A 56507-nucleotide genomic window follows, 5' to 3' on the forward strand; every position below is an offset into this window, starting at 1 on the left:
GTGGGTACGAATAATTTCATCCGGGTTCACGACATTCCCTTTTGATTTACTCATTTTTTCATTGTTTTCCCCGAGAATCATTCCCTGGTTGTACAGCCGCTGGAACGGCTCTTTTGTAGGTACTACTCCGATATCATATAAAAACTTGTGCCAAAACCGTGCGTACAGCAGATGAAGCACTGCGTGTTCCGCGCCGCCGATATATAAATCAACCGGCAGCCATTTCTCAAGCGCTTCTTTGGAAGCAAGCTCTTCATCGTTATCCGGATCAGCAAAACGCAGGAAGTACCAGCAGCTGCCGGCCCACTGCGGCATAGTGTTTGTTTCCCGGCGTCCCTTCATGCCTGTTTCCGGGTCAGTGACCTCCAGCCATTCCGTATTGGTGGCAAGCGGCGATTCGCCGGTGCCTGAAGGACGGAACTCATCCATTTCCGGAAGCTCGAGCGGCAGTTCTTCTTTCGGAAGCGTCGTCATCGAACCGTCCTCCCAGTGAATAACCGGAATCGGCTCTCCCCAGTACCGTTGGCGGCTGAAGAGCCAGTCACGCAGACGGTAGGTTGTTTTTTTCCGGCCAATATCTTTTTCTTCAAGCCATTCGAGCATTTTTCCAATAGCTTCGTCTTTATATAAACCGTTCAGAAACTCGGACCTTACGTGCGGTCCGTCCTCAGTATACGCTTCTTTGGATGTGTCTCCGCCTTCAACTACCTCCACAATCGGAAGATCAAATGTTTTCGCAAATTCGTAGTCCCGCTCATCATGCGCTGGCACAGCCATAATCGCTCCACTGCCGTATGTAGCGAGAACGTAATCAGCAATCCAGATCGGCATTTGTTCACCATTCACCGGGTTGATCGCGTAGGAGCCTGTAAATACGCCGGATTTTTCCTTTTGCAGCTCTGTGCGTTCAAGATCACTTTTCATAGCTGCCTCGTGCTGGTACTTCTCTACAGCTTCCTTCTGCTCCGGCGCAGTAATTTCCTCTACATACTCATGCTCCGGGGCAAACACACAGTAGGTCGCACCGAACAATGTATCCGGACGGGTCGTAAATACATCAAACGAAAGATCCTTCCCTTCAACGTGAAAGGTCAGCTCTGCTCCTTCCGAACGGCCGATCCAGTTGCGCTGCATTTCTTTAATGCTGTCCGGCCAGTCCAGGCCGTCCAGGTCTTCAAGCAGACGATCAGCATAGGCTGTAATCTTGAGCATCCACTGCTTCATCGGCCGGCGTTCCACTGGATGTCCGCCGCGCTCACTTTTCCCATCGATCACTTCTTCATTGGCGAGAACTGTTCCAAGCGCCGGGCACCAGTTGACTGGCACTTCGTCAATGTACGCGAGACCGTGTTCATAAAGCTTTGTAAAAATCCACTGAGTCCATTTGTAGTAATCGGGGTCTGTCGTGTTAATTTCTCTCGCCCAGTCATAGGAGAATCCCAGTTCCTTAATTTGGCGTTTGAAATTGGCAATGTTTGCCTGGGTGAATTCCCGCGGATTTTTCCCGGTATCGAGTGCAAATTGCTCCGCCGGAAGGCCAAAAGCGTCCCAGCCCATCGGATGCAGCACATCGTAGCCCTGCATGCGTTTCATTCTTGAGGTGATGTCTGTTGCTGTGTAGCCTTCGGGGTGGCCTACGTGCAGGCCGGCTCCGGAAGGATAAGGAAACATATCCAGTGCATAATATTTCGGGGCGCCGGTATCTGCGTTGGATACGGCAAAGATTTCATTTTCCTCCCAGTATGACTGCCATTTAGGTTCTATCTGTTGGTGGGGATATGCCATGATTGTCGTTCCTCCTTTAAATAGTTGGAGCATCTGTACTGATTTTATCTGTAAAAAAAGCCTCTCTCCCAGCTGGAAAGCAGGGACGAGAGGCTTAAATTCCACGAAACAAACGGCGGGACGCGCACACGCCACTCAAGTGCGTTTCCGACTCTGACGCTTCGCTCACCCGTTTTCGTCAAGCGTCTGCTGGGTGCATAACGATAAACAAAGTACGCCGATATTCAATACTTGATATTTTATGAATTTATCCCCCTGCTGTCAAGCCTTTCTACGTGGTTCTTTTCCTTTGCACTTTGGGAATACAGGCAAAACATGCTAAAATAAGAAAGAATATTTTATGCACGATGGAAGGAGAGGCTCTTCATGAGCTCGGAATTATCTAACGAACAGCCGCTTGTCTGGGGAGAGAAGCGGTATCATACATGGAATCATCATTTAAAGGAATCATTCGGCCATAAAATCTTTAAAGTACCGCTCGACGGTGGATTTGACTGCCCAAACCGTGACGGAAATGTCGCCCACGGCGGCTGCACGTTCTGTTCTGCGGCAGGATCCGGGGATTTTGCCGGCAACCGTGCCGACGATGTGGTGACCCAGTTTCATGAAATTAAAGACCGTATGCACAAGAAATGGAAAAACGGAAAATACATTGGTTATTTCCAGGCATTCAGCAATACTTACGCCCCTGTTGAAGAACTGCGGGAAATGTACGAAGCAGTACTCGCCCAGGATAACGTCGTTGGTCTTTCCATTGCGACGCGCCCGGACTGCCTCCCGGACGATGTAGTCGAATACTTGGCCGAGTTGAATGAACGCACCTACCTGTGGGTCGAGCTCGGGCTGCAGACAGTGCATGAAACGACTGCTGAAACAATCAACCGGGCTCACGACTTTGAGTGCTATAAAGAAGGCGTCGACAAGCTCCGCAAGCATAACATCCGCGTATGCTCCCATATTATTAACGGCCTTCCACAGGAGGACCATCAAATGATGATGGAAACGGCCCAGGCCGTGGCTGACCTGGACGTTCAGGGTATTAAAATTCATCTGCTCCACCTGCTGAAAAAGACACCGATGGTCAAGCAGTATGAAAAAGGAATGGTGGAGTTTCTCGGCCGGGATGAGTACGTCAGTCTTGTCGTGGATCAGCTCGAAATTCTGCCGCCTGATATGCTCATTCACCGCATCACCGGTGACGGGCCGACCGAGCTTCTTATCGGACCGATGTGGAGCGTGAACAAGTTTGAAGTACTAAATGAAATTCATAAAGAACAGGTTCGCAGACACAGCTGGCAGGGAAAATATTATCAGCCTGCCCCGGCAGCTTTATGACTCTGCCGAAAGCCGTGGCTTTCGCCCATTGGATGATTGCACAAAATATCCGTCCCGGGGACACTGTAATTGATGCCACTTGTGGAAATGGCGGGGATACCGCCTTTCTTGCAGACGCGGTGTCTCCTTCCGGACATGTGCATGCCTTTGACATTCAAAGCGAAGCCATCCAGGCTACATACGCACGATTACAAAAGAAAAGCCTGGAGCCATACGTCACGCTGCATCACTGCAGTCATGAATACGCAGCGTCTCTGCTCACTGATGAGGAAAAAACCAGCATCCGTGCAGCCGTTTTTAACCTCGGTTATCTGCCGGGGAGCGATAAACAGATTGTGACGTCTGCTTCTTCTACAACTGCAGCGGTTCTTTCTTATCTTCATACGTTCCCGTCAGGCGTTCCGGTTATCGTGGTCATTTACCACGGCCACCCGGGAGGAAATGCAGAACGTACAGCCGTTGAGAACCTTGCTGCTGAATTTTCGGAAGACGAAGTACGGGTGCTGCGGTACAGCCTGGAATTTCAGGAAAAGACGCCCCCCTATGTGTTAACCTTTGAAAAAACAGCAGAAGAAACTCCTTATTTATCCAAATTAGTTCAAGCTTATTCACATATATCTACGAAGGGATGATGAATCATGTCAGAAGTGGTGAAATCTATTTTAGAGCACAATCAGCAGTTTGTTCAAAACAAAGAATATGAAGCTTTTCAAACGGATAAATTCCCAAATAAGCGTATCGTCGTTTTAACGTGTATGGATACCCGGCTCATTGAACTGCTCCCTAAAGCTATGGGCATCCAGAATGGGGATGCAAAGCTGATCCGTAACGCCGGGGCAATGATTACGGATCCATATGATAGTATTACCCGCAGTATTCTGGTTGCCTTATACGAATTAAAAGCAGAAGAGGTTCTGATCGTCGGACATTACGGATGCGGCATGACTGGTCTTCAGGCCGGCCAGGTGCTTGAAAAAGCGTACGACCGCGGAGTTTCATCCGATGCAGAGGCAGTGATGCATGCTGAGGGAGTCTCCGTGCACGAATGGCTGCGCGGCTTTTCGGATGTGGAGGACAATGTGCATCAATCGGTCCAGGTTATGAGAAATCATCCGCTTCTCCCACCGGGAACCCCAGTGCACGGCCTTGTTATTTCCCCGGAGACCGGAGAACTGACGTCGCTTGATACGGCTGATATGTAAAGAAGAACCGCCTTTTCTTTTTCGGAAGAGGCGGTTCTTTGTTTATATTTTTTTCCGGTACATCCACGAGTTCCAATAGTAAATAAGCGAGGTGATGCCGCCAAAGCGGAGCAGGTGCTTTGCCTGCTGCTTCATTGTTTCATTTGCCTGTACTTTTTCGTCGGACAAATAAATGGAGAGAAGACCTTTGTTTAGTTGTTTATGAAACCCGGCCTCCGGCAGCTTGGCTACTTTTTTGTCGGCCTCGGACTTGAAAAATTCCAGTCGGGACATCATATGGCCGGCTGAGGCGTATTTTTCGGTGAAATTCAGAGAGCCCTGCTCCACGTCTTCCTCCTGATCAATAAAGTAATCAAGCAGAATGTGCATTCCCTGTACATAAGGAAAATGGGCTTCTTTAATCGATTTCGCCTGAAGCTCTGCAAGCGGCGAACGGGCAGCGTACCCGGCCAGTGCATAGATACCGAGCGTCGATCCGGACGCAGCGCAAAATTCATACCAGGCCATCGGCGGAATCCGGTCTTTAAAGTGCTCATAAAGCTCTATCAGCTTTGCTTCACGCTCATTGACATCAATATGCTTGTATATCTGCATCTCCCTGTAATACATGGACAGCTCCTCCATATACGGCTGAGCACCAGAAAGGCCCGGAAAGCTCTGCAGAGCAGACTGGCACGTTTCAACCAAGTCTTTTAAAAAGCCGCCGTCCCCGTCCCCTTTTTTCTTTTTAAGGTAATCCTGCTGACTGGCTCCGGGATCCAGGGCATGCTTCAAGGCTTCATGAATATCACGATAAAAGGTTACGCCCTCCTCCTGGCTCATATCACAGATACTATCCAAATAATCGCTGATATTTTGATAGGCTACAATAAAACGAAGTAACTCGCTCCGGATATGCTCCGGGGCAATCAATGCATAGAGCGATCCACCTTCGTAATGAAAGGTTTTTTCATCAATTGCTTCAAGCGCTGCCTGGCGGTATAAATTATCCGGGATCTGCTCTGCTTTCTGCTTCCATTCGCTTAAATACTGGCGGGCAGCCGGCAGGGTCTGCTTCACTCCGTAATACATAATAGTTGGTATAGACGTTGGTGCTGACATTTCAAAAGGCCTCCTTGATTGGCTGGTTCATATTAGGAATGCTGGTTCATAAAGTGAATGATATATCTTACTACTCGTTCCTGCTCCGGCTCATTTAATATTTCATGATAAAGATTATTCCATATTTTGATCGTCCGTTCAGATGTATGCAGCCGGTTGAACCAACGGACAGTCGCTTCTTTATCAACAATATAATCCTCTCCGGCCTGCATAACCAGAAGTGGAGTATCCGGAAAGCTTTCCGGCTGCGCCAGACTGATCCGCATTGACCGGATCATTTCCTGGTACCAGCGGACGGTGACCGTATCATTCACCAATTCATCCCTTTGGTATTCTGCTCTTGTTTCCGGATTTCTTGTTAGATACTCGGCCTGGATGCCGGTCCGGAGAGGTTTACCCGGCATAAGCCGGTGCGCCAGCCTCCCGGAGAGCTCCCGGATCCTGTTTGGATATTCGTATAATCCGAGTGCCGGAGAGGATAAAATAATTCCTTTCACTGGCATGTACCGCTCGGATACCGCCCGAATGACAATTAATCCTCCCATACTGTGCCCAAGCATAAAAATAGGCAGCTTAAAGGAAGCTGCTTCTCTGTACCATTCATATACTGTATCTGTGTATTCACGGAAGCTGTCTATATGTCCTCTTCGTCCTTCAGTTTCCCCATGTCCCGGCAGATCTCCGGTTATCACATGCAGATGCTGGCGCTTCAATACATGGATCAGCCATTCATACCGCCGGTAGTGTTCTCCTGATCCATGAACCAGCACAACAACTCCACGCGGGCGGTCCACTAATCTTTTTTCCACTATTATCGCCCCCTTTTTCCTCAATCCAGTACCCCGGGAAATATATCTTTCTTTATTTTACTATTATTTTTGCTACACTTGCATTAGAAATGCAGAATAAATTTCGGAAAGTGTGGGTTTTTTATGATTTATCCGTACAACAACCAGTACCCTTCCATTGCTCCCACTGTTTTTTTAGCAGATTTCACGGTCATCACTGGTGACGTTACCATCGGCGAAGAATCGAGCATTTGGTTTCACACCGTTATTCGCGGGGACGTAGCACCTACGCTGATTGGCAGCAGAGTCAATGTGCAGGATCAATGCCTGCTGCACCAAAGCCCGAAGCATCCTTTGATTATTGAAGACGACGTTACTGTCGGTCATCAGGTGATGCTTCATTCCGCCATTGTAAGAAAGAAGGCACTCATCGGCATGGGGTCTACAGTGCTTGACGGTGCAGAGATCGGTGAAGGAGCGTTCATCGGTGCCGGCAGCCTGGTCCCGCCCGGAAAAACGATTCCTGCCGGCGTACTTGCCTTTGGACGTCCGGCCAAAGTCGTTCGTGACCTCACTGAAGAGGACAAAGAAGACATGGAGCGTATCCGCCTCGAATATGTTGAGAAAGCCAAGCAGTATAAAGAAACAAGCCGCAGGCATCAATGATGTCCGCGGCTTGTTTTTAATATTGATGTGGGATGTCTCTCGTTATAATTTCACCTGCCACCGGCGCTGTCTGCTGAACCGGTGCAGCTGTTGCCATCATTATTACAATGAACGCAGCATACCATAAACCTGCCTTTTTCATTTCTTCACCTCTTTATTATATGTTCGTTTTAGTATATTCGAACTATAAAAAGAGTGTTTTCCGCTTCTGACTCCAAAATCGATCAATTTCCTAAGACTTTCCTCTTTTTTCTACAGATTTCTTCCCGTAAAATAATTATAGGAATATTTGAGAGATAGGGAGAGAACTATATTGATGGATTTTTCACGGGTGGGAAATAAAATACAGGAACTGCGAAAATACCGGGGCTACACACAAAAGGAGCTTGCCAAAGATATTTGTACCCAGGCGCAGATCAGTAAAATTGAGAAGGGGACCATCGTTCCATATTCAAGCACCATGTTTTATATTGCTGAACGGCTCGGAGCCAGCATGTATTACTTTTTTGAAGAAGCGTTAACAGACCGCAGCGACTACGTCCGCTCTGTATTCAGTATGCTTGAAACGTGCCGGTTCGAGCATGATTACGTTTCGATGCGGGAGCTTCTTTCCAGGGAGGAAGACAACCCCATTTTTAAAATCGGCTATTATGAGCAGTACATGCTTTGGCATAAAGCTATTTGCGCCTACGAACTGGACAAAGATCCGGAGCGGGCTCTCGAACTGGCTTCTTCTGCCCTCGATGCGTACCACAAAGGAATTTATACGGAACGTAAGGGTGAAATCATAAACGCCATGGCGATTATTTACAACCTTGAACACGAATACAAAAAAGCTGCGGACGTATGCCGGAAAGCTCTGCAGGACCATCAGAGCCTGGTGCACCCGGAGAATAAATACATTGAATTAAAGCTGACATATACTTTAACTAAAGCGCTGACCTATCAGGGTGCTTACCAGCAATCCATCGACTGGTGTTCAAAGGGAATCAACCGCTGCATTGACCTTCAGAACAGCTACGTTTTAGGGGAACTGCTTTATCAGCGGGGACAAAACCTTCTGGTGCTGGGATTTGATGAATCCGCTCTTCAGGACTGGGATCAGGCGTGTTCCATCTTTGATACGATGAAGCAAATCGGCCTCGCAGACCACATCCGTCAGGAAATCGACGATTATACCAGAGACGGGACCATTCATCTGCATACACTGCAATAATATATAAAAGCCGGGGGAAACGTTCCTTACCCCGGCTTTTATAGTATTTACTTTTTCAAATGGTACATGAACGTTTCAAGCTGCCGGAGATCCGTAATATTTTCATTGCACCTGCGACTGTCCTGGCAGATATAGTTGCCCCGGCTCGTATATGTTTCTTTTCCGGCCTTCACTACTGCCATAAAAAGCCCTGTCTCCTCCTGTTTGCTGCAGATCGTACAGATCCCTTTTCCAGGAGTATTCCGAAATGTCCCAAACACGCCCGTCAATCTCCTCTGATCCGTAGTAATAATATATTTTCGTTCTGCGCGGATGTCATTCCAGCCCAGATAAGATATATTTTTCAGTTCCTCATCTTCCAATGATGGCATTGTCAGCTTTTTCGCCTTTGGAAACAGCTTTTTAATCCGTTCTACAGTTACAGCCGGGAATGGAACAACATACATTTTCAACTCACCGAGCATCTGCTCTGCCTGAGTGCTGTCCTCTACATAAAGAATCTTTTCTAACAGGCGTTCCTGCTCATCGTTCATCGAATGAAAGCTGTTAATAATTTGATCAAAGGCACTGTGCTTTAATGCACTGATTACATCAGCATCTTTTACTGTAGCGTGCGCATGGGCGAATTTCCATACATGCTCTTTAATAAAATTAAACTGATCATTGCGCAAAAATGGTTCAATTTGAATCATTTACCCATTCCTCATTTCAGTATAGTAAGCTTCCGTTTTTATGTTGAACAGAATGCTTTATACAGCGGTGAATATAAAGCCATCATCAGTAATTCCCCTAAGATTGCGGTATTAGTATACAACAAATTAGTTTTTGTAGAAAACTATAAAAAAGAAGACAACGGACGTCAGTAATTCTCTGTCAGGCATCGGATCATAAACTGAATATTTTTTGTCCGCTCTGTTCTTTTTGGAAGTACATAGGAAAAAAACCTTTTTGCATCGATGCCTTCAATGGATAAAAGCTCCAGCGAGTTGTGTTTTTGTTCTTCTTCAATCGCTGCTTCTGATAACAAAGATAAGCCAAGACCGCTTTTAACAGCTTCTTTAACCCCCTGCGTGCTGCTGATCATCAGAAGTGAACGTATACGTATCCCGTTTGCATTCATCACATAATCAAACGATTCCCTGGTCCCGGATCCCTTTTCGCGCACCACCCATTTCTGGTCCTGCAGCTCCTTCCGGGTTCGAGGCGAAAAGGAATTGGATGTACTCTTAACCACCGCCAGGCGGTCCGTCTGAAACGGTGTCAGCGTAATATCGGCAGCCCTGCTGTGCCCTTCCACCAGGCCGATATCGACTTTCAGCGTCCGGACCAGCTGAATGATTTCCTCTGTATTAGCAATAGTCACTTCAAACTGAATCCCTTCATACTCACCCTGCATTCTGGCCATTACTTTTGGGAGCACGTATTCCCCAATCGTAAAGCTGGCCCCGATATGAATGGTTCCGCTCACTTCCTCGTGCATCGTATATATAGCTTCCTTCATATGGACGTAGGTGCCCATCAACTGACGGGCATGATCCAAAAACACCTCCCCCTCCCTTGTGAGCATCAATGACTTTGTTGTCCGCTGAAAAAGCGGAGCAAGAAATTCCTTTTCAAGATTTTTTATATGCACGCTTACAGTCGGCTGGGAGAGGGAGAGCACCTCCGAGGCTTTTGTGAAATTTTTTTCCTCCACCACGGTCAAAAAAGTTTTTAATTCGTCAATATGCATAGGCCCTCCCATTTATTAATAATATTAATTAATTTTATTATATATATTTGTTTTTATAATAAAAAGAGCAGGAGTACAATAGCGTTAATGATTAGGAGTTGAAGACTAATGAAACGATTTGTTTCTTCCATTCCCACGCTAACGTCCGGACTTATCTTTACGTTTATTGCTGCTGTGCTCAGCAGCGCACTAGCAGAGTCCGCTCCATTCTCAGCGATGGGCGCGCTTGTTACTGCAATACTTTTAGGCGTATGCTGGCGCTTCACCGCAGGAGTGCCCGATCGTGCGCTCCCCGGAATCACTTTTTCAAGCAGGCACTTGCTTAGGATCGGCATTATTTTCCTCGGGGCCCGCCTGCATTTAGGAGATATTTACGAATCCGGATTTAACGCCTTTTTTATCGCTGCTTCCGGGTTACTAATTGCGCTTTTTGTCATTTACTTTGCTGCCAGAGCTTTAAAGATAGATAAAACGCTCAGTCTGTTAACAGCCTGCGGTACAGCTATCTGCGGAGCTTCAGCTATCGCAGCCATTGCCCCGATTGTAAAAGCAGAACATAAAACTACTACTGCGAGCATCGCGATTATCGCAGTGGTTGGTACTCTTTTTTCCGTTTCCTATGCTTTTCTGTTTCCGTTTTTGGGGATGAATGCATATGAATATGGCGTTTTATCCGGAGGAACTCTCCATGAAGTGGCTCACGCTGTAGCGGCATCTGAAGCCGGCGGTACAGTTTCGGAAGACCACGCCCTGATCATTAAATTAACGAGAGTTGCACTTCTCATCCCGGTAGCACTTGTAGTTGCCATGCTTCAAAGCCGTAAAGAAAAGCGGGCCTCCCATACAATTCCGGTTCCATGGTTTATTTTCGGATTTTTAGCAGTGAGTCTGGCCAATACCTTTAATCTGCTCAGCGATTCGGCAGCTGCTTTTATGGTCTCAGCTTCATATATTTTTCTTGGCATGGCTATGGCTGGCTTTGGAATGCAGATGCCTGCTGCCTCTTTTAAAACCATTAGTTCAAAGATGTTTATCGTGGCAGTTTGCGGATCGCTTTTATTATCCTTTTTCGGCTACGTTCTTATTGAAGTTATGCTTTAAACTGACCGTTGATGCAAAATCTGTTTGAAGCAGCTTCTTTAAGGGTAAACAATTATATTCACACTACCGCGGAGGCTGACCATGAAATTTTCAGGCACGATTTTAGTCGTAATGGCTGCGGTACTATGGGGTATTTCAGGTGGATTGGCAGATATACTATTACATAAGGGCTGGGACCCGTTAGTTATTTCATTTTACCGAGGGGCTGTAGGTTTTGTCTGTATTTTTATATGGTTCCTTCTACGGCTTCGGCAGACCGGGTCACCCTCCGCCCGCTTATTTATATGGGCCGCTCTTGCCGGGGCAGGCGTCGCCGGCAATTTCACCTTTTACTTTCTTAGTATCGAGGCCTCGAGCGTAGCAATTGCTGCTACGCTAATGTATACCGCACCTATATTTGTATTTTTGATTTCTTTTTTTCTAAAGCAGGAGCCCTCTACTTTTTTCAAATGGGGATGTATTGCAGTAGTGCTTGTAGGAATTTTTCTCCTGACAGGTGCTTATGACACAAGCGGTTCTTCGGTTACACTTGCAGGCGCTGCTGCCGGCCTCAGTGCCGGCCTTTCGTACGCGTTGTTTATTTTTGGATTTAAATACGCCTCTGCAGTCGGCAGACCCGAAACCTCTTTAACGATCGCTTTTTTTGTTTTTTGTGTAATTCTTCTGATGGTTGTCGACCAACAGGAAGCAGTATCCGTTTTAACATCCAGTGATATTGGATGGTTTCTACTGCTCGGGCTCGTTGGTGCAGGCATTTCCTTTGTACTGTACGTTATCGGTATCAAGCTGACTACTCCGGTTACTGCTTCAATGGTTGCCATGGCAGAGCCGGTCACCGCTTCTTTGTTTGGCGTGGTTCTGCTTGGAGATAGTCTGACAATCATTCAGGCCCTGGGTATCGTTATCATCCTTGTTTCTATTACTGCATTTAGCGTGCGCCAGTCAGCCTAAAAAAGCAGCTCCCAAAAGGGGGCTGCTTTTCGTTTGAGTAAGAGGCTTTATACTATATGCTCTGATGCAGGCCCGGAACTACCTGTTTTTTCCGTGATACCACTCCTGGAAGCTCCACCACCCCGTTCTGCAGCTTTTTCCCGAATGCCTCTCCGGCTTTATCTTTCATTGTACCGGCCGCAAGAAGGGTGGAGCCCGCCTGCAGTACATCAGTGATCATTAATATATAAAGGTTCAATGCTTCTGCCTGCACAGCCTGCTCCATTTTTGCAAGCAGCCCTTCACTCCGATTTAATATTGCTGCAGCGCCTACTGTATTCACTTGAGCAATACGTACCTTCAAGCCGTTCATATCAAAATCTTTCATGTCGGTCTGTATTAAATCAGTATCATTCGTCGTACTCCAGTCTGTACCTGCCTTTAAAAGGCTGAGTCCATATGTTTTTATCTCTACCCCGGCAGCTGCTGCCAGTTCTTTCGCAGCCTGCCTGTCTTTTAAAGAAGTAGTTGGGGATTGAAATAACAGGGTATCGGAAATAATAGCTGAAAGCATCAATCCCGCTTCTTTTTCCGGTATCTCAACTCTGTTTTCCCTGTACAACTGGTATACGATTGTCGCTGTACATCCTACCGGCTCCGTCCGAAAGTATATCGGTTCTTTCGTTTCGATATTCGCAATTTTATGATGGTCAATTATCTCTTTAATACGAAAGCTTTCCAGGTCATTAATGCTTTGCTGTCGTTCGTTGTGATCCATTAGTATTACCGGGGTGTCTTCTTTAAGCCCGCGAATTAATTGCGGTTTTTTCTGTTTAAAGTATTTGAGTGCATAAGTGGTTTCGTTATTTATTTCTCCCAGTCTTCCCGCCTGCACCTCTTCGCCCAGCCTCTTTTTTAAATACGCGTAGGCGATAGGTGAAGCAATTGCATCGGTATCTGGACTTTTATGACCAAAAATAAATGTTGGCACAGACCTTACTCCTTGTGTTTTTTGACATTTTATTTAAATGAGTGCTTCTTTCTTTTTAAAATGATAAAAAGCCTCCTGCAGATAAGCAGAGAGGCCTGTATGGCACGTATATTATAAAAAACTGATGGAGGTAATGGATTTCATAATCTGCTGCACACCTGTCAGCATGGTCGGCATTTGCTCAATACTCATAAACGGCACAACAACGTAAAACATAGAAAGACCCATTACCATCATTAATACAATTGGGTTTCGCAAACTGCAGACCTCTTTTCTCCGAAATAATTAATTAAACACTATCATATCAACCCAAATATGATTTTTGTGTTTTATTATTCACTTGTAACGTAAACGTAATTTCTTTAATCTTTTATTCATCAAATGGTTATTTTTGTTACTTATTTTACCCGGAATTCATTCTTTGCTGGCTCCATGGAATTTTAAAACCTACAAGTTCAATCTGCAGTTGATCGATACGCTTTGTCTGACCTTCTACATATCCGTGATCATGAAGAACATTAATAATTTCCTGTATTTCGTCCCACTGCTCATTGCTTGCTGTATAAGGCACTTCCAGAATAACAATGTCATCATGCTCTTCAACTGTAGAACAAAACTGATGGTTTTTAACCCAGTTTATACCTTTCCCCATAGTTCTCCCCTCCAAGTGATATTGGACCTATGAATATATACCCTTTCACCTATGATATACACTTGAAATTATTAAAAAATCGATTTTTTCTTTGTCTTTTTCCCAGCATTTCCGCGTATCCGTTTACATTTTTTTATTTGTCTTAATGCACGCTGACGGTTTACTTTCAGTCAGATCCGCGTTACATTATAGAATGATTATTAACCTTACATAATGCTTTTCATTATATAGTCATTTTCTCACAAGATGATCCAGTACAGCATGGTATTTTAAGGACTCTCTTAAGAATTTGACTCGTTTCCTTTCTGGGAACGGGTTTTTTGCGTTGTGTGGCGATATTACTTACGTTCAGGAGGTGCAGGATGAAAAAGTCGCGTGTTCTTTTTATTGGCTTTATGCTTTTCTCGTTATTTTTCGGAGCTGGAAATTTAATTTTTCCGCCATTTCTCGGCTATTCTGCAGGAGACAATTTCACACCTGCAATCCTTGGATTCCTCTTTACGGGAGTGCTTCTTCCCATCCTTGCCATTATGGCTGTTGTGCAGGCACGATACGGACTTATCAGCATGGGCAGCAGAGTTCACCCCATGTTTGGCCTGATGTTTGCCGCCCTGATTTATCTATCCATCGGAGCATTATACGGTATCCCAAGAGCTGCTAACGTAGCCTATGAGATCGGCTTCGTTCCGGCTGCAGGTATCGGAACCTGGTGGACACTTTTACTTTTTTCCTTACTTTTTTTCGCGGTTACCCTTTGGCTGAGCTTAAACCCCGAAAAGATAGTCGATCGCCTGGGCCAGTGGCTGACACCTATTCTATTCGTTACTTTAGCTGTTTTATTTGTACGGGCATTTTTTATTTTCGATACGAATCCTTCTTCAGCCGAGGCCCCTTATAATAGTTCTCCTTTTATTGGAGGATTTCTTGAAGGATACCTGACGATGGATGCTCTCGGCGCTCTTGCCTTCGGAATGGTTATTGTTAACAGCTTGCGTACGCACGGAGCATCCTCTAAGCGTGAACTGATGTCAGGCGCCGCAATAGCTACTATAGTAGCTGGAATTGGTCTTTCTATAGTCTATGTTTCGCTCGGGTGGATTGGCGCCCGGATGTCACAGCAGGAGGGAATTACGGACGGGGCCGGTATTCTTGAACCAGCCGCAGCCATGCTTTTTGGCCCATCCGGCAGCTTCTTTTTTGGACTGATCGTTCTGCTTGCCTGCCTGACCACCAGCGTCGGCCTGATAACGGCCTGCTCTGAATTTTTTCACAGCGTCATGCCTCGTGTCGCCTATAAATCGTTTGTCGTCTTTTTTACAGTCATCGGGATGCTGGTCACTAATTTAGGCTTGTCTTTAATTTTAAGTATCGCAGTGCCTTTACTTGTATTTATTTACCCGCTCGCTATTGTGCTCATTGTACTTTCGCTTCTCAGACCTATTATTGGTGAAGGCTCCCTAATGTATCAGCTCTCGATTACCTTTACAGGAATCTTCGCGCTTTACGAAGGGCTTTCAAGTGTAGGGGTCTCCGCCCCTGCTGTCACAAGCATTCTTCAGACCTCGCCATTTTTTGAGCAGGGGCTTGGCTGGGTGATGCCTGCGATTATCGGTGCAGCCGCCGGATACCTTCTCGACAGACTGATGCCTTCACATTCCCCGCAAAAGACTTCCTTTAACGAAAAGTAATATTCCATAAAAAAACTGCCCCTTTTCAGGAGCAGTTTTTTTCTATTCAATGCCGTCACCATCGCGAAGCTCTTCCCGGTAGGCAAATAAGAACAGCAGAGAAACCAGGAGTGCACCGCCGATTAGGTTACCAATACTTGCAGGAATTAAGTTAAAAAGCAGGTATTCGTACCAGGCATGCTCAGTATCTGAAAATACGCCCATACTGAAGTAGCCCATGTTCGCGGCGCTGTGCTGAAAATTACCGGCCACAAATAAAATGACTGGAAGCGCAGTTGCCACTACTTTTCCTGTAACGTCTCTCGCGGCTGTAGTAAGAAACGATGCCATGCCGATTAGCCAGTTGGCCAGAATACCGGATAAAACAACCTGGAACCAGCCGATGCCGCCGGACTCTTTGAATTTCATTTTGTCCGATAAATATACTTCTAGCTCTCCGTAAAATTCCGGCGTCAAGGATCCGGAAAGCTGAATAACTGCGGCAACGAATAGCGCCCCGACCATGTTTCCGATGTATGTCGCGAACCAGAACCTTGCAATCGGCATAAAATAGACGCTGGGCTTTCGAAATAAGTAACTCGGGAGCAGAATATTGATTTCTGTAAATAATACAGCACCGGATAAAAACACCATAACATAAGCCGCTGTAAAACCAAGCCCCGAAAGCAGATAGTACAGCCCCTTCGCTTCTACACCTGTTGCAAGGAGAATCGAAAAAACCGCCCCGAAGGTCATAAATGACCCTGCCAGAATTGCCAGCAGAAACTGTGCCTTGAATTCCTTGCTTAAGTGGTTACGTCCATTTTCACCAAACGCCTGCACCACCTCGGGCGGTTCTTTATACTGCCGGTCGGCTGCCCCGAGCTTTTGTTCTTTCGGCATAATACATCTCTCCTTCTCCTGATCTCTGCTACAGGAGCAGTACAAAGGAAAAACCCCGAAGCAATCGGGGTTTCCGGTTTATCTTTTTCCTTTTATACTCAGCCTTTTACCAGAGCTTCTTTTCCGTAATATGAAGCCTTGAACAAGTCCTTCATCTGCTCGAAGGATGTTTCCCTCGGATTGGTGCTGGTACATGGATCGCTTAGTGCATTTTGAGCCATTGTATCCAGGTGCTCCTCGAAATCCTTTTCAGGGACACCGAATTCTTCAAGCGTAACAGCCAATCCTAAATCTTTATTGAGTTCAAAAATATACTCTATAAGCGAATCTGTCAATTCTTTATCTGTCTGTCCTTCTAGGTGCAGACGGCGTGCAATTTCTGCATAGCGGTCTTCTACCACTGCACGGTTGAACTCAATGACATACGGGAGATAAATCGCGTTGGCATAACCGTGCGGAATATCGAATGTAGGCCCGCTTTTATGAGCAAGGCTGTGCACATTGCCAAGCACCGCGTTCGCAAACGCCATCCCGGCCATCGCCTGGATGCTGTGCATCTGTTTTCCGGCTTCGTGGTCGCCATTATACGATGCTTTCAAATTATCTTTAATCACTTCAGCACCGCCGAGAGCAAGAATGTTAGTATATAAAGTCCGCGGCTTGGCTACGTAGGATTCGATCGTATGGGTAAAAGCATCCATACCCGTGTAAGCAGTAATATGCTTCGGCAGATCTTCCACCATAACTGGATCAATAATAGCTATATCCGGCGTCAGACCAAAGTCTGCAAATGGATACTTAACGTTTGTTTTTTCATCTGCCACTACTGAAAGATTGGAAACTTCAGAACCGCTGCCGCTTGTCGTAGGAATACCGGCAAGTTTCGCCTTTTGGCGGAGACGCGGCAATTCAAAAGGTTTTGTTGCATCTTCAAAGGAAAGCTCAGGGTGTTCATAAAACAGCCACATCGCTTTAGCAGCGTCCATCGCGGAACCGCCGCCGATGCCTATAATCCAGTCAGGTGCAAAGGAGCGCATTTCTTCTGCTCCTTCTTTGACCATTTTTGCGGTTGGCTCCGTATTATATCCTTCAAGAACTTCAGTTTCAATATCTGCTGCAGCAAGGTGCTCCTGAATGCGGTCTAAATTGCCGTTTTTTTTCACAGAGCCGCCGCCAATAACGAGCGTAGCTTTTTTTCCTTCAAATGTGCGCAGTACTTCAAGCGCGTTATCTTCAAAATAGATGTCTCTTGGAATCGTAAATCTGCTCATTAGTGAAGCCTCCTTGGTATTTTAAGCTAAACGAAGATGTCTGGTATGATTGATGAACATCTATTTTAACCACAGATTAGGTATTTCCTTTTAGTCCGGAAGATTAAACATGGCAGCCTTCTCTTCCATGTTTATAAGCGTAAAAAAAGCCCGGAGACGGGCCTTTTTTATGCGGATTCATCTTTTGCGAGTGCACTGTTCAAGTCTTTTTTGACACTTTCCATGACCTCAGACTTAATTTCATCCAACAGGTCACTTTTTGAATCACCGATCAATTCATCATGCAGCTGCTGCACTAATTCCTGCTTTACATCTTCATATAAATCATCTTTTAATTCGTCAATCAGCGAATGCTTTACATCTTCGACAAGCTGGCTGGTTGCTTCTTCGGAAATGAACGACGAACCTTCTTCTGCGTTGTCTTCTTCGGCTGCCGGTTCTTCCTGTTCCACTTCACCGTTGTTTTCTTCTGCTTTTTCTTCGTTTTCTTCTGATGAATTCTCCTGCTCCTGCGAAGAGTCTGCTTCTTCGTTTTCTTCCGCATCGTCGTCTTCTGCAGCCGGCTCTTCCTGTTCTTCTTCACCTGACGCTTCTTCTTCACTGCTTCCCGCTTCTGAAGAATCTTCATCCGCATCTTCCTCACTGTCCGCTGGTTCCTGCTCTTGTTCCCCAGAAGCCCCGTCTGTATTTTCTTCGGGCTGGTCCTCGCTTTCACCGCTGTTAACCTCGGCCATGATTTCATCAATCATTCCTTTTTTATCTGTAGAGGAGAGCTCAAGGCCGCTCTCTTCTGCAAGAGCCTGAATGTCTTCTATACTCTGCATATATAAATCAATTTCCTCATCTTCACCATCTTCATTCGTAATAACGACGTTTGCCTGGTCCTGATCCTTTTCTTCAGATGAGGAATTCTCCTCCTCATTTTCGCTGCTCGGCTCTTCCTGTTCTTCTTCCTCAGGAAGCTCTTCGTCGCTTTCTTCTTCCTGGTCCTGATTTTCTTCGTTTTCTTCGTCCTCCGACCCCTGGTCTCCCTCGCTGTCTCCACTTTCTACTTCTTCCATGATTTCGTTAATCATATCCTCTTTTTTGGTGGAAGATAATTCGAGGCCGCTTTCTTCAGCAAGAGCCCTGATATCTTTTACACTCATCATGTAAAGATCTACTTCTTCATCTTCACCATTTTCGTTCGTAATAACAACATTTGCCTGTTCTTCTGATGATTGGTCTTTTTTAGCCAATGCAATCCCTCTTTTCATTTCTCTCGTCCGAGAATATATTATTGGATTTTGTTCATACAAAATGGATGATAATCTGCCGGATTTCTTTTTGAAATTCTTCAGGAATGCGTTTTTCGTATCTTGTCGAAATTACGCAGTGATCCTCCCGCTGAATTTCTGTAATCGGATATTGAAATATCAGTTGGTCATCTTCATCTTTCACATAGAAAATCATGCGTGCCCGTTTTTTTACGCCGTTAGCATACCGTCCTTTACCCTGCCATTGTGGAAATCGAAACCCAAAGGTGTATTTGCCGTCTTTCTTCTCCCCCGAAGCCTGTTTATCCAATGGAATGCGGATATTTACTATTCGCCCAGGAAGAACTAACACGAGTAACATCTCCTTATTGAAGAGTGTTTTTCACCGTGACGGATTTTCCCTTTTAATTTTTGGCCTTGTTAATATCATTACCTTTCCTGAAGGCTTTTAATCTTCTACTAAGGAACTAATTTTACGCTTCAGCATGTCACAGGCACCCATCTGGTGCTGTTTATAAAATAAAGCCCCCTGCAGATGTCAGGAGGCTTCGGGCTGTCAGACAGTATATTTATTATCTTCGATCATCTTCTGAATTCTGCGGGCATACTGTCTCTCATTATAAGTGAACAGCACATAATTTTTTCCTGTCGTTTCAATAAAAAGCTGACGCATAGTACCTCCCGGGACACCAATTCTTACAGCATCAGCTTCTGTCCCACTGTACGTGTTGTCAAAATAGAGGTTTGTAATAGTATTTTTGGGTATTTTTATTTTAGAAAACATCCACTTGGTTACAATATTTTCTTTATCTTCTTTAATTTTAATTCCCAACATTACATTGCCTCCTTTTACAAAACTTTATCATTAACAATATTAGAAATAAATGTATTTAATAATCGGACTCATTAATAAAAACGCTCCGGTTTCTTTATTTCAAAGAAACCGGAGCGTTAATAAAAATTTCTGCCGTCTATTACTTCATTACTGCTTTATAAATTTCTTTTTAAAGCATCTACATACCCTTTTACGGCCCGCTGGCTGACTTCTGCCTGCGGCGCAATGCCTTCAAAGCCGTGAAAGCACCCTGGATACAGGTGAAATTCTGCCTTTACGCCGGACTGGCTTAACCGCGAGATATATTCTATCGTTTCATCCCGAAACGGATCCGCACTCCCCACCATAGTATAGGTAGGTGGAAGGCCGGAAAAATCCTCTGCCTGGGCTGGAGAAGCATATGCAGGCACGTCCTCAGTAAGATCGCCGAGATAGGCTTGCCATGCCGCCTGGTTTGAATAATAATTCCATACCCTAGTATCCGTAATTTCCTGGCTGGAAACAGTAATATTTCTATAATCAAGCATCGGGCAAAGCGGCATCTGGAAAGCTACTTCCGGGCCGCCCCTGTCTCTTGCCATCAAGGATACAGCTGCTGTCAGTCCCCCGCCGGCACTGTGCCCTGCTACTCCAATGCGCTCTGCGTCTATACCGAGCTCACCAGCGTGCTCTGCCACCCACTTAAGCCCTGTATAGCAGTCCTCCACTCCGGCGGGATAAGGATGCTCCGGGGCAAGCCGGTACGCCACAGAGATAACTACACATCCTGCTTCGAGCACAAACCTTTCGCACAACTCATCATTCATCTCCGGGGTACCGCTCAAATATCCCCCTCCATGAATCCAGTATAAGCCTGGAGAAATTGTTTTTACCGGCATGACCGGCTCATATATGCGAACCCGTATATTCTGCCCTTCCTCATGGCCGGGGATATGTTTGTCTGTGACTCTTACTTTACTCCGGCTGATGGGAGCTTCCCCTTCAAAGGCCTGTTTTGTCAATACACGGCTGTTTCTGATTTCTTCACGCGTTGAAAACTTCATTTCCGGCAGCCCATCCAGTACTGTTTGCAATTCATTCTGAATTTTTTCTTTCATTTCTGGCTCTCCTGCTTTCTGCTGGTGACATAAACTGTATTACAATAAACATTAATTGTATGCGCTTTCAAAAAATGCCAGAGGTACTGGCTATGCTGATATTTCAATTATAATGGCTGCTGTATTCATCTACAATCACTAAATGAAAAACAGAAAAAATATTTCAAAGCATAAATTTATTCAGACCTTTGTTAATCAGAAGGCAGGTTCAGCTGCCAGGAGACATTAAATTTATCCTGAATCCAGGCGAAGCGTTTACTGAACCCATAATCCTTTAAAGCCATCAGCTTTTTACCGCCCTCGGAAAGATGATTGTACAAGTACTCAATCTCCTGGTCGGATTCACAGTTAACAAAAAGCGAAAAGGAGGGTGTGAATGTAAAATCGTGCTTCACGTTACTGTCCATGCATATGAATTCCTGCCCCTGAAGAGAAAGTACGGCCTGCATAACATTTCCTTCTTCCCCGGATTCGTGCGGCCCATACCGGCTCAAGCTCACAATTTTTGCTTCATCAAGCAGGCTCGCATAATAATTAAGTGCTTCTTCTGCGTTCCCCTGAAACATAAGAAAAGGTTTTATTGCTGCCATCGGTACCCGCTCCTTTTATTTTAATTCTTTCTGTTTATGTTCCCTTGATGAGAATCTTTGAAGCAGGACTCCAGACTTAGTTTTTCTTTATTAACCAACAGGTATTGTTATCTTTGTAAAAAATTATATATATGGTCCTATCCTCCTTCAGTGCATGCTGCCTTACAATAAAAGAAAATTCAGTAGAATGGAGGGTGGCGGTGAATACGAAGATGACGATGCCATGGATCATAATGGCAGCAGCAGTGGAATTTCCAGTCCTTCTGCTGTCTGTCGGCTGCTTCTTTGCTCTTACGGGATTTCTGCATATCCCAGCCTACATCTCCCTGGTGAGTGTTTTTGTGATCCATTACTTTTACTATGAACAAATATTTCATAAAAAATGGCGGCAGGCCCTGTTCGTTGTCGTAAACACCTGCTGTATTACCGCTCTTCTCTTTTTTCTCGGATCGATTTAATAATAGTTTTTTCAAGCAGCGCTCGTCCCGCGCTGCTATTTTTTTTGACATTAAATGCGCAAATAATATTCATGTTTTAGTTTATTCGGCTGTTTTTTGAGGAAGGAGAGGATTATTGATATTTTTCATATGGATATATTGTGATTTATTGCTTGTAGTTTCCTGCGTTTCTTAATTTTCACAGCCATCATGAAAAGACAAAATAAAAAGGGGGATATCAATGAGTGAACAGAAGGACAATCAGCAGTCAAAATTAAAGCTGATTGATTACAGTATTTTTGTACCGGCTCTTTTAATCATTATTGCCATCTGTATACCGCTTGCGTTATACGAAACACGCAGCATGGAAATTTTAAATGGAATTTTTGATTCCATTGTAGAAGTATTTACTTGGGGGTATCTCTGGTACGGTATAATTCTTCTTGCTGCCGGACTTTATTTTTCTTTTTCCAAATATGGAAAAGTCGTGCTTGGAGATCCATTATCAAAACCTCGTTTTTCTCTATTTGAGTACGCCTCGATTCTCATTGCTATGGGGCTCGGCTCCACTATTATGCGTACCGGAATGGTGCAGTGGACCTCCGTAGCAAGCGACCCGCCAAACGGCGTGGAAGTTGGTTCCACCGAGGCGCTCATGTGGGGGAACTCCTACAGCATGTTCCTTTGGAGCTTTCAGACATTTGCTATTTTCGTTATGGCGGCGCCAGCAATGGCGTACATTCTTCATGTGCGCAAACGTCCGTTGATGCGAATTTCCGAAGCGTGCCGCGTACTTTTTGGTGATCGATTCACCGACGGCATTGGCGGTAAATTTTTGGATGTAATTTTCCTGATCAGTATTCTGGCAGGTGCTGCAGTAACGCTTGGACTCGGGTCTCCGATCATTACCAACAACCTCGCAGAGCTGCTTGGAATCGAAATAAGCTTTGGCCTTACGCTGATTGTGACACTCGTTTGGGTGTTCATGTTTTCTGTAAGCGCCTATCTCGGCATTGAAAAGGGGATCAAACGCCTGAGTACGTTTAATATGTACTTAGCGGGGATATTCGCTCTGTTTATTATGATAGCCGGACCGGGAATATTTATCTTAAATTATTTCACAGGCAGCCTCGGCTTTCTTATGACTAACTACATTAACATTTCCTTTTATACTGAAGCCCTTTCTTCCGGTGAGGCCAGTTATATAAAGGGTAACACTGTATTCTGGTTCGCCTATAATGCTACATGGGCTATGCTGCACAGCGTATTTGCCGCGAAAATTTCCCAGGGCCGTACGGTCAAAGAAATGATTTTGACGTATCTGGCGGCTCCAACGATTATCTCCTGGGCAGCTACGGGAGTTCTCGGCGGACTTGGTGTAGACAGATTTTTAAATGGAAACCTCGACGTGCTGAGTATTGTGGAGAATCAGGGCAATATGGCAGCTATTCCGCAAATTTTGACTACACTTCCACTCGCTGGATTTGCATTGGTCATCTTTATGGTTGTCGCATTGATCTTCTTAACAACGACACTTGACTCTACCACTTATACTATCTCAGCGTATGCAAGCACCGAAGATATGAGTAAAAATGAGCCTTCTAAATTTCTTCGTATTTTGGTCGCTGTCATCATCACTACGCTGGCCTTGATCTTAATGAGAATCGGAGGCCTTCCTCCGCTCGAAGTTCTTTCTGGCCTGATGGGGCTACCGATCATCGTCATCCAGTTTCTGACGATTGCAGCAGCGAAGAAAATGATGGATCAGGACAAAGCATGGATTCACAACGTAAGAGAATAAGAAAGCTTTTGCCGGGCCTCCTTATGGAGCCCGGTTTTTTATTAAGAAGAAGACCGTCAGCTGGGCTAATCCCCTCTTCCGTGTTAAAGTTAGAATATTCTAACATAGGGAGTGAATAGATATGGAGGCAAAGCAAACCGTATATGTTAATACCTTTACAGATGGCATGCTGGACCCGGCTCTTGAGATGGAATATAAGGTTAAGGATGGTGGCCGGATTGTAGCCAATACCACCCCCGGATGCTGGGGGCCGATGATCACCCCTGCCCTGCGCGGCGGACATGAAGTAACAAAGCCGGTGTATGTCGAGGGCGCAGAAGTCGGCGACGCTGTTGCTATCCGGATCAAATCTATTGAAATCACCTCTCAGGCTACAGCCTCCGGCAATGACAAAGCGGTAGACGGCCGGTTTGTCGGTGATCCATTCGTTGCTGTGCAGTGCCCGGGCTGCGGGCAAATGCACCCAAAAACAGTGATTAAGGGCATTGGCCAGGAGGCGGTCCGGTGCGCCAACTGTAACCAGGATATCACTCCGTTTGTATTTACAAACGCCTATACTATGGCTTTCAACGATAATAAGTCGATTGGGCTCACCCTTTCACAGGAAGCGGCTGAAAAAATTGCCGTAGACGGAAAGAATTACATGAACACTCCCGAAAATTCGATTCAAAACCCAGTAGTAACCTTTGCGCCTCATGACATTATTGGTGCAGCAGCCAGAACCAGACCTTTTTTAGGCCAGCTCGGCACTACTCCATCACGCGCTCTGCCTGATTCCCATAATGCTGGGGACTTCGGACAGGCATTGATCGATGCTCCCCATGAGTACGCTATTACTAAAGAACAACTGGAAGAACGAACAGACGGGCACCTTGATATCAGCCGTGTCCGGGCCGGAGCTGTATTAATCTGCCCGGTTAAAGTCCCTGGAGGCGGCATCTATCTTGGTGACATGCATGCCATGCAGGGAGATGGGGAAATTGCCGGCCACACTACTGATGTTTCCGGCATTGTACATCTTCAGGCCGATGTTTTAAAAGAAGTAAAATTAGACGGCCCGGTACTGCTCCCCCTGATTGAAGACCTTCCCTATACGGCCAAGCCTTTTAGCGGGCAGGAAAAGAAAGAAGCCCTCGAGCTTGCCCAGCAATGGGGGGTTACTGAACTCGAAGAGGCTCACCCAATATCTTTTATTGGCAGCGGAGCGAGCCTGAACGAAGCGACGGAAAACGGAATGGCCCGGGCAGCCAAAGCGCTGGGTGTCACCGTGCCTGAAATTATGAATAGAGCAACCATTACAGGCTCTATCGAGATTGGAAGACATCCCGGTGTAGTTACTGTTACTTTTTTAGCGCCGGAACCACTTCTTAAAACGGCCGGGCTTCTTCCTACGGTAAAACACACCTACGAGTAATGGCATACGTTTCTGCTTATTAGCAGCTTCCATTAAAAACCCCGGCTGGACGGCAGCCGGGCTTTCCTGTGTTATAAGCCAGCTTCACTGGCAAATTCAATTCGGGAAACATTTTAAATGTGTTCATTTCTGACAACGAGTACGTCGCACTCCGCTCTGCGGACAATGCTTTCCCCAACGCTTCCAAGCAGTAGACGCTCTGCACTGCTGACCCCGGAGGCGCCGGAGACGATTAAGTCTGCCTCGTATTTTTCTGCAGCATCCTTTGGAATCACCATTTTGGGTGAACCGTACTCCAAAGCAAATGAAACGTTGGGAACGTTGCTTTTTAACGCAAGCTCCCGGTATATCTCAAGCAGATTTCTGCCGTTTTTCTTAAATATTTCAATGACGTTGCTCCTGGACTGCTCTACTGACGATACGAGTGGTGTGTGAATAACGTGGGTAACCACAGCCTTTGCTTCTTCCTCCTCTGCCATCGCCAGACCGGCACGAAAGGCATTGGCTGACATTTCTGAGTCATCTACTGCGATCAGAATGCTATTATATTTTTCAATATCGCGTTTATTTCTAACTACCCAGGCGTCACATTCTGCATTCCGCACAATACCTGCGGAAACGCTTCCAACAATAAATCTTTCAAATGTTCCTATTCCTGAAGCCCCGCAGAGAATCAGATCCGCTTTAAATTTTTTCGCTATATCTTTTGGAATAGTAGTTTTAGGAGAGCCGTTTTCTAAAAATACGGTTATATCCGTCAGTCCTGCATTTTCGGCTTCTTCTCTGGAGGAAGCGATAATTTCTTCCCCTTTTTCCTTTGAGGCCTGTAATAAATCCGTAGTATGAAGCCGGGCCTGGCTGTAATGGTTATAGTCAATAATGTAGCAGATCCCCAACGAACAATCATAAGCTTTGGCGAGCGCAATACCTTTTTTTAATGCAAATTCAGCTTCCACGGAGCCATCTGTTGCCACTAAAATACGATTGTACCTTTTTTCCATTTTGCCTGCCCCCTATCCATCATCGTCAAAACCAGGTGCTTCCGGAAATAATTTTTGCTTCCGTAAGCCCACCTATCTTCGTTCTCTCTCCATTATAGCATTATCTTCAGTTTTTCTATTGTACTTTTTTTGCCAAATTATACAGTGGAGTTCTTCGCCTATATGTTTCATAATAGACATAGATAGAGAGATATTACGCTTTTGTTTTAGGTCATTTCGTGCTCGACAAATCTATTTCTGTAAAGAAAGCGGGGCGTTATCATGATCAAACATTACCAGAATATTCTCACAGCTGTAGACAGCTCGGATGAATCCATGCAGGCATTCCGCCGCAGTCTCTCACTCGCCAGGAAACATCAAAGCCGGCTGACGGTCGCCCATGTCGTGGAGTACAGAACCTTGAACCGCCTGATTCAATATATACCAACCATTATGGAAACTGCGGGAGAACAGGGAAAAGTACTTTTAGACTTGTACAAAGCAGAAGCTGAAGGGGCTGGCATTGATATTCAGACCATCATGGAGACCGGCGTACCAAAAACCATCATCACTAAAGATCTCGCCCCGGATTATGACACAGACTTGATCATTACCGGCGCCTCCGGGGCTGGAACAGTTGGACGATTCATTATGGGAAGTGTTTCTACAGGAATCGTGCGCAATGCTAAATGCGATGTGCTCGTCGTCCGGAAAAAGGATTCAGACAGTGACTACAAAAGGATTATCATTGCCATTGACGGCTCTAAAGAAGCAGAGCACGCCTTTAACAAAGGAATAGCCCTGGCAATTGAAGAAAATGCAGCCGTGCTGATCACACATGTAATTGATTCAGTTGTACTCACATCCATGGAGCAGCATGACACCGGGCTGTTTATCGAAATGGAAAGCTATTCGGAAAAAATGCTCGAAGAATACCGGGAAAAAGCGGTGAAGGCAGGGATCGAACATGTAGAAGCTGAGCTTCATCATGGCGCTCCCAAGGTCGTTATAGCGGAAGATTTGGCTAAAAAGTATAAAGCAGACCTTATCATCGTTGGCGCTTCCGGTTTAAATACTACAGAGCGATTTTTCCTTGGAAGCGTCTCGGAAGGAGTCGTGCACCGGGCCGATTGTGACGTTTTACTTGCCCGCCTCCCGGAAGAAGAACAATAAAATATAACCAGCAGGCCTTTCCCGGAAGAATCCCCGGAGAAGCGGCCTGCTGGTTATTTGTTCTTTATACTCTTCCCATGGGTACGCTGGCAGTTATGCCTGAGCCTGTTTGTTATTTTTCCGGATGAAAAACAACCTTTACATAATTTCCTTTTCCGTTGATTAAATCATCAAAGGTTCCCGGTCCATCCGACAGCCCTGGCGTATGTGAGATCATCGGCTTTACATTGATCTGGCCGGTATTCATATAATGAAGCGCGGAGGTCCATTCCTTTCCGGGAAACGGTGACGATATCGCGTTCCAGGAGCCGAGTATCCGCAATTCATTGCGCACAATACGCTCGAAATAAAAACGTTCAATCGTAATATCTGCGTACGGGATGCCCATAAATACGACCTCACCGCCCTTCTTTGGAAGAGCAAGCACCTGCGCAGACGTCGCAGGTGCTCCTGCAGATTCCACTGCAAGATCCACCCCGTATCCTCCTGTGTGCTCCTTCACCTGCTCATGAGCCGGGCGCTGACTCGAATTGATCAATACATCCGCGCCTACTTCCCCGGCAGTTTGCAGCTTTACGTCATCGATATCAATCGCATACACCTTTTTCGCCCCAAATATTTTCGCCCACTGAACTGCCAAAAGGCCAATGCTTCCGCATCCCATTACGGCTACTTCCGCTCCGGGCTGGATACTCGTACGGTAAAAGCCATGAGCCACTACAGCTGCCGGCTCCACGAGGGCAGCTGTATCATAATCCACCTGACTCGGCAGCGGCAGAACATTTTCGGCGGGAAGTTTGACGTATTCAGCATAGGAGCCCGGGTGACGAGCACCGATCACAGTCAGATTTTCACAGCGTGAAAGCTCTCCTTTCTGACAGCTCAGACACTTCCCGCACCGAAACGTTGGACATCCTGCCACGCGGTCCCCCTGCTGTATCCCTGATACACCGGGACCGGTCTCCACGACCTCTCCTGCGAACTCGTGGCCAAAGATCATTCCTTCTACGTAAGGGCCCAGCTTTTTGTAGCGGGAAATGTCGGAGCCGCAAAGACCTGCAGCTTTGACTTTAATAACAACGTCATCAGCGTTTTCAGCCGCCGGCTTTGACGCCTCTTCGAACCGAAGGTCCTGCTGCCCGTAAAGTTTTAGACTTTTCATGTTCTTCTCCCTTCGAAAGTAACGAGATTACGATTCTGAATTCGCTGGTTCATTTTTTGCTTTTTTCTTCCCAAACAGTATTTTAATTAGTGCCGCCCCGACAATAATGGGATTAAAAATCATTTGGTGATTAAAATAAAATTCACCGATCGCACGCATTGGTCCCAACATAAAATCAAGCATTAATTCTGTCATAGTTTTCCTCCCTGATGCTTTTTCGCTGAGTATATTTCGCCTTTGACGGCGGGCAGGGAGCTCTTCCTTTTCCAGGCTCCCTGCCTTTCCATACATTAGTACCTGCATATTCCCACCAGGTACTAATCCACAGGCGTAAGCAGTACTTTAATAGCTTCTCCGTCTTTAATTTTTTGGTAGGCCTGGTCCCATTGTGTGATGTCAAATTCATGAGTGACCATTGCCCGGGCATTCACAAGCCCACTGTTCATCAGTTCAAGGGAAGGCTCCCAGTCCGCGGGCTTCTGGCTTCGGCTGCCGACCACACGAATTTCCTTTTGAATTACTTTATCAAAATCAAATTGAATATCCGGTGTTGTGAAAATACCCACCTGAGCGTATTGACCTTTTTTCCGCAGCAGGCCAATCGCCTGCTTGGCCGCTGGAACAGCTCCTGAGCATTCGAAAACGATGTCTGCCCCGTAGCCATCAGTTACGCTGTTGACGAATTCATGAAGATCTTCTTCCTGCGAATTCACAACATAATCAATTCCAAGCTCTCTCGCTTTTTCCAGACGCACTTTATCATTGGTAAGCCCAGTAATAATAACTTTGGCTCCCCTGCTCTGCGCCACCTGGGCAGTAAACAGGCCAATCGGCCCCGGGCCGATAACGACCGCAATGTCTCCGTCCGAGATCTCTGTTTTAGCTACCGCATGGTGTGTGCAGGCTAGCGGTTCTGTCATCGACGCCGACTGATAATCGACGTTTTCAGGGAGGTGGTGGAGACTCGCTTTCCGGGCGATTAAATACTTGGCAAAGGCTCCGTCGTACTGATTGCCAAGCCCTTTGCGCCAGCTGCATAAGTTGTAGTCGCCAGCCCGGCAATACCGGCACTCGCCGCAGATATAAAATGTCGTTTCGGAGGTGACCCGGTCCCCGGGCTTAAAATCACTGACTCCTTCACCGACTTCTACGACTTCACCGGCAAATTCATGGCCAAGCGTGACCGGCGCATTAACTTTATAATGACCTTCATAGGCATGAATATCAGTGCCGCAGACCCCGGCATATTTTACTTCGATTTTCACCTGGTCCTTCCCAGGTGTCGGCTCCTGTTTATCCTGTACTTCGATACTTCCGTGCTCTAAATCGGTTTTCACCAATGCTTTCATATTCTTTGCCTCCCGATGTGTTAATTTTCATGCATGTTTTGCCTGAGAGGGGAATTAGTTAAACAGCTCGAAGAATCTCCAGATGAGCCAGTTGATCAGGTTTCCGCCCTGGTCAATACTTGAAATTCGTGCGGAATCCTCCGGCATGTCGAAATCAGCGTTTTGAGCCATTGTTGTAAATACGTTGGCGATATCTGTAGCCATGTATAGTGAAAGGGCGATCATCACGGTACCTACCAGCACAGAGTGTATAATGTTACCTCTCGCTGCTCCGACGATAAATGCAACAACAAATGGAATAGTTGCAAGGTCACCAAACGGAAGCAGAGCGTTGCCAGGCAGAAATACTGCCAGAACGACCGTAATCGGCACGAGAATCAATGCAGTAGCGATAACTGATGGATGTCCCAAAAGAACGGCCGCATCCAGACCGATGTAAATTTCTTTGTTGCTGAAGTGTTTGTTCAACCAGTTTCTGGCTGACTCTGATACAGGCATTAAGCCTTCCATCAAAATCTTAACCATCCGCGGCATCAGAACCATAACAGCGGCCATAGCCATACCGATTTCAATTACTTCGCCTACACTGTAGCCAGCCAGGGCCCCAATTGCAACACCGAGGAACAACCCGATAAAGATGGATTCACCGAACACACCGAATCTTCTCTGAATGCTGTCCGGGTCGGCGCTCAGCCGGTTGATGCCGGGGATCTTCTGCAGGCCTTTTACAAGAAAGATACCTGGTGCATATGAAACGGTACTTCCTGTAGCAATCGATACGCCGGGGAGTTCATAGAAATCACTCACCATTGGCGCAGTCCAGTCAGCAATTTTCAAGGTGACAATTTGAAAGATAACTGCAGCGATAAGTCCTTGAATGATACTGCCGGATACGGTGTATACTACAGCAGCCATAAATGTATAATGCCAAAAGTTCCAGATATCCACGTTCATTGTTTTCGTTGTCTTTGTCAGAAGCATAACAACGTTCACAAGCAAGCCTAACGGAATAATAAAGGCTGCTACTGCCGTAGAAGCCCAGGCAATAGATGATGTCGCCGGCCAGCCGACGTCAATTACGTCCAGGTTGACTCCTAATCGATCAACCATTCCCTGCGCTGCCGGGCCTAAGTTATTAACCAGCAGGTCAACTACAAGAAATATACCTACAAATGCTACCCCAATCGTTAAGCCGGACCGGAAGGCTTTTCCCGGCTTCTGCCCGAATAATAAACCGAGCAAAAAGATAACCACTGGTAAAATTACTGTTGCCCCGAGATCTAAAAATCCCTGCACAAGATCTACAAATCCTTGCATGCCACTTCCCCCTCATACCTGTAATAATGAGCCCGGCTTCCCTTTTAAAACAGGAAACCGGAGCACTGTTATTTTTTCAATTCATCCAGAATTTCCTGTTTCGTATCTTCCATACCGATACCTGTCAGGAAGGAACGTGCATTGATTACCGGAAACGGATATTCCTTTTTGATCGTAGCTGTCGTTACCAGTAAATCAGCAGTATCAACATAGCTTTCTACTTCAGCTATTTTAATTTGTTTAAGGTCCACGGATAGTTTGTGTTCTTTAGCCATATCTTCAATAGCGCCGTTAACAACTGTGGAAGTTGCCACGCCTGCTCCGCATGCTACTAGTACTTGTTTTTTTGCCATTATTTTTCACCTCCTTTAAGGGATAACGCATCCAATTTTTCTTCCATGATATGCTTGATCTGTTTTTCATCCGACGTGCTGACAAGCTCATTTAAAACACTCTGATCCTGGAATACCTGCATAAGCTGCTGCAGCAGCTTCAGCTGGGAATGAGCCTCATCCATGGCAAGCATAAATACAATCTTGACCGGAACCGTTTCCGTGTCGTCTCCCATGACGATAAAGTCCACAGGCTCCTTCAGTATTCCTACACTGATTGCTTTTTGCTGTACATGCTCTACATCTGTATGAGGAATGGCAACTGCAATGTCGCCTGTCGGCAGGCCGGTAGCATATTCATTCTCTCTCTGGATCACTGCTTCAACAAAGCTTTGTTTTACCAGTTTGTTGTTCACTAAATTTTGTGCCATTGTCCGCAATACTTCTTCTTTGGATCCCCCGTCCATATCTAAAAGAATCACAGGAGTATCAAAATACAAATCGCTCATCAGGCCCCTCCTTGGTGAATTTGAAATCTTACCTGGTTAGTCTTTGGAATACGACTGAATAATTTTATATATATCTTTGATGGAATCAGCGGCTGTTATTTGATCTCTTGCGGTTTGTGAGCCTGCAAGCTTCATTAACTGCATCAGTGCGTGAATATGCTTCTGCTTATCCACAGCAGCAATGACGATCACCAGATTAATTCGGTATTCTTCGGAAAAAAGAACCCCTTCCTTCAGTCTTAACAAACTCATTCCTACTTCATTCACCCCATCTTCCGGAGAAGCGTGGGGAATCGCAATATTCGGCCCTATGACAATATAGGGATCTTCCTCGGTATAGTGCAGCATACTGTTTACATAGTCGCCCGTGATACTTCCATTTTCAAGCAGCGGAGCGGCAGCCGTTTTGACGGCCTCTTCCCAATTCTCCACGTTGCTCTCCAGGGTAATGGAGGCTGGAGTGATTAATTCATCCAGATTGTATTCAGCCTTGCCCATGCTGTAATTCACTGAGTTTTCATTATCCTTATTAATATAATTCTGAATATCTTCTATAAGTGCACTTTCATTATGAATATGAGCATGGCGGCCAATAATCTGTATGATTTCATCGATATCCAGGTGGTTTGGCAGATAGCCGTAAAGCTCGAGCATTACCTGCTTACGGAGCCGCTGCCGTTCTTCCCTGCCTAAAAATGTTTTTACTACGAACAGCTTCTTGTTGGTTTCAAGAAATGTTGGCGCAAAGACGATGTCATACTCCAGATGGTAATGAAGAAATTCCCGTACCGATAAAGAGTCCAGAAAAACAAATTCCGGAAAAAGCTCACTCAGCTCATTAAGCATCAGTCTTGAAACGGACACCCCTTGAGGGCATACCACGATGGCTTTTACTTTCTTTTCAATACTCTCGCCCTGTCTTTTCATCCAGCCCCCGATCAGCATTGTAATAAAGCTGCTCTCACTGTCCGGGATTCGGCTGCCGATCAACTGTTCAAGCGGTGCCGTGGATTGCTTTACGAGATGGTGCAGCGCTTTGAATTCTTTACTCAGCGGCACCTGTGTGGATGATGTCTCCGACAGCTGGTATTTGATACGGTAATAAGCAGGCTTAATGTGCTGAAGCAGCTTATTAAGCAGCTGGTCGCGCTCGTGTAAATACACACAGGCGCTTTTCTCAAACTGGCGCAGCATATCATCTGTGGCGGCGCCTAAATTTGGAACCACATCGTCCTCCATCGGAAAAGAGATGCTGTAGACACTTGCTGTCAGCAGGTGCAGTGTGACAAACAACCGCTCTTCCATCGGAATGTGTTCATTTTTTTTAAATATCTCCTCTGTTGCCTGATACTCTTTCGTATCCGAAAGCTCTTCATACTGGATGGAAAATGTATTAACAGCAAAGCCTTTTTTAATTCTTTTTAAAATTAAAGCTAATATATAAGGCATTGTTTCCAGCTTTTCATCAGTAAACTTCAGGCTGAGCTTGTTTTCGACATTTTCGATCCGTTGGCGGTAATCGTCGAGCTCTTCCTCGTCAATTCCAGCTATCCTTTTGATCCTCGCCGAACCGTCCTGCATGAACAGCAGCTGGTACGTAACGTTCATCAACAGCTTCCGGATCTGAAATTCCTTTCCGTCAACCAGATAACCCTCTTTGCGGGAATACTTGATTAAAAGATGAAAGTCATCAAGATACTGCTGGGCTTCTTTCAGCTCATTCAAAACGGTATTTTTACTCAGCTGCAGCTCACTTGTGAAATGATTTAATGAAAGCGGCTCTTCGCTGCTGACAAGCATCATAATGAGATAATAAGTACGCTGCTTCCCAGTGAGTATTGGCTTTTCAGCTGCAATAATTTCTTCATCCATACCGAAGTTTGTGTAAACGGACTGGTCAATAATGAAATGCCCCTGGCGCGTTCTTTCAATAACCGGAAGGTCCTTGCTTAAAAGCCAGTCGTTTACTTTATTAATGCTGTATCCCAGCTGTCTTCTTGTCAGTTGATGCTTTTCTTCAAGCGCCATGCTAGTGACCGACGGATTTCGAATTAGTTCATTTAATATTTCATTATCCCGTTCACTTAGCGGCATTTCCTTCCCCCCTTTGGTTAATTTTTATTCTATCAGCCGTCGCAATCAAAATGTATACGTTTTCATCACAGTCTTTTGAACATTTGCTGTACAATATTGTGATTTACATTCCACAAACCAACTTCGTACATTGATACATTAGGCTTACTGGTATATGTATGTACTTGAATGGTTTAACAAATTCGGCGGCCTTCAATGTTTCTTTCAAGCAATAATTGTATATTTTTATCGACAAAAAGAACAGCCACCGGCGGCAGCTGTTCTTCCCACTACTATATTTATGCTTTTTCTTTAGAATCATCAGCTTCTTTTTTCTGCTTCTCCTGAGTGCTTTCATTTTTTTCCCTGTTAACTTTAGCCCGTTTTTTTATAAAATCCATTTCCACAGGAATATAGCCGCCTTCGTTCACCATGCGGTCTATTTCACGTTCATACTCTTCATCAATCAATCGGCGGTTCATTGGTACTCCCCCTTTTTACAGCTGAGTTTTATCACACGACTGAACCAGGGTTTTCTGCACCATTTACTTTATGATCTTCCATTCACAAAAGCGGCTATTCATCCGCATTCCCCCTCATGTCTTATATGTGGGTTTGAAGGCTATCATCTTTATACTTTTCTATTCCCGTTTTTCGGGATTTTGAACAAAAAAACTCCGCTGATAGGTTTTTTTCGGCGGAGAGAAGTCTGTGATTTTTCAATCGAGATGAAATACTTCTTCAAGCGGAGTGGTAATTGGGCTGTTATCTTCGTTTGTTTCCATTAACGGCGCCATTGCTTCCCACCACTTTTGATTGATGGAGGTCGATGCCATCTGCTGCCATCGTTCTTCACTCTCTATTTCAAGATAAGCAAACAGCCTGCTCGTTTCTTTTTCAAGGAAAATCGAATAGTTGGATGCCCCGTGCCCCTTTAACGCCTCTTTCATTTCCGGCCAGAGCTGATCGTGCTTTTTAATATATTCCTCTACTTTTTCCGGATACACGTACATAATGAACGCCAAACGCTTCATATTCATGGTCCTTTCTTCAGCCGTTTTATTTCGGGAGATTCCTGCCGCTAACAATAGAAGGAAGGAAAAAATAAATTCCCCTTCCTTCAGTAACACTTGCTTATTTAACCAGGTCTTCTTTTATTTCTGCTTCTTCGGTTGTCCCGTATCGTTCGAGCTGTATTTCCTCAAGCGATTTGTTGCGTGTTTCCGGTGCAAGGGTTAATCCCACCACCATGTGCACTACCAAAAATCCGATCATAATCGCCCCGGCTGTCTGAAAACCAAACACCGTAATCAACGTTGGGATCGCGAGCGAAATCAAACCGACAAATACCCGGGCAGTACAGAAGAGAAGTCCCTGGGCCGCTGCACGGTATTTTGTATGAAACAGCTCGGCTGACCACAGACCGTAAAATGCCTGTGCACCAAAGCCTGCTGCAAGTCCCCAGAGAATAACGAAAACGAGCAATTCTAAAGTACCCATGCCACCGAATGAAAGTACTGTCCAGGCTACAATACCCATCACGGCACTTACTCCAAAGATAAGCTTACGGTTTACTCTGTCGCCTAGTTTAATGAATACAAAATAGGTGGATAATACGGTCAGTCCCCAGAGAAAAGCCTGCAGGAGATTAGCCTGGGCTCCCGAAAGCCCTCCTACCGTTTCGTAAATATACGGCATAAAATAACCCATTACGCCGGCAACCATATTCCAAAATGTATACACACCGACAAGCAGCGTGATCGCATGCAGGTTGGCACGATTCGTAAACAGCTCTTTCATGTTTTCTTTGCTGAAGATCCCGCCTTTATTTTTTGCACGATCTTCTTTCTTTTGTTTTTCCCAAATCGCGGACTCTTCAATTTTCCGCTGAAAGAGCCAGGTGATAAAAGCGATTACAAAAAGCTGAAAGAAAATAATCCGGCTTCCAAGCAGTCCTAATGGGGCCAGGATTACGGACAATATAAAGACGACCGCAGGGCCCATTGACCAGGCAAACTGTCCCCAGCCGACACGTGCTGCCCGTTCTTTTTCCGGCGCTTCCTCAGCAATGTACGTCCAGGAAGGCGGAATTCCCGCACCAACGGAAATACCGGTAATCACGTAACCGATAAGAAGCATCGGAAAGGAAAAAGAGAAAACAATTAGTAGAATACCGAGCATGTAAACCAGCAGATTATACTTATAAATAAACTTTCTCCCATATCTATCGACTAAAAAGCCGCTGACAAGCGCCCCAAGCGCAGCACCGAACCCGTTGGCACTGAGCGCTCCGAGCAGTCCCACAGTGGCATCTGTAAGGCCCAGATACTGAACCCAGAGAGTGAGCCCGGCAGCCCCGGCTACAATTGATCCTGCTTCGAGGTAATTCGACATGGACACCGAAAGGGTAGCAGCCAGACTGCCTCTTTCCACTTTTTTCATTCCGTTTCCTCCTTAAAAATTACAGACTTTTCAGCTGACCTCCTTACAACAAACAAAAAATCATTCATTTAATCATCGCCTTTTTGTTTGTTTATGTTGTTTTTATTTGTATTTTTAATTGTAAAGGCTTACACAAATGAAAGTCAACATTTTTTTATTGTCCTTCTTCTATTCTTTTTTATTTTTATTAAAAGCAAAATTGAGCAGAAAATCTTTTTGCATATTTAAATCTTACCGGACGCTTTTATGTTATTTTTAATGTTGGATAGTTGTTTGAAACGTTTAATTTACTGCAGCCAGGAAATAAAATATGAAGAAGACGCCAGTGGAGGGTACTTATGATAGCGGTTATTATATTATTTTTATTCGTTTCCTTCTTTTTATCCGGAAGTGAAACAGCTTTAACAGCAGCAAACCGGGCGCGAATGCAGTCCCGCGCCGACGAAAACGATAAACGGGCGAAAAATTTATTAAGGCTGACGAGAAAACCGGATGAGTTAATCACAGCCATCCTGATCGGAAACAACATTTCCAATATTATGCTTCCTACCCTCGTTACCGTGCTTGCCCTGAATTACAATTTTTCTGTCGGTATCGCTACTGCTATTTTGACATTTGTGCTTATCATTTTCGCAGAAGTTCTGCCTAAATCTATTGCTGCTACCTTTGCCGATAAGGTGGCCTACATAGTAGCCCCGGTGATTGCGGTGCTCGTATTCATTTTTAAGCCGCTCACATTTTTACTGAATTCTTTCACACGCGGGGTAATCAAACTGATTACCCGGGGCGAAGGGCCTTCACAGACATATTCTCGTGAAGAGATCAAAACCATGGTCGACGTAGCCTCTTCGGAAGGGACATTTGAAAAGCAGGAACAGAACCGGATTAAGCGTGTAATTGATTTTTACCGTAAGGATATACGTGACGTATTGAAGGTTCCGCGTATGGAGATTACCGGCATCCCAATCGAAAGCGATTTTCAGGAAGTGCGGGACATTACCATCAATCACAATCACACTCGGTACCCGGTGTATAACGATAATATGGATCATATCGTCGGTGTTTTTCATGCTAAGCTGCTGCTTATCTGGGCCGAACAAAGCGACAAAACCCTTAATGATTTTATTGATAACAACCCTTTGTATGTAGTAGAGACCAATTCTGTCGACAACGTGTTCAAACGAATGCTGAATGAGCAGAAGCACCTTGCCGTCGTGCTCGATGAATACGGCGGTACGATGGGTATGGTCACCCAGGAGGATATTATCGAAGCGATGATCGGCCAGGAGATTGAAGACGAGCACGATACCCGCTCTGAGCAGCTTATTGAGGAGCTGACCGACGAGGTTATTATCTGTGATGGGAAGCTCGCCATCAGCCGCTTCAACGAAATTTTTAATACCAGAGTGGAAGAAGAAGAGGATATCATTGCCGGACTGCTTTACCGGGAATTTGATCATATTCCTGAAGAGGGAGAAACTCTCCAGTATGAAAATCTTCATTTTGAAGTGCTGACAATGGATAACAATCAGATCAAACGCGTACGCGTCGTAAAGGAAGAGGAAGAAGAGGAAGACTAATACACTTGAACCCGGAGAATTACTCTCCGGGTTTTTGTTTGTATAATACTGATGCATCAGTACTTTAAGCACGTAAACTTTTAGTAGCTTTTCCCAAAAAACGTGATAATCTGAAAGTAGCTGTAAAAATCGAAAACTTTTTCTGCAGGAACAGAAAAAGAAGCAAAGAAAGTGGAAGGTAAATCAGAATATGAGTATGTGGGAACTGTTTGTGGCGCTGCTGTTAGGTATCGTTGAAGGGCTTACCGAGTTTGCCCCTGTGTCTTCGACTGGTCATATGATCATTGTCGACGACATTTGGCTCCGGTCCCACGAGTTTTTAGGTACCGAGGTGGCCAATACCTTTAAAGTGGTTATCCAGCTGGGATCGATTCTGGCAGTTATCGTTGTGTTTCGCCAGCGTTTCCGGGACCTGCTTGGATTTTCCAAAAAAACAGAGGCCTCACACAGAAAACTTCGTTTAAGTCATATCATTGTCGGTCTGCTGCCTGCAGGCATTCTCGGTCTTTTGTTTGAAGACTTTATTGATGAGCACCTTTTTTCCGCGCGCACTGTTCTGATAGGTCTGGTAATCGGCGCCTTTCTCATGATTGCTGCTGATTTGTTCCAGCCAAAACAGGTTATTCAAAGCGTAGACCTTATTACATATAAAAAGGCCCTTCTGATCGGCTTCATTCAGTGTTTGTCGCTTTGGCCCGGCTTTTCCCGTTCGGGGTCTACGATTTCCGGCGGTGTTCTCCTCGGGCTAAGCCACCGGGCAGCAGCTGACTTTACATTTATTATGGCTGTGCCAATTATGCTCGGAGCAAGCGCCGTTTCTCTTGCGAGTAAATGGGAATATTTCACCGCCGGCATGATGCCATTTTTTGCTGTCGGCTTTGTCAGTGCCTTTTTATTCGCTTTGGTGTCGATCACATTTTTCCTGAAGCTTATCAACAGGATCCGCCTGATTCCATTTGCTTTGTACCGCATTATATTAGCTGCAGTCGTATATATCGTTTATTTTTAAACACAAAAAAAGAGTCTTTCCGCTTAAGGAAGAGACTCTTTTTAAAATGCATCCATAAACTGCAAAATAGCCGGACCGAGAAGCACGATAAATAACGTGGGAAATATAAACAGGACAAGAGGGAACATCATCTTGATCGGCGCCTTCATCGCTGCTTCCTCCGCGCGCTGACGCCGGCCTTCCCGCACATCCTCCGACTGAACCTTTAATACATTTACCATTCCAATACCAAGCTTTTCCGCCTGAATGATATTATATATAAAAGCGTTCAGTTCATCGACTGTGAGCCTTTCCTTCATACCGTTCAGCGCGTCTTTTCTCGTCCGGCCGAGCCGGAGCTCTTCCAGGCAGACTTTAAATTCATCAATCAGAACCCCGCTTTTCCTGGCGGTTACATTATTTAGGGCGGCGTCAAACCCGAGCCCTGATTCCAAACAAATGGTGAGGAGGTCCAGTACATCGGGGAGTTCTTTCAAAGCTTGTTTGTTTCGATTGGAGGCTTTCATTTTTAAATAATATCCCGGCACGAACCAGGCGAAGGCCAAAGCGAACACAGTCATAAGGACTGCTGGAAGCATTGGTGCCGCGGCCAGCCACAAAAAAACAGCGGCCGCGAGAGGCAGAGTAACCATCAGAATTCCACGGAAGATATTAAAATCTACAGGGTTCCATCCAAAGGGACGTCCTGCCTGCAGCAGCCGGTGTTCAAGCTCTGTGACTTTACCACGGTTCATCCTGCGCTGATAAAGCTTTTTTAACTTTTTCCACCCAGGCTGCACGACGCGCTCGTAAAACGTTGAATTTTCTTCTGGCTCTTCTTGCCGGTCAGGATAAAAGTACGTCTGAATCCGGCGCTCGATCACGTATGCTTTGTCAAAGCGGTAGCTGAGCAGGGTGTAGACAGAGAGAGTTACAAAGGAAAAAAAAGCAGCATATAGGATGACCATTTCTACACCTCAATCGTTGTAATTTTCCGGACCAGGATAAAGCCTATGACTCCGCCAACTGCAGCTATGCCAAGCATAATTCTGCCGATTGGTTCGATAAATAAAGTCATTATATACTCGGGATTTATCACATAAATGACGGCTCCAATCCCCACCGGCAGAAGGCTGATAATAATCCCGGAAAGCCGCCCCTGAGCCGTGAGCGTCTTTACCTGGTTGGCTATTTTTTCCCTTTCCCGCGTCGTCTCTACAATTTTATCCAGCAGGTAGGCAAGGTTGCCCCCCACCTGACGCTGGATCAGCAGCGCTTCGACAAGAAGCTCCAGATCCCCGCTCGGCATACGCTGTTTCCAGTTGTTCAACGCCTCTTCCATAGTGTTGCCGTATTGGATTTCCTTCAGAACTAAATGAACTTCTTCTTTAATCGGCGGGTCCGATTCCTCCGACACCATCTTGAGAGACTGCTGGAAGCTATGACCTGCACGAAGAGAGCCAATGATTGTCGTCAGCATGTCGGGAAGCATCTGATTAAATTTTTGCAGACGCTTCGATTGTTTTTTCTTCAGCCATACCGACGGAATAGCATAGCCGGTCACCCCTCCGATAGCCAAAGCCCCAATAAGATTTGTGAGCAGATAAAATATCCCTCCACTGATGACTACCGCAAACCAGCGAAACACCCGGAATTCTTCAGCTTTTACCGGGATCCCTCCCGCACTCAGCTGCTGCTCCAGAAGCTCTTTTTTTCTTGTCGGCTTTTTTTTACGGATCAAAAGCAGCTTGAGCTTTTCATTTGCTTCACGAAGGTAGCCCTTAAAAGATAGCGGCTTTTTCGGCACTGCGGCCTCTCCACCCACTTCTTCCGAAGTACTGGAAGTAACGGCAATACTTCCTGCAGCGACCAGAAGAAAGCAGGTGAGAAACATAAAAATGAATAAAAGGGGTAAAAGCACTTTAATCCACCACCCGTTCTGTAAAAAGCGAAGGCGGCAAATAAATACCGTCATGCTCCATTCGCTCGTAAAAATGCGGGCGGACGCCGGTCGGAACAAGTTTTCCGATGATTTTTCCGTTGTCATCAACGCTTTCCTGCTGAAACGTAAATATTTCCTGCAGGACGATAATATCACCTTCCATTGCCTGAACTTCTGTAATGCTGGTGATCCGGCGCGTGCCGTCCCGCAGACGGGACTGCTGAATGATAACATCAAGAGCCCCTGCGATCTGTTCACGTATCGCCCTTATCGGCAGATCCATTCCAGCCATCAGCACCATTGTTTCAAGCCGGGAAAGCATATCCCGCGGGCTGTTCGCGTGACCTGTGGCAAGAGAGCCGTCGTGCCCCGTATTCATCGCCTGAAGCATATCGAGCGCCTCCCCGCTCCGGACTTCCCCAATCACAATTCGGTCCGGACGCATCCTCAACGAATTTCTCACCAGGTCCCTGATGGATATGGCTCCTTTGCCTTCAATATTTGGCGGCCGCGTTTCCAGTGAAACGACGTGTTCCTGACCTAGCTGCAACTCAGCGGCATCCTCAATCGTTACAATGCGATCTTCATTGGAGATAAAGGAGGACAGCACGTTCAGCGTTGTTGTTTTCCCGGATCCTGTACCCCCACTGACAAATATATTCAGCTTGGCCTGCACACAGGCTTCAATAAAATCTGCCATTTCGCTGGTAAGCGTACCAAAGTTCACAAGGTCATGGATCGTAAAAGGGTCCTTGGAAAATTTTCTTATCGTTATAGTAGGCCCCCCAAGTGCAAGAGGGGGAATGATAGCATTCACCCGGGAGCCGTCCTGCAGGCGTGCATCCACCATCGGGCTGCTTTCATCCACCCGCCGTCCCAGAGGCGCCACAATCTTTTCAAGCACCTGCATCACATGTTCGTTGTCCCGAAATACAACATCTGTGAGCGTCAGCTTTCCGTTCCGTTCCACATATACTTTATCCGGGCCGTTCACCATAACCTCTGACACGTCTTCGTCCAACAGCAGCGGGTTAATCGGCCCGTAGCCTGTTAAATCATTTTTAATATCTTCGATCAGGGCTCCCCGTTCGCGGATTGGCGGAAGCTGTTCGTTTTCTTCAATCACTTCCGAAATAATGTCTTCAAGCTCCGGGACGATGTCTTCCACATCGTCATTTTTCCGTTCCTTTAAGATGTATTTAAACACCAGGCTTTTCACTTCTGCATGGCCCGGGGGGCTGACTGGTTTTGCCGGCTTTTTCTTAACCGTTTCTTTCTGCTCCGGTTTTTCCTGCGGCACTTCCGCAGAGGTTTTCCGCTTTTCTCCCTGGGGTGGCACGACCGTTGATTCGGGCTTATTTTTTGCTTCCAGGCGATTCATCAGCCCCATTATTGATCATCTCCCGGTGTCGATTTAGTTTTACGCAGCAGCCGATGGATGAGGCTGCTGGAAGAGGAAGCTTTTGCCTCTGGAACGGGCAGAAGCGTGTGCCCTATATGCTTTATCCTTTTCACAATTTCCGCTTTCGGATAGTCAATTACAAATGGCACCCCGGTGTCCATTGCTGTTACCACCCGGCTGCTGTCCTCCGGGAGATAAAAGATTTCCTTTACTGCAAAAAGACCTGAAAAGTCCTGCCCGGCCATTTTTCCTTTGACGGTGGCCCGGTTGACCACCACGCTGCATTTATCCTTCATTCCCAGAGCTTTAAGGGTTTCGATCATCAGGCTTGTATTTTTTAATGAAGCCATACCGTTGGTGGTGACGATGAAAATATCATCCGCCTGTTCAATAAAAGAAAGGCTGCGGTCATTCAGCCCGGCTGCCGCATCCACTATTACCAGATCATTGTCGTTTTTCAATGAAGCCCCTACTGCAGAAAGCTGCGCCTCGTCTATAAGATCGGCGTACTCCGGTCGGGCCGGCGCTGCCATTACGTGGAATCCTTTTTCATGCTTGATACAAAAATTCTGCAGACGGTCCTTTTGTACAGGCTTCGCTGCATCCAAAATGGTGGAATAAGGATCGATATCCAGTGCCAGCGCAAGATCCCCAAACTGCAGATCCCCGTCCACAGCCGTCACTTTCTGGTGCTGGGAAGCGAGATAAACAGCGAGGTTCGCCGTCAGCATAGTCCGTCCTGTGCCGCCGGAAGCACTGCATACAACAGCCATTCTCCCCTGCATTGGTCTGGTATCAGTTGTTTGTGCCACGCTCTACTCCCCGCTTTCCTCAAACTGGGTAATCCGGTTGCTGATCCACCCGGAGCCGTCTTCCCCGTATTCTACAAAAACCCACGTTCTGTTTTCCTCGTCCTGTTCAAACTGATTGGTGTATTCCAGACGGGTTCCGCTATCTACGATTTCCAGTACAGGAGCTTCGAGGCTAGGGAATTCCCGGATATTGGCGCGATACGTGTACGGTGAAAGTTCTATTGCCTGTTGAATATCTGCAGAAGAGTTGTTTTCTTCCGTTTCTGTCGGTGTTTCATCCTGTGGTATTGTTTCCCCGCCTGTTTCATTATTTTCTTCTCCGGAAGAACCGTCATCATTTTCTTCAGGTACCGGTGTTTCCCCGGCTTCCTGATTACTGTCAGTGGCGTCGTTTTCATCTGAATTTTCTACTGAAGGGGCGGTGACCTCCACGGCGTTATCAGCCGATTCTCCCGGTCCATCCCCCTCCGTAGCCTGACTGTATATAGATAGATGGAGATCCCCCTCATCCTGGTTGGCGTTGATGATTTGTGCTGAGCCCTCCTGCGTCAGCTCAAGCGTCACCGCCTGGTATTCTGTCGTTTCTTCTTCCGTTCCTTCTCCTTCTTCATCAGGCGCAGCGGTTGACGTTTCCTGGAAGCGCTCGCCTACTGCAAGAACCCGGACCCTTTCAACCAGCACCTCTGTCTGCATTTCTGCATCTTCATTCATTCTGGTGGAAAGAACATCGACATAGTCGTCCGGCTCCAGCAGATAAGACACGGATTCTTCATAATCCACGTTGACCGAGACTCCCCGTCTTCCCTCTTCCACCTGCTGGGCCAGCGGGGCATCACTGTCGTCAGCGCTCTGAAAATGGTTTTCGAGAATAACTTCCTCATCCGCAAGATCCGATTTCGCGTAGGTGCCGGTTACATCTCCGGGCTCACGGACTGCATTCGGATGCATCTGCTCTTCCGCTATTTCCACTGCTTCCACCATGTCCCCTGTTATTCTCGTTCCTTCGTCAATCGCTTCTGTGGCAGCTACTACTTCGACCATCTTTACGTCTGTTTCTTCTGCTTCTTCCGGTGCGTCTCTTGTAATAAATATGTAGAAAATCACCGTCGTTATCACGCCGGCTATTAAAGCGAAAAGCAGCAATCTTTTTGGCCTCATGTTATCCCGTCCCTACTGAGTCAGTCTGGTTGTATATGCCCCCCGGCTGGCACTACCTTCTACTATAGTACCCTTGCCCACCCGTTGAATAAATCTTCCCCGGACCGAATCGTCATTCTTACTCATTCGCTCCTCCAGGTAAAAATAGGCAAATCCTCGTATTTCCACTTCTCTGAAATTATCATCATTTCCAATCGGGGTATATACCGGGATAAGCATGACTCTGTCACAGTCACGGTCATAAATGTCGCCACTTGGGCAATTATCGATGCGGTGATTGACTCCACGCTCTGTAGGACCGGAAATATTTCCTGTCTGAGTGTTAACCACTTCTCCGACACGCAGAGGTTCATCATAGCCATTCTTTAATGTTTCCTCATACGTTTTAGCACCCGGACCTTCCAGCGCCAGAATTCCGAAATTCCCACCTGTGGAATCGCCGGAATCGACCTTTAGATCATACGTTTCATTAAAAACCAGTTCCGTTTCTTCGTTGATGCCAAATGGGGCAGCCCCTGCCGCCTCCCCAATCGCAGCTACCTCTACATTGGCCGTTGCGTTAATATCTACTGTTTCCACTCCAAATAAAGAAGAAAAAAACACCTCGGTCGGACGCTCCAGCTCAACCCGCACCGACTGTTCTTCCGTAATGTCTGTATTAAATAAGCTTTCCGACTCCCCGTGTGCTCCCAGCACATCATCCACTACATTGGACACTTCTTCTTCAGAATTCATCAGTTCCTGGGCACCGGACAAAGCGGCTGCGTTTACTGTTTTCTGCAGGCTGCTCTGCGTTTTGTATAAGTGTCCGCCATCAATGACTACCCCGCACATCGCTGTTGCTATACCGAGGCCAATCGCCATAAGAATTAACGCATTACCCTTTTCATTTTTTATCCATGTCTTCATAAAGGTCACTCCACCCTTATTGTTGAATTCGTTTCGATCGTATAGGGAATGGAATAATCACCGAGCAAATTAAAAATGGACGCCGGATACGCCGTCTCTACCGTCATATATTCCCCGGAGCTTCGATCTCCCGGCGTTACTGTAACGGTAAGATCTGCCGGATTTCCGCTGTCAAAATTCTCCGTTACATAACTGTTAATTGCTTCATCGCTTTCTCCGAAGCTGCCGATCCGCACTGCTTCCTGGGTAATGAGTTCGAGCTCCTGGTGCGTATAGAGCACCCGCCCGAAATCAATCATTCCAATAAGCAGCGCGATAATAAGCGGAAGAACGAGCGCAAATTCAACGAGCGACTGTCCGTCTTCCTGCCTCCACATTTAAAACAGCATCCCTTCTGTAAATAAATTCACAGCGGCTCCCAAAGCTATAGCTACCCCGTACGGATACGTTTTTGAAAGTGATTGTTTCGACAATCCGCCGCCCGGGATCTTCGTTCCGTTTTTTATATGAGCCAGCCTGTAAAAAAATGATTTCAAAATATTTTTGTGGCGAAGCAGGACGATTAGTCCCATCAAGGCCCCGAGAAGCGCAATAAATATAAAGGACTGCAGCACGAATGTGCCGCCCTTCAGTGCTCCCACTAGTGCCAGCAGCTTCACGTCACCCGCTCCCATGCCGCCCATGGCGTATGGAATAAACAAAAGGGCAAACCCAATCAAAAATCCAAGGAAGGAATGAAACAGCCCTTCCCATCCAGACACTGCGCCGTGGAAAACGAATGCGAGCAGCATGGATGGAAACAGCACTTTATTATAGATTTTTCGTTCCTTTATATCTGTAATCGCACATATAAGTAATACGGTAATCAAAATCCAATCGATAAGTCCCAAGCTTCATCCCTTCCTTTCAGTTTTGACTTAGTTAAGAAAAAGACCCTCTTTTAGAGGGCCTGATGTTATTCTCCTCCACCTGGAATCTTTTCTGTAAGATCCGTAAAGAACCCACCAATTTGTTCTCCTAAAGTAACCAATGCTGCAATAACACCTACAGCAATCAACCCGAGAATTAAACCGTACTCTGTCATGCCTTGTCCTTCTTCTTCCACTACTAAATTTCTAAAAATTTCGACCATTCTGAACACTCTCCTTTTATTGTAAGTAATTGCTTGTCTGGGAGGACCGAGTCAACTGATCTGCCGGCTGGAAGCTTCTTCAAGAGCAAGAACGTCGCCGGGTGCAAGATCTGCTGCCTGAATGCTTCCCGCAGGAAGCTCGATGACCGAGGCAGTACCTTTTACCTTTTTTCCGATTTTCCCTGGGCGCAGCTCTTCGTCCACCTCAAGCACTTCCATCTCCCGGCTGAGATAGAGCACATCTACAGGGAACTTCATCCAAAAGGTGTGAATCGATGGACAAGGAGAAATATGAAGGCCGGAACTAGCCGGGAAATGCTTTTTGAACATTAATCCCCTGAATCGCTGATAAAAATTGTATGCCCCTGTCACATTTTCCGCTATCACCTGTCTGGATTGAAGAACTACCAACTTCAAATGCCTGGCACCTCCTGTTAAACACGCTCACTTCTTTAGAATCAAGCCTTTTGGCTTATGAATTGATTATACCTCGTAAATTTATTGTAAAATATCCCCTTACGTTCCTGTTATAAGGTATATTTAATAGGTTATAACTCCTACTTATGCTCCTATTTTTACTCATTTTAAAATCCCTCGTACTTTACCTGATACGCTTTCGAAATAGCCCGGGCCCGGTCCGGCACGTCCAGCTTTTTGAAAATTTTCGTAACGTGATTTTTTACCGTGTGATCACTAATAAACAGCTTTTCAGCGATCTCACGGTTATTATCTCCTTTTATAATCAGCTCCAGCACTTCCTGCTCCCGGGAGGAGAGGGACGGTTTGTTTGGTACTGCCGGAATCGCCGGTTCTTCTTTCACCTCTGCCGAATTCTGAAAAAACAGCTCCTGGTCATTGATAAACGTTTGCTCCAAGAAATTCAGAAAGCTGTCCTTCCATTCTTCCGAGATGTTTGTCATTGCTTTTATTTCCCTTTGGTCCCCGCCTTCTGCATATACCATGGCCATGGCAAATACTTCAGCCTGTGCGCCTGTGCTTAAACGCGATCTGTTAACACCTTCCTTGAGAGTACGTCCTTCTTCCAACACTTCTCCGACCTGGCTGTCCGGCATTAATTCCTGGATGATCGCCGGGGAATAAGCAGCCAGCCTGCATGCCCCTGTGATGGACGATACAAAGGAAGCAGAAAAATTTCCATGAGCAGTATACTGCTCAGCAATTTCCGCTGCGCGGCTTGACAGTGCAAAGGCTTCCGGATCAAATTGTTTTACCGCCAGATGCATGGCATTGAGCTGCTTGTGCATGCTAAGGCCCGACTCCTCTCCGGCGAGCTTCATGGACACACCGCCGATTACAGAGAGAGCTTCCAGAAATTCCTCCACCTGCCGGGTTCTCACTTCCAATGTACCTACGCATAGTACTCCAAGTATTTCCCCCTGAAAAACTAAAGGGCATTCGAGTACCGGCTCCTTCCACGGCGTTTTTGCCTGCTTCACTTTTTCACGCTCTGTATCCAGTCCAGAAAAGTATTCTGCCGCTGTGCTTTCTGCATAAAGCTCCAGCTCCTGCCTTGAATATCCTCTTGAAATCATCCGGTATTTTCCGCGCTCTTTCTTTTTCAACAGCAGCATAGCGAAGGTTCCCTGACTCATGCTCAGGCTGGCATCTATAAGTATATAGCTGACTTTTTTTATATCCGGGCCGGCCGCCATCAGTCTGCCTATTTCGACCAGGGACCCCAGCTGTTGAATTTGACGATTATTTTCCTCTGCAAGCCAGTCTGTTTTCACTTTAGCTTCTATTACCGAAATCATGGTGAGCAAAAATTCTTTTCCCTTTCCGGATAAAAACCTGCGGGAAAAGCTCCCTCCAAAGATGACGGCGGAGGCTCCGTTAGTTTTCTGGATCGGCAGCGCAAAAAACAAGAGAGGCGAAAGTCCGTAGCGCTGCCAAAAATAACTTTGGGGGCGGTCTTTTAAATTTTCCAGAAACAAAGGCACCTCTGACAGCAGCACTTTGCCAAGCGGCCCTTCCCCGGGGTGGAATGAGAGACTCTCTAACGCCTCCCTATGCTTTCCCGTCACGCGCGTCGTTTCGTATACACCCTCCTCCCCCTCTTCAGCTATCCCCAGTACCTCTGCTTCTTCAAGACCATCGATGAGCAGTTCCAGTAATTCTTCCGTAGAATGCCGCTGAAGGGCCCGGTGCATTAACCGGGTATGATTTTCGGATGAAGACTGCCCGTCAAAGCAAAGCGCCAGAACATTTGCCGCCTTCTGGAAACGGTTAAGCCATTTTTCTCTTTCCTCGATATAAAAAGACGGTGTGTGCTTGATAATTTCTTTCCAGCCGCCTTTTTTTCCATACGCCGATTCAAGACTTGTTTCCACTGTTTTTTGTGCCCCTTCTTCAACCAGCAGTCCTGCCAGTAAAAAATGATTTGGACTTTCATTTTTTTGCAGCGGAACTACTGCTATATGAATCCCCGGAAAAAGATCGTAGAAAAAAGGCTCTCGTGCGTTTAACTTTCCTTTAAACATATGATTTATTTTATCTCTGAGCCCTGCCCCCGGGGCAGCATCGAGTGCTGCGAACAGTTCATTTTCCCCGTCGGTAAAAGCAGATTCGTTCCCCAGGCTGTCAACGACTAGCAATGTAACATTATATAAGGAAGTATACATCGCCTGTATTTCTTCCATTATCTCTGTACGCTGATCCCCCATAATACTGGCCCCCTATGCTTCGTTCTTGGCCCTGTGGCTGTCTATCAGCTGTGAAAAATAAGCTTTCAATAGGAACCAGGGACCTTTTGCCATGTACTGTAGTCCTAATTTCAATGTATACGAATTCTATACCTTTATCGGGGGGAATTAAAAGCTTTTTTCGGGATTCCCGGGCAATTCAAGAAGAATTTACCCTTCTCCGTGAATGCATATGCGACCAAACTCACTGGTCCTTTTACTTTGATTGCTCCTATGGATTTCGGTATGATGGATGCATTCATACCGTAGGAGGCAGGGCGATGCGCAAGACCATTTACATTCATGTAGGTTATCACAAAACAGCTACTACTTTTCTGCAGAAAAGCATTTATCCTAAATTGACGCACCAAATTACATATCTTTCCCGGGGGCATATACAGCCGGATTTGTACAAAATACGCCATAAAAAATTATCGGATAAAGCTACCAGTGATTTACGTAACGAATTTGAGTCAATGATGGAGACGGGAAAACCGCTCCTCATTTCGTACGAGGGTCTCTCCGGCAACCCATTGTCCACGAAAAAAAAGGTCAAAGACAACTACGCCATTTTAGAGGATCTCCGCCGGATTTTTCCTGAAAAAAGCTATGACGTGCATATTATTGTTGGAGTACGGCGGCAGCTTGATCTCCTCACTTCCCTTTACGTGCAGTATATTCACCAGGGCGGCTACAAGCAGGCCGCCGTCGTGTTTGAGGAGTGGGAGCAGCTGGGAGTACTCGACGGCTACTATTATTTCAGCTACATGGAGCGTGTCACGCAATTGTTTGGCAAAAACAACTATTATCTCATGCAGTACGAGCGGTTCCGGCAAAATGAAATGCAGGAAATTAAAGGACTTTTGCAGTATATGGGGATTGAAAAAATACCCTCCTACAGCAATACAAAAGTAAACCGGAGCTACGGCACCATGCAGGTGAAGGCTGCCAGAAAGATGAACTATTTTTTAAAAACTCCGTTTAATCCCGAAGCCCCTGTTCCAACAAAAAGAGGAAAGCCTCTATCCCGAAGGCTGTTGCAGAGCCGGGCAAGCTTTATGCTTCACCACCAAAAATATTTTCTCCCCGAGTCTCTTCAGAAGGTACTTCAGGCAAAGTACCAAAACGACAATCAACTGTTTTTTCATCATTACAGTATTGATTACACGAAGAAAGACATTTAAAAGACACAGTTTTCAACAACTGTTTTCCAACTTTCTTCTGTTTGTGATTAAACCGAACCTTTCCGGGGTAAGACTATTTAAACATCCTAAAGGAGGCTGAGATATGTATAAACGGGAATCCAGGGACTCAGCTGACAAGCCCAACCGTTTATTTTTAAAAATCACTAAAAAACCTCTTCTTTCTTCTTCAATTGTTTATGGTGTCATGCTGGCCACCATAGCGATTATTGGCATAGCTGGAAAAGACAAAAATTCAAATTAACAGTAACTCAAAAATAGTTAAAGGAGACCCGTTTGTTCCGGGTCTCCTTCTTTAATGTCCTGCCTGCCAAGGGCGCGGTGTCCGCTGTATGGTCCTTTGTTTTGCGGACAAATCCTTTTGCTGTACTGTTTTCGGCTGCATTCCGTTTTCAATCCTCGATTTTACTTTCGTATCCATCTTTGACAGGTTCACCGGCTGAAAGACTCTTCCGGCCACTGCCCCGCACATAGGGCACGGGGCTTCACTGACCCGGGCTCCTTTGGAGACAATCCAGCTTTCAAACGTACCGCACGTCCGGCATTCAAAGGTGAATTGGGCCATACTAATCAAGCTCCGGCAAAATATTTTTATAAAATATATCCTTAGGCAGGGCGAGCGTGCAGCAGGCATTCGGTATATCTACGACGCCTGCTACAGTGCCCTGTACCGGCGCAGTACCCAGGAGCATATAGGCCTGCTCGCCTGTGTAGCCGAGTGTTTTCAGAAAATCAATCGCATTCAGGCACGCATTCCTGTAAGCGACGTTAGCATCCAGGTAGGTCTGCGCTCCCGAGAACTCGTTCACCGACACGCCTTCAAAAACCAGAAATTCATTATAATGCGGCATGACTGGTCCTGGCTTAAAGACAGGATTGCGCTTAATACGGTGTTTTTCCATGCCGTTCTTTATCACGTGTACTTTCAGGTCAATCCAGCCGGGCATTTCAATGCCACCGCAGAACGTAATTTCTCCATCTCCCTGCGAGAAATGAAGATCTCCCACCGACAGCTTCGCTCCATCTACAAACACCGGAAAGTATACCCTTGATCCTTTCGAAAGGTTCTTGATGTCACAGTTTCCCCCATTTTCCCGGGGCGGGACGGTTCTTGCTCCTTCGGCGGCAACCCGTTCGAACTCTTCACCTTTGAGTTCACCAAGCACAACTGAATCCTTCGTTGGAAGATTCGCAAGCGGCGGCACCCGGTCAGGATTTGTATCCACCAGTTCCTTTTCCCTGCGGTTCCATTCAATCAGCATATCCTGTGAAGGAGCCACGCCGATCAGCCCCGGATGAATGATGCCTGCAAACTTTACATTCGGAACATGTCTCGAAGTCGCATAAATACCTTCAAAATCCCAAATGGATTTGGCTGCTTCCGGATAATGGTCCACTAAAAAGCTTCCGCCGTTTTCTTTGGCGAAAATACCGTTAAATCCCCATTCATGCGAGTGAAAAGTTCCGATATCCAAAATATCAACAACGAGCAGGTCCCCCTCCTCCACTCCATTCACGTGCACCGGCCCGCTTAGTACGTGCACACGATCGAGGTTCACATGTTTTATATCCGAAGGGTCATCATTGTTGCTGATCTGCCCGTCGGTCCAGTCCAGGCATTCCATACGGAATGTCTCTCCCGGTTCTACAGAAAAAGCGGCAGGAATATCCGGGTGCCAGCGGTTATGCCCCGGCGTCGTCTGCTGGTCCATTGTTTTATTGAGGTCTACTTCAAACAGTTTTTTCGGCATATAAAATCCTCCTGTTTATAAAGGTAGCCAGAGACACAGCATACGATGTTTAAATTTTCTGAATATATTAGATAAAAAAAAGGGGAAGGCTCTCCCCTTTTTTCTACTTCTTATGCTAAAGTAATCGACTCATCCGCATAGACGCTTTGCACAGAGCGGATAATCTCTATACCGTCCTTCATCGGACGCTGGAACGCTTTGCGTCCCATAATCAGTCCCATGCCGCCGGCACGCTTGTTAATTACCGCTGTTTTTACGGCATCCTCCAAATCCGATTCTGCAGAACCGCCGCCGGAATTGATTAAGCCAGCCCGTCCCATAAACGAGTTCATTACCTGATAACGGGTCAGGTCAATTGGATGGTCACTTGTCAGCTCTGAATAAACCTTGTCATGTGTTTTGCCGTAGCTGACAGCGGTGTAGCCGCCGTTGTTGGTCGGCATCTTTTGTTTCACAATATCAGCCTGCAGACTTGCTGATAAATGGATCGCCTGACTCGTCAGATCGGAGGCGGTGTGATAATCGGTGCCGTCTTTTTTAAAGCCAGGGTTACGAAGATAGGCCCAGAGAATGGTGCCAAGACCGAGCTGGTGAGCGCGTTCGAAGGCCTTCGATACTTCCTGGATCTGCCGGTCACTCTGCTCAGAACCAAAATAAATCGTCGCTCCAACCGCTACGGCCCCCATGTTATAGGCCTGTTCCACAGATCCAAACATGATTTGGTCATGTGTTTCCGGATACGTTAACAATTCATTGTGGTTAATTTTGGCAATGAAAGGGATTTTGTGCGCATAATCTCTTGCAATCGAGCCAAGTGCCCCGATCGTTGAAGCTACCGCATTACAGTTACTTTCCATCGCAAGCTTCACAATGTTTTCCGGGTCGAAATACATCGGGTTCGGAGCAAATGAAGCCCCTGCCGAATGCTCAATGCCCTGGTCTACCGGCAGAATGGACAGATAACCCGTTCCGCCAAGCTGTCCGTGATCAAACAGGCTCTGCAGGTTGCGCAGAACTACCGGAGAACGATCTGTCGATTTGTATACCCGGTCGACAAAATCAGGCCCCGGCACATAAAGGTTTTCTTTCGGCACCGTCTTGCTTTCATGATTTAATAAGTAATCCGCGTCTTGTCCTAATATTTCCTTCGTTGAAGCCATCATGATACCTCCTCACCATTTTAGGAAATTCTTCTTACCTAATTCCCTTTTTAGGGAAGAAAATAAACAAATTTTCGAAAGATTTTATGAAAGGATAAGCCTCCGAAAAATGTTTGTATGAATGATTTCCGCTTTAAGTATAAGACTTTTTAGGATTGTGACGATATATATAGCAAGTACTGCTTCTTAATTTAAACTTCTATAATGCAATCAACTTTTCCGCTGGAAAGGGCGTTTCTTATGAAAATAAATTATCTGTTTGTGATGTTTTTTTTGTATATGTTTCTCGGTATTTTCATAGGAGTCGGTTTTGCTGTTCTTATTCCGATGGTCATTCCCATACCCGGTTCTTTTTTACACATGTTTTATATCGCTTCGATTACAGCCGGTGTGGCACTCGGGCTTTTGAATTATTTTCTTTTCTTCAGCTTTGTACGCAGATGCATTTTTCACTTTCAGGCTGTATTGACCTCTGTGCGAAACGGAGACCTGAGCGCCCGAGCCTCCTTTCAAAGTACCGGAATGATCGGTCGTTTAAATGCTGATTTGAACCGTACTATCGCCCACCTCGAAACGACCAAAGAAATGGTTGGCCGCGACGATTTAACCAAGCTGCCCAACCGTGTTGCCCTGCAGCAGTTTTTTCAGAAAACCTCCGATGCAGAACTTCCTTATCTTCTTTATTTTATCGACATTGATCAATTTAAAACCGTTAATGATACTTACGGCCATGTGACCGGTGATCGTGTGCTTCAATTTACTGCCAGCAGAATTGCCAGCGCCTGCTTTCCGGAACAGCATCTTTATCGTTTAGGCGGAGATGAGTTTGTCATTATGGAAAGAATCCGAACAAAAAGCGGGAAAAGCACACAGCTGACCCAAAGCCGGATAGACCAGCAGCTCCGGGTTCCCTATACAGATGGGGAAAACACTTTTACGATCACCGTCAGCGTTGGAACTTACGAATCCCTGAATCAGCAGGAGGATTTCGCCGCCGTCCTACATAAAGCCGATCAGGCAATGTATAAAAACAAACGTCAAAATCAAGAAAATATACTTCCCTTAAGCGAGTAAATACGGGAAGCCTTATTCCGCCGAAAAATCCCTTCACAATTTCTTCATTTTTACAGTAACAATGACCTATACTTTTCAGCCTAATTTATATCGATAAATGTCTGTAGAGTTAATTCTTTTTATCTGCTTAATATTTCCATTCCATCATTCTCATAAAAAGCAGAAACAAAAGAACAGCAGCTGTATTTTTCGCAAGGGGGAAGTATTACTACATTAATTTAGAGGGGTGTATGGAATGAAGGAATGGTTTAACTTCAAAAGTCTTCGCGCAAAAATCTTAACCGGTTTTTTGTCACTTGTGGTGCTGGTAACAGCACTCGGGGTCTATAATTTTTACGCTAACAGTAAAGCGAATGCTGAAACAGAAGGTATCGTTGAGGAGCAGCTTCCGCTGTTAATCGCTGACGAAAAGCTTGCTTTTAATATGGCCCAGCGTGTTGCTTTATCACGTGGGTACGTTTTATTCGGCGACGAGGAATTCAAAAGCAGCTTCATGGAATATACCGAGGAGAGCGCTGCGCTGGAAGAGGAAACGCTTGCCAATTTCGAATCCGCTGAATTAGAAGCACTAACGGAACAAAGCATTGAATGGGAGCAGATTATTACCTCAGAAGTTTTTCCAGCCTATGAGGCAGGAAATGAAGAAGAAGCTAAACAAATTTTAAACACAGAAGCCAAACCGCTAGCCCGCGAGGTTATGAGCGGCTTTGAAGAGTTAGCCACAGAGAGAGAAGGATTAATCACCACCGCAGGTGAGGAAATGCTTGAAAGCGGCAGGAATATGATGACCACCGGCACGATTGTTTCCCTGCTGGTTATCATTGCCGGAGTGGCAATTGCCTTTTTTATGGCGCGCACGATTTCTGCCCCGATTAAAGCGGTTATGCAGCGGATGCAGTCCATTGCAGATGGAGATTTGAGCCAGGATCCGATGCAGACTACCGCACGCGACGAAACCGGCAAGCTCGTACTCGCTGCCAACCAGATGAATGACAACATGGCCCAGCTGCTTGCACAAATTAAAACGATGTCCGCGAACGTATCGGGTCAGAGTCAGAATTTAACCCATTCTGCAAACGAGGTGAAAGCAGGATCCCAGCAGGTGGCAGTTACAATGGAGGAGCTTGCTTCCGGGGCAGAATCCCAGGCCACAAGTGCCAGCAGCATTGCCTCCTTAATGAGTGATTTTACAGAAAATGTTTCTGATGCCCATACGAAGGGCGAAGACGTCCGCAATGCCTCGACTCATATTTTGTCTATTACAAATGAAGGTCGCGAGCTGATGGATAATTCGGTTCATCAAATGGAAAAAATCGATGCTATCGTGAAAAATGCCGCTGTGAAAGTGGAAGGACTTGATAAACAGTCCCAGGAGATTTCAAAATTAGTGTCTGTCATTAATGATATTGCTAACCAGACCAACCTGCTTGCTTTAAATGCAGCCATTGAGGCTGCCCGGGCTGGCGAACAGGGGCGCGGCTTCGCCGTAGTCGCTGATGAAGTGCGGAAGCTGGCCGAGCAGGTCTCTGCTTCTATCACAGACATTACCGGCATCGTGGAGGGAATCCAGAACGAATCGTCTTCCGTCACTGCCTCTCTGCAGTCAGGCTATAAAGAAGTGGAAATCGGCACCACCCAGATCCAGACTACTGGCGAAACCTTTAATACAATTAATACTGCTATTCAGGAAATGGCAGAAAATCTTCAATCTGTTACTCAAAATCTGGCAGCCATCTCTTCAAGCAGTCAGGAAATCAACGCTTCTATTGAAGAAATAGCTTCAGTATCCGAGGAATCTGCTGCCGGCGTTGAACAGACAGCGGCTTCCGTCCAGCAGACGAGCAGCTCCATGGAGGAAGTTTCCGCTAATTCGGAAAACCTTAACGATCTTGCCCGCCAGTTGAACGCTGAAGTAGATAAATTTAAGCTGTAATACGAGTAAGAAGGCCCGGAGATTTTTTCTCCGGGCCTTCTTTGTTATTCAAGATCTGTTTTACGCTTCAGCGGCGTTACTGCCGGCCCTTCAATAACTTCTCCGTCGTAGGAAAATCTCGAACCATGGCACGGACAGTCCCAGCTCCGTTCTGCATTGTTCCAGGAGAGATCGCAGCCCATATGCGTACAGGTGGTGTCGACAACATACAGTCGGCCCGTTTCGTCCCTGTAAGCGCCCGCCTTTCCGTCTTCTGTATTAATTAAAGCTCCTTCATCATTTTCCAGGTTCTTTTCTTTATCCCCTCTGTTGGCCTTTCCTTTAATCATTTCTTTTCCTACGTCCATGTTTTCGGAAGCAAAGGATTGAATGTTTTTCTTTTTCAACTCGGAACGTGTTGGATCAAAAGCCTCCTTATACACATTTTCATTACCGAGTACATAATCGGCGAGCATCTTCCCTGCTGCTTCACTGTTACTCATGCCCCACTTCATAAATCCGGTGGCAGTAAAAATCTGTTCTTCCCCGGATGTCATTGGGCCCACATAGGGCATTTTATCCAGAGTGATCATATCCTGAGCCGACCAGCGGTAAGGGACCGTCTGCAGACCGAAGTACTCTTCACCAAAGCTGCGCAGTGCTTCATACCGTTCGA

At 46.0% G+C, this 56507-nt stretch carries 60 protein-coding genes (2 of these 60 running past the window's edge); 18 read left to right on the forward strand and 42 right to left on the reverse strand.

Features of this window, described 5'->3' with window-relative positions:
- Nucleotides 1-1785 carry the 5' portion of a leucine--tRNA ligase gene (leuS, locus tag ACTRXF_RS10945; protein WP_474262936.1) on the reverse strand. It extends 636 nt beyond the left edge of the window, so 1785 of the gene's 2421 nt are visible here — the first part of the coding sequence; the start codon lies at nt 1783-1785; its stop codon lies off the left edge, out of view.
- A gap of 366 nt (nt 1786-2151) precedes the next feature.
- Between leuS and mnmL the strand changes: the two genes are divergently transcribed.
- The 3 genes from mnmL to ACTRXF_RS10960 are packed head-to-tail and all read left to right on the forward strand — an operon-like array spanning nt 2152 to nt 4322.
- Nucleotides 2152-3120, forward strand: a complete 969-nt coding sequence (mnmL, locus tag ACTRXF_RS10950) for a tRNA modification radical SAM protein MnmL/YtqA (RefSeq protein WP_022795021.1) — start codon at nt 2152-2154, stop codon at nt 3118-3120.
- A complete protein-coding gene (mnmM, locus tag ACTRXF_RS10955) occupies nt 3117-3752 on the forward strand; it encodes a tRNA 5-(aminomethyl)-2-thiouridylate-methyltransferase MnmM (protein ID WP_474262934.1) in 636 nt (211 codons plus the stop codon). The genes mnmL and mnmM overlap by 4 nt, the downstream gene beginning before the upstream one ends.
- A 6-nt stretch (nt 3753-3758) precedes the next feature.
- Nucleotides 3759-4322, forward strand: coding sequence for a beta-class carbonic anhydrase (locus ACTRXF_RS10960; protein ID WP_091616611.1), 564 nt, complete (start codon nt 3759-3761; stop codon nt 4320-4322).
- A 42-nt stretch (nt 4323-4364) separates the two neighbouring features.
- Here ACTRXF_RS10960 and ACTRXF_RS10965 read toward each other — a convergent pair whose 3' ends face one another.
- Nucleotides 4365-5423, reverse strand: coding sequence for a tetraprenyl-beta-curcumene synthase family protein (locus tag ACTRXF_RS10965; RefSeq protein ID WP_474262931.1), 1059 nt, complete (start codon nt 5421-5423; stop codon nt 4365-4367).
- 32 nt (nt 5424-5455) lie between these two features.
- Nucleotides 5456-6232 carry a lysophospholipase gene (locus ACTRXF_RS10970; protein WP_474262929.1) on the reverse strand — a complete coding sequence of 259 codons (777 nt, stop codon included), beginning with the start codon at nt 6230-6232 and terminating at the stop codon, nt 5456-5458.
- Nucleotides 6233-6355: 123 nt separating this feature from the next.
- On the opposite strand from ACTRXF_RS10970, the gene ACTRXF_RS10975 reads away from it, so the two are divergent.
- Nucleotides 6356-6877: a gamma carbonic anhydrase gene (locus ACTRXF_RS10975; RefSeq protein WP_322526227.1), complete on the forward strand. Its 522-nt coding sequence runs from the start codon at nt 6356-6358 to the stop codon at nt 6875-6877.
- 16 nt (nt 6878-6893) lie between these two features.
- Here ACTRXF_RS10975 and ACTRXF_RS10980 read toward each other — a convergent pair whose 3' ends face one another.
- Nucleotides 6894-7019: a hypothetical protein gene (locus ACTRXF_RS10980; protein WP_281241116.1), complete on the reverse strand. Its 126-nt coding sequence runs from the start codon at nt 7017-7019 to the stop codon at nt 6894-6896.
- Nucleotides 7020-7193: 174 nt separating this feature from the next.
- Here ACTRXF_RS10980 and ACTRXF_RS10985 point away from each other — a divergent pair, with 174 nt between their 5' ends.
- Complete coding sequence (locus ACTRXF_RS10985) at nt 7194-8093, forward strand: helix-turn-helix domain-containing protein (RefSeq protein ID WP_474263001.1); 900 nt, start codon at nt 7194-7196, stop codon at nt 8091-8093.
- Nucleotides 8094-8140: 47 nt separating this feature from the next.
- Here the strand turns inward: ACTRXF_RS10985 and ACTRXF_RS10990 are convergent, their stop codons facing one another.
- Both ACTRXF_RS10990 and ACTRXF_RS10995 read right to left on the reverse strand, forming a co-directional pair.
- Nucleotides 8141-8785: a FusB/FusC family EF-G-binding protein gene (locus tag ACTRXF_RS10990; protein ID WP_474262924.1), complete on the reverse strand. Its 645-nt coding sequence runs from the start codon at nt 8783-8785 to the stop codon at nt 8141-8143.
- A 167-nt stretch (nt 8786-8952) separates the two neighbouring features.
- Nucleotides 8953-9825 carry a LysR substrate-binding domain-containing protein gene (locus ACTRXF_RS10995; protein WP_474279107.1) on the reverse strand — a complete coding sequence of 291 codons (873 nt, stop codon included), beginning with the start codon at nt 9823-9825 and terminating at the stop codon, nt 8953-8955.
- A 108-nt stretch (nt 9826-9933) separates the two neighbouring features.
- Here ACTRXF_RS10995 and ACTRXF_RS11000 point away from each other — a divergent pair, with 108 nt between their 5' ends.
- Nucleotides 9934-10926: a YeiH family protein gene (locus ACTRXF_RS11000; RefSeq protein ID WP_474279109.1), complete on the forward strand. Its 993-nt coding sequence runs from the start codon at nt 9934-9936 to the stop codon at nt 10924-10926.
- Nucleotides 10927-11007: 81 nt separating this feature from the next.
- Nucleotides 11008-11877, forward strand: coding sequence for a DMT family transporter (locus ACTRXF_RS11005; protein ID WP_474262918.1), 870 nt, complete (start codon nt 11008-11010; stop codon nt 11875-11877).
- Between the two features lie 52 nt (nt 11878-11929).
- Here ACTRXF_RS11005 and ACTRXF_RS11010 read toward each other — a convergent pair whose 3' ends face one another.
- The 3 genes from ACTRXF_RS11010 to ACTRXF_RS11020 all read right to left on the reverse strand — a co-directional run bounded on the left by ACTRXF_RS11010 (nt 11930) and on the right by ACTRXF_RS11020 (nt 13499).
- Complete coding sequence (locus ACTRXF_RS11010) at nt 11930-12847, reverse strand: manganese-dependent inorganic pyrophosphatase (protein ID WP_474279111.1); 918 nt, start codon at nt 12845-12847, stop codon at nt 11930-11932.
- Nucleotides 12848-12958: 111 nt separating this feature from the next.
- Nucleotides 12959-13105, reverse strand: coding sequence for a hypothetical protein (locus ACTRXF_RS11015; protein WP_474279113.1), 147 nt, complete (start codon nt 13103-13105; stop codon nt 12959-12961).
- 145 nt (nt 13106-13250) lie between these two features.
- Entirely contained in the window at nt 13251-13499 is a 249-nt protein-coding gene (locus ACTRXF_RS11020; RefSeq protein ID WP_474279115.1) for a hypothetical protein, read from the reverse strand.
- Nucleotides 13500-13861: 362 nt separating this feature from the next.
- On the opposite strand from ACTRXF_RS11020, the gene brnQ reads away from it, so the two are divergent.
- A complete protein-coding gene (brnQ, locus tag ACTRXF_RS11025; RefSeq protein WP_474279117.1) occupies nt 13862-15187 on the forward strand; it encodes a branched-chain amino acid transport system II carrier protein in 1326 nt (441 codons plus the stop codon).
- 42 nt (nt 15188-15229) lie between these two features.
- On the opposite strand, the gene ACTRXF_RS11030 is transcribed toward brnQ, so the two are convergent.
- The 7 genes from ACTRXF_RS11030 to ACTRXF_RS11060 all read right to left on the reverse strand — a co-directional run bounded on the left by ACTRXF_RS11030 (nt 15230) and on the right by ACTRXF_RS11060 (nt 21118).
- Nucleotides 15230-16069 (reverse strand): formate/nitrite transporter family protein, encoded by an 840-nt coding sequence (locus ACTRXF_RS11030; RefSeq protein ID WP_474279119.1) that lies wholly within the window; start codon nt 16067-16069, stop codon nt 15230-15232.
- A 98-nt stretch (nt 16070-16167) separates the two neighbouring features.
- The gene (locus tag ACTRXF_RS11035) at nt 16168-17340 is read right to left on the reverse strand and encodes an iron-containing alcohol dehydrogenase (RefSeq protein WP_474279121.1); all 1173 of its coding nucleotides are present in this window, start codon (nt 17338-17340) and stop codon (nt 16168-16170) included.
- 167 nt (nt 17341-17507) lie between these two features.
- Entirely contained in the window at nt 17508-18578 is a 1071-nt protein-coding gene (locus ACTRXF_RS11040) for a hypothetical protein (RefSeq protein ID WP_474279123.1), read from the reverse strand.
- A gap of 52 nt (nt 18579-18630) precedes the next feature.
- On the reverse strand, nt 18631-18948 hold the full coding sequence (locus ACTRXF_RS11045; RefSeq protein ID WP_474262903.1) for a hypothetical protein: 318 nt from the start codon (nt 18946-18948) through the stop codon (nt 18631-18633).
- Between the two features lie 204 nt (nt 18949-19152).
- Nucleotides 19153-19431, reverse strand: coding sequence for a SunI/YnzG family protein (locus ACTRXF_RS11050; RefSeq protein WP_474279125.1), 279 nt, complete (start codon nt 19429-19431; stop codon nt 19153-19155).
- 155 nt (nt 19432-19586) lie between these two features.
- Nucleotides 19587-20528: an alpha/beta hydrolase gene (locus tag ACTRXF_RS11055; protein WP_474279127.1), complete on the reverse strand. Its 942-nt coding sequence runs from the start codon at nt 20526-20528 to the stop codon at nt 19587-19589.
- Between the two features lie 191 nt (nt 20529-20719).
- Complete coding sequence (locus tag ACTRXF_RS11060) at nt 20720-21118, reverse strand: VOC family protein (protein ID WP_474262897.1); 399 nt, start codon at nt 21116-21118, stop codon at nt 20720-20722.
- Nucleotides 21119-21318: 200 nt separating this feature from the next.
- Between ACTRXF_RS11060 and ACTRXF_RS11065 the strand changes: the two genes are divergently transcribed.
- The 3 genes from ACTRXF_RS11065 to ACTRXF_RS11075 all read left to right on the forward strand — a co-directional run bounded on the left by ACTRXF_RS11065 (nt 21319) and on the right by ACTRXF_RS11075 (nt 24770).
- A complete protein-coding gene (locus ACTRXF_RS11065; protein ID WP_474262895.1) occupies nt 21319-21576 on the forward strand; it encodes a hypothetical protein in 258 nt (85 codons plus the stop codon).
- A 220-nt stretch (nt 21577-21796) separates the two neighbouring features.
- Nucleotides 21797-23356 carry a BCCT family transporter gene (locus ACTRXF_RS11070; RefSeq protein WP_474262893.1) on the forward strand — a complete coding sequence of 520 codons (1560 nt, stop codon included), beginning with the start codon at nt 21797-21799 and terminating at the stop codon, nt 23354-23356.
- Nucleotides 23357-23477: 121 nt separating this feature from the next.
- Nucleotides 23478-24770 (forward strand): acetamidase/formamidase family protein, encoded by a 1293-nt coding sequence (locus tag ACTRXF_RS11075; RefSeq protein ID WP_474279129.1) that lies wholly within the window; start codon nt 23478-23480, stop codon nt 24768-24770.
- Nucleotides 24771-24883: 113 nt separating this feature from the next.
- On the opposite strand, the gene ACTRXF_RS11080 is transcribed toward ACTRXF_RS11075, so the two are convergent.
- Nucleotides 24884-25771 (reverse strand): universal stress protein, encoded by an 888-nt coding sequence (locus tag ACTRXF_RS11080; RefSeq protein WP_474262889.1) that lies wholly within the window; start codon nt 25769-25771, stop codon nt 24884-24886.
- A gap of 261 nt (nt 25772-26032) precedes the next feature.
- On the opposite strand from ACTRXF_RS11080, the gene ACTRXF_RS11085 reads away from it, so the two are divergent.
- The gene (locus ACTRXF_RS11085) at nt 26033-26923 is read left to right on the forward strand and encodes a universal stress protein (protein ID WP_474262887.1); all 891 of its coding nucleotides are present in this window, start codon (nt 26033-26035) and stop codon (nt 26921-26923) included.
- 112 nt (nt 26924-27035) lie between these two features.
- Here the strand turns inward: ACTRXF_RS11085 and ACTRXF_RS11090 are convergent, their stop codons facing one another.
- The 10 genes from ACTRXF_RS11090 to ACTRXF_RS11135 form a co-directional block, all read right to left on the reverse strand.
- Nucleotides 27036-28085 carry a galactitol-1-phosphate 5-dehydrogenase gene (locus tag ACTRXF_RS11090; protein ID WP_474262885.1) on the reverse strand — a complete coding sequence of 350 codons (1050 nt, stop codon included), beginning with the start codon at nt 28083-28085 and terminating at the stop codon, nt 27036-27038.
- A 27-nt stretch (nt 28086-28112) separates the two neighbouring features.
- Nucleotides 28113-28280 carry a hypothetical protein gene (locus ACTRXF_RS11095; RefSeq protein WP_474262883.1) on the reverse strand — a complete coding sequence of 56 codons (168 nt, stop codon included), beginning with the start codon at nt 28278-28280 and terminating at the stop codon, nt 28113-28115.
- Between the two features lie 122 nt (nt 28281-28402).
- A complete protein-coding gene (locus tag ACTRXF_RS11100) occupies nt 28403-29434 on the reverse strand; it encodes a zinc-binding dehydrogenase (RefSeq protein WP_474262881.1) in 1032 nt (343 codons plus the stop codon).
- A gap of 54 nt (nt 29435-29488) precedes the next feature.
- Nucleotides 29489-30751, reverse strand: a complete 1263-nt coding sequence (locus ACTRXF_RS11105) for a galactitol-specific PTS transporter subunit IIC (protein ID WP_462869034.1) — start codon at nt 30749-30751, stop codon at nt 29489-29491.
- Between the two features lie 68 nt (nt 30752-30819).
- A complete protein-coding gene (locus ACTRXF_RS11110; protein WP_022794068.1) occupies nt 30820-31104 on the reverse strand; it encodes a PTS sugar transporter subunit IIB in 285 nt (94 codons plus the stop codon).
- On the reverse strand, nt 31104-31592 hold the full coding sequence (locus ACTRXF_RS11115; protein WP_474262879.1) for a PTS sugar transporter subunit IIA: 489 nt from the start codon (nt 31590-31592) through the stop codon (nt 31104-31106). The genes ACTRXF_RS11110 and ACTRXF_RS11115 overlap by 1 nt, the downstream gene beginning before the upstream one ends.
- A gap of 36 nt (nt 31593-31628) precedes the next feature.
- A complete protein-coding gene (locus ACTRXF_RS11120) occupies nt 31629-33686 on the reverse strand; it encodes a BglG family transcription antiterminator (RefSeq protein ID WP_474262877.1) in 2058 nt (685 codons plus the stop codon).
- Between the two features lie 278 nt (nt 33687-33964).
- Nucleotides 33965-34147 carry a hypothetical protein gene (locus ACTRXF_RS11125; protein ID WP_474262875.1) on the reverse strand — a complete coding sequence of 61 codons (183 nt, stop codon included), beginning with the start codon at nt 34145-34147 and terminating at the stop codon, nt 33965-33967.
- A gap of 237 nt (nt 34148-34384) precedes the next feature.
- Nucleotides 34385-34699 carry an L-rhamnose mutarotase gene (gene rhaM / locus ACTRXF_RS11130; RefSeq protein ID WP_474262872.1) on the reverse strand — a complete coding sequence of 105 codons (315 nt, stop codon included), beginning with the start codon at nt 34697-34699 and terminating at the stop codon, nt 34385-34387.
- Between the two features lie 100 nt (nt 34700-34799).
- Nucleotides 34800-36107 carry an MFS transporter gene (locus tag ACTRXF_RS11135; RefSeq protein WP_474262870.1) on the reverse strand — a complete coding sequence of 436 codons (1308 nt, stop codon included), beginning with the start codon at nt 36105-36107 and terminating at the stop codon, nt 34800-34802.
- Between the two features lie 338 nt (nt 36108-36445).
- Here ACTRXF_RS11135 and ACTRXF_RS11140 point away from each other — a divergent pair, with 338 nt between their 5' ends.
- Nucleotides 36446-37687: a hemolysin family protein gene (locus ACTRXF_RS11140; RefSeq protein ID WP_474262868.1), complete on the forward strand. Its 1242-nt coding sequence runs from the start codon at nt 36446-36448 to the stop codon at nt 37685-37687.
- A gap of 190 nt (nt 37688-37877) precedes the next feature.
- Complete coding sequence (locus tag ACTRXF_RS11145; RefSeq protein WP_474279131.1) at nt 37878-38696, forward strand: undecaprenyl-diphosphate phosphatase; 819 nt, start codon at nt 37878-37880, stop codon at nt 38694-38696.
- Between the two features lie 41 nt (nt 38697-38737).
- On the opposite strand, the gene ACTRXF_RS11150 is transcribed toward ACTRXF_RS11145, so the two are convergent.
- From ACTRXF_RS11150 to ACTRXF_RS11200, 11 genes are all read right to left on the reverse strand, one after another.
- Nucleotides 38738-39643 carry a type II secretion system F family protein gene (locus ACTRXF_RS11150; RefSeq protein WP_474262864.1) on the reverse strand — a complete coding sequence of 302 codons (906 nt, stop codon included), beginning with the start codon at nt 39641-39643 and terminating at the stop codon, nt 38738-38740.
- A 2-nt stretch (nt 39644-39645) separates the two neighbouring features.
- The gene (locus tag ACTRXF_RS11155; RefSeq protein WP_474279133.1) at nt 39646-40650 is read right to left on the reverse strand and encodes a type II secretion system F family protein; all 1005 of its coding nucleotides are present in this window, start codon (nt 40648-40650) and stop codon (nt 39646-39648) included.
- Nucleotides 40598-42007, reverse strand: a complete 1410-nt coding sequence (locus tag ACTRXF_RS11160; protein ID WP_474262859.1) for a CpaF family protein — start codon at nt 42005-42007, stop codon at nt 40598-40600. Before ACTRXF_RS11160 ends, ACTRXF_RS11155 begins: the two co-directional genes overlap by 53 nt.
- Complete coding sequence (locus tag ACTRXF_RS11165; RefSeq protein WP_474262857.1) at nt 42007-42831, reverse strand: CpaE/TadZ family protein; 825 nt, start codon at nt 42829-42831, stop codon at nt 42007-42009. Before ACTRXF_RS11165 ends, ACTRXF_RS11160 begins: the two co-directional genes overlap by 1 nt.
- 3 nt (nt 42832-42834) lie before the next feature.
- Entirely contained in the window at nt 42835-43989 is a 1155-nt protein-coding gene (cpaB, locus tag ACTRXF_RS11170; protein WP_474279135.1) for a Flp pilus assembly protein CpaB, read from the reverse strand.
- 12 nt (nt 43990-44001) lie between these two features.
- Nucleotides 44002-44898, reverse strand: a complete 897-nt coding sequence (locus ACTRXF_RS11175) for a pilus assembly protein TadG-related protein (protein ID WP_474262853.1) — start codon at nt 44896-44898, stop codon at nt 44002-44004.
- Between the two features lie 5 nt (nt 44899-44903).
- Nucleotides 44904-45275, reverse strand: a complete 372-nt coding sequence (locus tag ACTRXF_RS11180; protein WP_474262851.1) for a TadE/TadG family type IV pilus assembly protein — start codon at nt 45273-45275, stop codon at nt 44904-44906.
- A complete protein-coding gene (locus ACTRXF_RS11185; protein ID WP_474262849.1) occupies nt 45276-45788 on the reverse strand; it encodes an A24 family peptidase in 513 nt (170 codons plus the stop codon). It abuts the gene before it with no gap.
- Nucleotides 45789-45853: 65 nt separating this feature from the next.
- Nucleotides 45854-46030 (reverse strand): Flp family type IVb pilin, encoded by a 177-nt coding sequence (locus ACTRXF_RS11190; RefSeq protein ID WP_474262847.1) that lies wholly within the window; start codon nt 46028-46030, stop codon nt 45854-45856.
- Between the two features lie 51 nt (nt 46031-46081).
- Nucleotides 46082-46447: a DUF192 domain-containing protein gene (locus ACTRXF_RS11195; RefSeq protein ID WP_474262845.1), complete on the reverse strand. Its 366-nt coding sequence runs from the start codon at nt 46445-46447 to the stop codon at nt 46082-46084.
- 167 nt (nt 46448-46614) lie between these two features.
- Nucleotides 46615-48714, reverse strand: a complete 2100-nt coding sequence (locus ACTRXF_RS11200) for a helix-turn-helix transcriptional regulator (protein ID WP_474279137.1) — start codon at nt 48712-48714, stop codon at nt 46615-46617.
- Nucleotides 48715-49013: 299 nt separating this feature from the next.
- On the opposite strand from ACTRXF_RS11200, the gene ACTRXF_RS11205 reads away from it, so the two are divergent.
- Both ACTRXF_RS11205 and ACTRXF_RS11210 read left to right on the forward strand, forming a co-directional pair.
- Complete coding sequence (locus tag ACTRXF_RS11205; protein ID WP_474262841.1) at nt 49014-49916, forward strand: sulfotransferase domain-containing protein; 903 nt, start codon at nt 49014-49016, stop codon at nt 49914-49916.
- Nucleotides 49917-50019: 103 nt separating this feature from the next.
- On the forward strand, nt 50020-50178 hold the full coding sequence (locus ACTRXF_RS11210) for a hypothetical protein (protein WP_474262839.1): 159 nt from the start codon (nt 50020-50022) through the stop codon (nt 50176-50178).
- 51 nt (nt 50179-50229) lie between these two features.
- Here ACTRXF_RS11210 and ACTRXF_RS11215 read toward each other — a convergent pair whose 3' ends face one another.
- The 3 genes from ACTRXF_RS11215 to ACTRXF_RS11225 all read right to left on the reverse strand — a co-directional run bounded on the left by ACTRXF_RS11215 (nt 50230) and on the right by ACTRXF_RS11225 (nt 52845).
- Nucleotides 50230-50499 (reverse strand): FmdB family zinc ribbon protein, encoded by a 270-nt coding sequence (locus ACTRXF_RS11215; RefSeq protein ID WP_474262837.1) that lies wholly within the window; start codon nt 50497-50499, stop codon nt 50230-50232.
- Nucleotide 50500: 1 nt separating this feature from the next.
- Nucleotides 50501-51685, reverse strand: a complete 1185-nt coding sequence (gene fmdA / locus ACTRXF_RS11220) for a formamidase (RefSeq protein ID WP_474279139.1) — start codon at nt 51683-51685, stop codon at nt 50501-50503.
- Between the two features lie 110 nt (nt 51686-51795).
- A complete protein-coding gene (locus ACTRXF_RS11225; RefSeq protein ID WP_474262835.1) occupies nt 51796-52845 on the reverse strand; it encodes a class I fructose-bisphosphate aldolase in 1050 nt (349 codons plus the stop codon).
- A gap of 240 nt (nt 52846-53085) precedes the next feature.
- Here ACTRXF_RS11225 and ACTRXF_RS11230 point away from each other — a divergent pair, with 240 nt between their 5' ends.
- Both ACTRXF_RS11230 and ACTRXF_RS11235 read left to right on the forward strand, forming a co-directional pair.
- Nucleotides 53086-53919, forward strand: coding sequence for a GGDEF domain-containing protein (locus ACTRXF_RS11230; RefSeq protein WP_474262833.1), 834 nt, complete (start codon nt 53086-53088; stop codon nt 53917-53919).
- 235 nt (nt 53920-54154) lie between these two features.
- Nucleotides 54155-55852 (forward strand): methyl-accepting chemotaxis protein, encoded by a 1698-nt coding sequence (locus tag ACTRXF_RS11235; protein WP_474279141.1) that lies wholly within the window; start codon nt 54155-54157, stop codon nt 55850-55852.
- 44 nt (nt 55853-55896) lie between these two features.
- Here the strand turns inward: ACTRXF_RS11235 and ACTRXF_RS11240 are convergent, their stop codons facing one another.
- On the reverse strand, nt 55897-56507 hold the 3' portion of the coding sequence (locus tag ACTRXF_RS11240; protein ID WP_474262829.1) for an FAD-dependent oxidoreductase. It continues 931 nt past the right edge of the window; the window shows 611 of its 1542 coding nt (coding positions 932-1542); the start codon falls outside the window, past its right edge; it ends in the stop codon at nt 55897-55899.

It is taken from the genome of Marinococcus sp. LNHM3E3-2.2 (assembly GCF_056034385.1).

What these genes read in the sequence shown, in the direction of transcription:
- ACTRXF_RS11140 (WP_474262868.1), top strand. Translation starts at nt 36,446, where the DNA reads ATGATAGCGGTTATTATATTATTTTTATTCGTTTCCTTCTTTTTATCC.
- ACTRXF_RS11115 (WP_474262879.1), bottom strand. Translation starts at nt 31,592, where the DNA reads ATGAGCGATTTGTATTTTGATACTCCTGTGATTCTTTTAGATATGGAC.
- ACTRXF_RS11050 (WP_474279125.1), bottom strand. Translation starts at nt 19,431, where the DNA reads ATGTTGGGAATTAAAATTAAAGAAGATAAAGAAAATATTGTAACCAAG.
- ACTRXF_RS11105 (WP_462869034.1), bottom strand. Translation starts at nt 30,751, where the DNA reads ATGCAAGGATTTGTAGATCTTGTGCAGGGATTTTTAGATCTCGGGGCA.
- ACTRXF_RS11120 (WP_474262877.1), bottom strand. Translation starts at nt 33,686, where the DNA reads ATGCCGCTAAGTGAACGGGATAATGAAATATTAAATGAACTAATTCGA.
- ACTRXF_RS11005 (WP_474262918.1), top strand. Translation starts at nt 11,008, where the DNA reads ATGAAATTTTCAGGCACGATTTTAGTCGTAATGGCTGCGGTACTATGG.
- ACTRXF_RS11230 (WP_474262833.1), top strand. Translation starts at nt 53,086, where the DNA reads ATGAAAATAAATTATCTGTTTGTGATGTTTTTTTTGTATATGTTTCTC.
- fmdA (WP_474279139.1), bottom strand. Translation starts at nt 51,685, where the DNA reads ATGCCGAAAAAACTGTTTGAAGTAGACCTCAATAAAACAATGGACCAG.
- ACTRXF_RS10965 (WP_474262931.1), bottom strand. Translation starts at nt 5,423, where the DNA reads ATGTCAGCACCAACGTCTATACCAACTATTATGTATTACGGAGTGAAG.
- ACTRXF_RS11085 (WP_474262887.1), top strand. Translation starts at nt 26,033, where the DNA reads ATGATCAAACATTACCAGAATATTCTCACAGCTGTAGACAGCTCGGAT.
- mnmL (WP_022795021.1), top strand. Translation starts at nt 2,152, where the DNA reads ATGAGCTCGGAATTATCTAACGAACAGCCGCTTGTCTGGGGAGAGAAG.
- ACTRXF_RS11135 (WP_474262870.1), bottom strand. Translation starts at nt 36,107, where the DNA reads ATGAAAAAAGTGGAAAGAGGCAGTCTGGCTGCTACCCTTTCGGTGTCC.
- ACTRXF_RS11070 (WP_474262893.1), top strand. Translation starts at nt 21,797, where the DNA reads ATGAGTGAACAGAAGGACAATCAGCAGTCAAAATTAAAGCTGATTGAT.
- ACTRXF_RS11110 (WP_022794068.1), bottom strand. Translation starts at nt 31,104, where the DNA reads ATGGCAAAAAAACAAGTACTAGTAGCATGCGGAGCAGGCGTGGCAACT.
- ACTRXF_RS11150 (WP_474262864.1), bottom strand. Translation starts at nt 39,643, where the DNA reads ATGGTCATCCTATATGCTGCTTTTTTTTCCTTTGTAACTCTCTCTGTC.
- ACTRXF_RS11210 (WP_474262839.1), top strand. Translation starts at nt 50,020, where the DNA reads ATGTATAAACGGGAATCCAGGGACTCAGCTGACAAGCCCAACCGTTTA.
- ACTRXF_RS10980 (WP_281241116.1), bottom strand. Translation starts at nt 7,019, where the DNA reads ATGAAAAAGGCAGGTTTATGGTATGCTGCGTTCATTGTAATAATGATG.
- ACTRXF_RS10960 (WP_091616611.1), top strand. Translation starts at nt 3,759, where the DNA reads ATGTCAGAAGTGGTGAAATCTATTTTAGAGCACAATCAGCAGTTTGTT.
- ACTRXF_RS10995 (WP_474279107.1), bottom strand. Translation starts at nt 9,825, where the DNA reads ATGCATATTGACGAATTAAAAACTTTTTTGACCGTGGTGGAGGAAAAA.
- ACTRXF_RS11035 (WP_474279121.1), bottom strand. Translation starts at nt 17,340, where the DNA reads ATGAGCAGATTTACGATTCCAAGAGACATCTATTTTGAAGATAACGCG.
- ACTRXF_RS11205 (WP_474262841.1), top strand. Translation starts at nt 49,014, where the DNA reads ATGCGCAAGACCATTTACATTCATGTAGGTTATCACAAAACAGCTACT.
- ACTRXF_RS11055 (WP_474279127.1), bottom strand. Translation starts at nt 20,528, where the DNA reads ATGAAAGAAAAAATTCAGAATGAATTGCAAACAGTACTGGATGGGCTG.
- mnmM (WP_474262934.1), top strand. Translation starts at nt 3,117, where the DNA reads ATGACTCTGCCGAAAGCCGTGGCTTTCGCCCATTGGATGATTGCACAA.
- ACTRXF_RS11225 (WP_474262835.1), bottom strand. Translation starts at nt 52,845, where the DNA reads ATGGCTTCAACGAAGGAAATATTAGGACAAGACGCGGATTACTTATTA.
- cpaB (WP_474279135.1), bottom strand. Translation starts at nt 43,989, where the DNA reads ATGAGGCCAAAAAGATTGCTGCTTTTCGCTTTAATAGCCGGCGTGATA.
- ACTRXF_RS11060 (WP_474262897.1), bottom strand. Translation starts at nt 21,118, where the DNA reads ATGGCAGCAATAAAACCTTTTCTTATGTTTCAGGGGAACGCAGAAGAA.
- ACTRXF_RS11020 (WP_474279115.1), bottom strand. Translation starts at nt 13,499, where the DNA reads ATGGGGAAAGGTATAAACTGGGTTAAAAACCATCAGTTTTGTTCTACA.
- ACTRXF_RS10985 (WP_474263001.1), top strand. Translation starts at nt 7,194, where the DNA reads ATGGATTTTTCACGGGTGGGAAATAAAATACAGGAACTGCGAAAATAC.
- ACTRXF_RS11190 (WP_474262847.1), bottom strand. Translation starts at nt 46,030, where the DNA reads ATGGTCGAAATTTTTAGAAATTTAGTAGTGGAAGAAGAAGGACAAGGC.
- ACTRXF_RS10990 (WP_474262924.1), bottom strand. Translation starts at nt 8,785, where the DNA reads ATGATTCAAATTGAACCATTTTTGCGCAATGATCAGTTTAATTTTATT.
- ACTRXF_RS11160 (WP_474262859.1), bottom strand. Translation starts at nt 42,007, where the DNA reads ATGGGGCTGATGAATCGCCTGGAAGCAAAAAATAAGCCCGAATCAACG.
- ACTRXF_RS11235 (WP_474279141.1), top strand. Translation starts at nt 54,155, where the DNA reads ATGAAGGAATGGTTTAACTTCAAAAGTCTTCGCGCAAAAATCTTAACC.
- rhaM (WP_474262872.1), bottom strand. Translation starts at nt 34,699, where the DNA reads ATGAAGCGTTTGGCGTTCATTATGTACGTGTATCCGGAAAAAGTAGAG.
- ACTRXF_RS11155 (WP_474279133.1), bottom strand. Translation starts at nt 40,650, where the DNA reads ATGACGGTATTTATTTGCCGCCTTCGCTTTTTACAGAACGGGTGGTGG.
- ACTRXF_RS11030 (WP_474279119.1), bottom strand. Translation starts at nt 16,069, where the DNA reads ATGCCGAAAGAACAAAAGCTCGGGGCAGCCGACCGGCAGTATAAAGAA.
- ACTRXF_RS10975 (WP_322526227.1), top strand. Translation starts at nt 6,356, where the DNA reads ATGATTTATCCGTACAACAACCAGTACCCTTCCATTGCTCCCACTGTT.
- ACTRXF_RS11175 (WP_474262853.1), bottom strand. Translation starts at nt 44,898, where the DNA reads ATGAAGACATGGATAAAAAATGAAAAGGGTAATGCGTTAATTCTTATG.
- ACTRXF_RS11095 (WP_474262883.1), bottom strand. Translation starts at nt 28,280, where the DNA reads ATGACAGAATTAATGCTTGATTTTATGTTGGGACCAATGCGTGCGATC.
- ACTRXF_RS11100 (WP_474262881.1), bottom strand. Translation starts at nt 29,434, where the DNA reads ATGAAAGCATTGGTGAAAACCGATTTAGAGCACGGAAGTATCGAAGTA.
- ACTRXF_RS11180 (WP_474262851.1), bottom strand. Translation starts at nt 45,275, where the DNA reads ATGTGGAGGCAGGAAGACGGACAGTCGCTCGTTGAATTTGCGCTCGTT.
- ACTRXF_RS11075 (WP_474279129.1), top strand. Translation starts at nt 23,478, where the DNA reads ATGGAGGCAAAGCAAACCGTATATGTTAATACCTTTACAGATGGCATG.
- ACTRXF_RS11200 (WP_474279137.1), bottom strand. Translation starts at nt 48,714, where the DNA reads ATGGGGGATCAGCGTACAGAGATAATGGAAGAAATACAGGCGATGTAT.
- ACTRXF_RS11215 (WP_474262837.1), bottom strand. Translation starts at nt 50,499, where the DNA reads ATGGCCCAATTCACCTTTGAATGCCGGACGTGCGGTACGTTTGAAAGC.
- ACTRXF_RS11125 (WP_474262875.1), bottom strand. Translation starts at nt 34,147, where the DNA reads ATGAACCGCCGATTGATTGATGAAGAGTATGAACGTGAAATAGACCGC.
- ACTRXF_RS11080 (WP_474262889.1), bottom strand. Translation starts at nt 25,771, where the DNA reads ATGGAAAAAAGGTACAATCGTATTTTAGTGGCAACAGATGGCTCCGTG.
- brnQ (WP_474279117.1), top strand. Translation starts at nt 13,862, where the DNA reads ATGAAAAAGTCGCGTGTTCTTTTTATTGGCTTTATGCTTTTCTCGTTA.
- ACTRXF_RS11000 (WP_474279109.1), top strand. Translation starts at nt 9,934, where the DNA reads ATGAAACGATTTGTTTCTTCCATTCCCACGCTAACGTCCGGACTTATC.
- ACTRXF_RS11090 (WP_474262885.1), bottom strand. Translation starts at nt 28,085, where the DNA reads ATGAAAAGTCTAAAACTTTACGGGCAGCAGGACCTTCGGTTCGAAGAG.
- ACTRXF_RS11145 (WP_474279131.1), top strand. Translation starts at nt 37,878, where the DNA reads ATGAGTATGTGGGAACTGTTTGTGGCGCTGCTGTTAGGTATCGTTGAA.